The organism is Bradyrhizobium yuanmingense, from assembly GCF_900094575.1.
Lineage (GTDB): Bacteria > Pseudomonadota > Alphaproteobacteria > Rhizobiales > Xanthobacteraceae > Bradyrhizobium > Bradyrhizobium yuanmingense.
On record NZ_FMAE01000009.1, the window covers coordinates 227,879 to 284,230 of the forward strand.

At 66.5% G+C, this 56,352-nt stretch carries 51 protein-coding genes and 3 riboswitches (2 of these 54 only partly in view); of the genes, 13 read left to right on the forward strand and 38 right to left on the reverse strand.

Annotation, left to right across the window (positions count from 1 at the left end):
• The 4 genes from GA0061099_RS30220 to GA0061099_RS30235 all read left to right on the forward strand — a co-directional run.
• On the forward strand, positions 1-626 hold the 3' portion of the coding sequence (locus GA0061099_RS30220; RefSeq protein ID WP_036023591.1) for an ABC transporter permease. It extends 325 nt beyond the left edge of the window; the window shows 626 of its 951 coding nt (coding positions 326-951); its start codon lies off the left edge, out of view; the stop codon is at positions 624-626.
• A complete protein-coding gene (locus GA0061099_RS30225; RefSeq protein WP_036005199.1) occupies positions 623-1,600 on the forward strand; it encodes an ABC transporter permease in 978 nt (325 codons plus the stop codon). The genes GA0061099_RS30220 and GA0061099_RS30225 overlap by 4 nt, the downstream gene beginning before the upstream one ends.
• 41 nt (positions 1,601-1,641) lie before the next feature.
• On the forward strand, positions 1,642-2,616 hold the full coding sequence (locus tag GA0061099_RS30230) for a sugar ABC transporter substrate-binding protein (protein ID WP_036005202.1): 975 nt from the start codon (positions 1,642-1,644) through the stop codon (positions 2,614-2,616).
• 76 nt (positions 2,617-2,692) lie between these two features.
• The gene (locus GA0061099_RS30235; protein WP_036005205.1) at positions 2,693-2,980 is read left to right on the forward strand and encodes a YciI family protein; all 288 of its coding nucleotides are present in this window, start codon (positions 2,693-2,695) and stop codon (positions 2,978-2,980) included.
• Between the two features lie 249 nt (positions 2,981-3,229).
• Here GA0061099_RS30235 and GA0061099_RS30240 read toward each other — a convergent pair whose 3' ends face one another.
• The 13 genes from GA0061099_RS30240 to hydA form a co-directional block, all read right to left on the reverse strand.
• Entirely contained in the window at positions 3,230-4,222 is a 993-nt protein-coding gene (locus tag GA0061099_RS30240) for an ABC transporter ATP-binding protein (protein WP_036023588.1), read from the reverse strand.
• Positions 4,219-5,208 (reverse strand): ABC transporter ATP-binding protein, encoded by a 990-nt coding sequence (locus tag GA0061099_RS30245; protein ID WP_036023586.1) that lies wholly within the window; start codon positions 5,206-5,208, stop codon positions 4,219-4,221. Before GA0061099_RS30245 ends, GA0061099_RS30240 begins: the two co-directional genes overlap by 4 nt.
• 31 nt (positions 5,209-5,239) lie before the next feature.
• Positions 5,240-6,163: an ABC transporter permease gene (locus GA0061099_RS30250; RefSeq protein ID WP_036023578.1), complete on the reverse strand. Its 924-nt coding sequence runs from the start codon at positions 6,161-6,163 to the stop codon at positions 5,240-5,242.
• A complete protein-coding gene (locus tag GA0061099_RS30255; protein WP_036023577.1) occupies positions 6,160-7,101 on the reverse strand; it encodes an ABC transporter permease in 942 nt (313 codons plus the stop codon). The genes GA0061099_RS30250 and GA0061099_RS30255 overlap by 4 nt, the downstream gene beginning before the upstream one ends.
• A 17-nt stretch (positions 7,102-7,118) precedes the next feature.
• Positions 7,119-8,723 (reverse strand): ABC transporter substrate-binding protein, encoded by a 1,605-nt coding sequence (locus GA0061099_RS30260; RefSeq protein ID WP_036023576.1) that lies wholly within the window; start codon positions 8,721-8,723, stop codon positions 7,119-7,121.
• A 150-nt stretch (positions 8,724-8,873) separates the two neighbouring features.
• On the reverse strand, positions 8,874-10,544 hold the full coding sequence (gene nikE, locus GA0061099_RS30265; protein ID WP_036023575.1) for a nickel ABC transporter ATP-binding protein NikE: 1,671 nt from the start codon (positions 10,542-10,544) through the stop codon (positions 8,874-8,876).
• Positions 10,541-11,389, reverse strand: a complete 849-nt coding sequence (locus tag GA0061099_RS30270) for an ABC transporter permease (protein WP_036005271.1) — start codon at positions 11,387-11,389, stop codon at positions 10,541-10,543. The genes nikE and GA0061099_RS30270 overlap by 4 nt, the downstream gene beginning before the upstream one ends.
• The gene (locus GA0061099_RS30275; protein WP_036005288.1) at positions 11,386-12,420 is read right to left on the reverse strand and encodes an ABC transporter permease; all 1,035 of its coding nucleotides are present in this window, start codon (positions 12,418-12,420) and stop codon (positions 11,386-11,388) included. Before GA0061099_RS30275 ends, GA0061099_RS30270 begins: the two co-directional genes overlap by 4 nt.
• A gap of 28 nt (positions 12,421-12,448) precedes the next feature.
• Complete coding sequence (locus tag GA0061099_RS30280; RefSeq protein ID WP_036023574.1) at positions 12,449-14,068, reverse strand: ABC transporter substrate-binding protein; 1,620 nt, start codon at positions 14,066-14,068, stop codon at positions 12,449-12,451.
• Positions 14,069-14,187: 119 nt separating this feature from the next.
• A complete protein-coding gene (locus GA0061099_RS30285; protein ID WP_036023571.1) occupies positions 14,188-15,624 on the reverse strand; it encodes an NAD(P)-binding domain-containing protein in 1,437 nt (478 codons plus the stop codon).
• On the reverse strand, positions 15,621-16,370 hold the full coding sequence (locus GA0061099_RS30290; protein WP_036023565.1) for an SDR family oxidoreductase: 750 nt from the start codon (positions 16,368-16,370) through the stop codon (positions 15,621-15,623). Before GA0061099_RS30290 ends, GA0061099_RS30285 begins: the two co-directional genes overlap by 4 nt.
• 1 nt (position 16,371) lies before the next feature.
• Positions 16,372-17,346 carry an NAD-dependent epimerase/dehydratase family protein gene (locus GA0061099_RS30295; protein ID WP_036023563.1) on the reverse strand — a complete coding sequence of 325 codons (975 nt, stop codon included), beginning with the start codon at positions 17,344-17,346 and terminating at the stop codon, positions 16,372-16,374.
• 16 nt (positions 17,347-17,362) lie between these two features.
• Positions 17,363-18,832: a dihydropyrimidinase gene (gene hydA, locus GA0061099_RS30300; RefSeq protein ID WP_036023562.1), complete on the reverse strand. Its 1,470-nt coding sequence runs from the start codon at positions 18,830-18,832 to the stop codon at positions 17,363-17,365.
• A 56-nt stretch (positions 18,833-18,888) separates the two neighbouring features.
• On the opposite strand from hydA, the gene GA0061099_RS30305 reads away from it, so the two are divergent.
• Positions 18,889-19,551, forward strand: coding sequence for an aspartate/glutamate racemase family protein (locus tag GA0061099_RS30305; RefSeq protein ID WP_036023560.1), 663 nt, complete (start codon positions 18,889-18,891; stop codon positions 19,549-19,551).
• Here GA0061099_RS30305 and GA0061099_RS30310 read toward each other — a convergent pair.
• From GA0061099_RS30310 to GA0061099_RS41455, 8 genes are all read right to left on the reverse strand, one after another.
• On the reverse strand, positions 19,548-20,207 hold the full coding sequence (locus tag GA0061099_RS30310; protein WP_193375180.1) for a flavin reductase family protein: 660 nt from the start codon (positions 20,205-20,207) through the stop codon (positions 19,548-19,550). The two genes, GA0061099_RS30305 and GA0061099_RS30310, sit on opposite strands and share 4 nt — an antisense overlap.
• Before the next feature lie 5 nt (positions 20,208-20,212).
• Entirely contained in the window at positions 20,213-21,145 is a 933-nt protein-coding gene (locus tag GA0061099_RS30315; protein ID WP_036023557.1) for an N-carbamoyl-D-amino-acid hydrolase, read from the reverse strand.
• Between the two features lie 112 nt (positions 21,146-21,257).
• A complete protein-coding gene (locus GA0061099_RS30320) occupies positions 21,258-22,940 on the reverse strand; it encodes a long-chain-fatty-acid--CoA ligase (protein WP_036023556.1) in 1,683 nt (560 codons plus the stop codon).
• Entirely contained in the window at positions 22,937-24,232 is a 1,296-nt protein-coding gene (locus tag GA0061099_RS30325) for an aminotransferase class III-fold pyridoxal phosphate-dependent enzyme (RefSeq protein ID WP_036023729.1), read from the reverse strand. The genes GA0061099_RS30320 and GA0061099_RS30325 overlap by 4 nt, the downstream gene beginning before the upstream one ends.
• 10 nt (positions 24,233-24,242) lie before the next feature.
• Positions 24,243-25,823 (reverse strand): hydantoinase B/oxoprolinase family protein, encoded by a 1,581-nt coding sequence (locus GA0061099_RS30330; RefSeq protein WP_036023554.1) that lies wholly within the window; start codon positions 25,821-25,823, stop codon positions 24,243-24,245.
• Entirely contained in the window at positions 25,820-27,829 is a 2,010-nt protein-coding gene (locus GA0061099_RS30335) for a hydantoinase/oxoprolinase family protein (RefSeq protein WP_074448199.1), read from the reverse strand. The genes GA0061099_RS30330 and GA0061099_RS30335 overlap by 4 nt, the downstream gene beginning before the upstream one ends.
• A gap of 463 nt (positions 27,830-28,292) precedes the next feature.
• Entirely contained in the window at positions 28,293-29,729 is a 1,437-nt protein-coding gene (locus GA0061099_RS30340) for a PepSY domain-containing protein (RefSeq protein ID WP_036023546.1), read from the reverse strand.
• 12 nt (positions 29,730-29,741) lie between these two features.
• Positions 29,742-32,099 (reverse strand): TonB-dependent receptor, encoded by a 2,358-nt coding sequence (locus GA0061099_RS41455; protein ID WP_036023545.1) that lies wholly within the window; start codon positions 32,097-32,099, stop codon positions 29,742-29,744.
• A 115-nt stretch (positions 32,100-32,214) separates the two neighbouring features.
• Positions 32,215-32,417, reverse strand: a riboswitch (cobalamin riboswitch).
• 72 nt (positions 32,418-32,489) lie between these two features.
• Here GA0061099_RS41455 and GA0061099_RS30350 point away from each other — a divergent pair.
• A complete protein-coding gene (locus GA0061099_RS30350) occupies positions 32,490-33,062 on the forward strand; it encodes a histidine phosphatase family protein (protein WP_036023549.1) in 573 nt (190 codons plus the stop codon).
• Here the strand turns inward: GA0061099_RS30350 and cobT are convergent.
• The 8 genes from cobT to GA0061099_RS30390 all read right to left on the reverse strand — a co-directional run bounded on the left by cobT (position 33,055) and on the right by GA0061099_RS30390 (position 40,250).
• Complete coding sequence (cobT, locus tag GA0061099_RS30355) at positions 33,055-34,107, reverse strand: nicotinate-nucleotide--dimethylbenzimidazole phosphoribosyltransferase (protein ID WP_074448200.1); 1,053 nt, start codon at positions 34,105-34,107, stop codon at positions 33,055-33,057. The genes GA0061099_RS30350 and cobT overlap by 8 nt on opposite strands.
• A gap of 5 nt (positions 34,108-34,112) precedes the next feature.
• Complete coding sequence (gene cobF, locus GA0061099_RS30360) at positions 34,113-34,862, reverse strand: precorrin-6A synthase (deacetylating) (protein ID WP_036023548.1); 750 nt, start codon at positions 34,860-34,862, stop codon at positions 34,113-34,115.
• Between the two features lie 45 nt (positions 34,863-34,907).
• Positions 34,908-35,585: an energy-coupling factor ABC transporter permease gene (locus GA0061099_RS30365; RefSeq protein ID WP_036023541.1), complete on the reverse strand. Its 678-nt coding sequence runs from the start codon at positions 35,583-35,585 to the stop codon at positions 34,908-34,910.
• Between the two features lie 37 nt (positions 35,586-35,622).
• Positions 35,623-35,841, reverse strand: a riboswitch (cobalamin riboswitch).
• 45 nt (positions 35,842-35,886) lie between these two features.
• A complete protein-coding gene (gene cobA / locus GA0061099_RS30370; RefSeq protein ID WP_036023539.1) occupies positions 35,887-36,618 on the reverse strand; it encodes a uroporphyrinogen-III C-methyltransferase in 732 nt (243 codons plus the stop codon).
• Positions 36,615-37,925: a cobyrinic acid a,c-diamide synthase CobB gene (locus GA0061099_RS30375; protein WP_036023538.1), complete on the reverse strand. Its 1,311-nt coding sequence runs from the start codon at positions 37,923-37,925 to the stop codon at positions 36,615-36,617. The genes cobA and GA0061099_RS30375 overlap by 4 nt, the downstream gene beginning before the upstream one ends.
• Complete coding sequence (gene cobM / locus GA0061099_RS30380) at positions 37,925-38,707, reverse strand: precorrin-4 C(11)-methyltransferase (protein WP_036023536.1); 783 nt, start codon at positions 38,705-38,707, stop codon at positions 37,925-37,927. Before cobM ends, GA0061099_RS30375 begins: the two co-directional genes overlap by 1 nt.
• Positions 38,704-39,072 carry a cobalamin biosynthesis protein gene (locus tag GA0061099_RS30385; RefSeq protein WP_036023534.1) on the reverse strand — a complete coding sequence of 123 codons (369 nt, stop codon included), beginning with the start codon at positions 39,070-39,072 and terminating at the stop codon, positions 38,704-38,706. Before GA0061099_RS30385 ends, cobM begins: the two co-directional genes overlap by 4 nt.
• Positions 39,069-40,250, reverse strand: a complete 1,182-nt coding sequence (locus GA0061099_RS30390) for a bifunctional cobalt-precorrin-7 (C(5))-methyltransferase/cobalt-precorrin-6B (C(15))-methyltransferase (protein ID WP_036023532.1) — start codon at positions 40,248-40,250, stop codon at positions 39,069-39,071. Before GA0061099_RS30390 ends, GA0061099_RS30385 begins: the two co-directional genes overlap by 4 nt.
• On the opposite strand from GA0061099_RS30390, the gene GA0061099_RS30395 reads away from it, so the two are divergent.
• Positions 40,249-40,995: a cobalt-precorrin-6A reductase gene (locus GA0061099_RS30395; protein WP_074448201.1), complete on the forward strand. Its 747-nt coding sequence runs from the start codon at positions 40,249-40,251 to the stop codon at positions 40,993-40,995. The two genes, GA0061099_RS30390 and GA0061099_RS30395, sit on opposite strands and share 2 nt — an antisense overlap.
• Here GA0061099_RS30395 and cobJ read toward each other — a convergent pair.
• The 7 genes from cobJ to GA0061099_RS30430 are packed head-to-tail and all read right to left on the reverse strand — an operon-like array spanning position 40,971 to position 48,890.
• Positions 40,971-41,705, reverse strand: a complete 735-nt coding sequence (gene cobJ / locus GA0061099_RS30400) for a precorrin-3B C(17)-methyltransferase (protein WP_036023527.1) — start codon at positions 41,703-41,705, stop codon at positions 40,971-40,973. The two genes, GA0061099_RS30395 and cobJ, sit on opposite strands and share 25 nt — an antisense overlap.
• Complete coding sequence (locus tag GA0061099_RS30405) at positions 41,702-42,433, reverse strand: precorrin-2 C(20)-methyltransferase (RefSeq protein ID WP_036023524.1); 732 nt, start codon at positions 42,431-42,433, stop codon at positions 41,702-41,704. The genes cobJ and GA0061099_RS30405 overlap by 4 nt, the downstream gene beginning before the upstream one ends.
• A 2-nt stretch (positions 42,434-42,435) precedes the next feature.
• Positions 42,436-43,065 carry a precorrin-8X methylmutase gene (locus tag GA0061099_RS30410; RefSeq protein WP_036005374.1) on the reverse strand — a complete coding sequence of 210 codons (630 nt, stop codon included), beginning with the start codon at positions 43,063-43,065 and terminating at the stop codon, positions 42,436-42,438.
• Positions 43,065-44,228, reverse strand: a complete 1,164-nt coding sequence (gene cobG / locus GA0061099_RS30415) for a precorrin-3B synthase (RefSeq protein ID WP_036023522.1) — start codon at positions 44,226-44,228, stop codon at positions 43,065-43,067. The genes GA0061099_RS30410 and cobG overlap by 1 nt, the downstream gene beginning before the upstream one ends.
• On the reverse strand, positions 44,225-47,470 hold the full coding sequence (gene cobN / locus GA0061099_RS30420) for a cobaltochelatase subunit CobN (protein ID WP_036023518.1): 3,246 nt from the start codon (positions 47,468-47,470) through the stop codon (positions 44,225-44,227). The genes cobG and cobN overlap by 4 nt, the downstream gene beginning before the upstream one ends.
• Entirely contained in the window at positions 47,470-48,519 is a 1,050-nt protein-coding gene (cobW, locus tag GA0061099_RS30425) for a cobalamin biosynthesis protein CobW (RefSeq protein ID WP_036023505.1), read from the reverse strand. Before cobW ends, cobN begins: the two co-directional genes overlap by 1 nt.
• Complete coding sequence (locus GA0061099_RS30430) at positions 48,516-48,890, reverse strand: DUF1636 family protein (protein WP_036005458.1); 375 nt, start codon at positions 48,888-48,890, stop codon at positions 48,516-48,518. Before GA0061099_RS30430 ends, cobW begins: the two co-directional genes overlap by 4 nt.
• Positions 48,891-48,985: 95 nt before the next feature.
• Positions 48,986-49,209, reverse strand: a riboswitch (cobalamin riboswitch).
• A 40-nt stretch (positions 49,210-49,249) separates the two neighbouring features.
• Between GA0061099_RS30430 and cobO the strand changes: the two genes are divergently transcribed.
• The gene (gene cobO, locus GA0061099_RS30435; RefSeq protein WP_036023503.1) at positions 49,250-49,885 is read left to right on the forward strand and encodes a cob(I)yrinic acid a,c-diamide adenosyltransferase; all 636 of its coding nucleotides are present in this window, start codon (positions 49,250-49,252) and stop codon (positions 49,883-49,885) included.
• Positions 49,886-49,890: 5 nt separating this feature from the next.
• Complete coding sequence (locus GA0061099_RS30440; protein ID WP_036023501.1) at positions 49,891-51,339, forward strand: cobyric acid synthase; 1,449 nt, start codon at positions 49,891-49,893, stop codon at positions 51,337-51,339.
• On the opposite strand, the gene cobD is transcribed toward GA0061099_RS30440, so the two are convergent.
• Both cobD and cbiB read right to left on the reverse strand, forming a co-directional pair.
• Positions 51,328-52,293 carry a threonine-phosphate decarboxylase CobD gene (gene cobD / locus GA0061099_RS30445; RefSeq protein ID WP_074448202.1) on the reverse strand — a complete coding sequence of 322 codons (966 nt, stop codon included), beginning with the start codon at positions 52,291-52,293 and terminating at the stop codon, positions 51,328-51,330. The two genes, GA0061099_RS30440 and cobD, sit on opposite strands and share 12 nt — an antisense overlap.
• 11 nt (positions 52,294-52,304) lie before the next feature.
• Positions 52,305-53,246 carry an adenosylcobinamide-phosphate synthase CbiB gene (cbiB, locus tag GA0061099_RS30450; protein WP_036023485.1) on the reverse strand — a complete coding sequence of 314 codons (942 nt, stop codon included), beginning with the start codon at positions 53,244-53,246 and terminating at the stop codon, positions 52,305-52,307.
• A 120-nt stretch (positions 53,247-53,366) separates the two neighbouring features.
• Here cbiB and cobU point away from each other — a divergent pair, with 120 nt between their 5' ends.
• The 4 genes from cobU to GA0061099_RS30470 all read left to right on the forward strand — a co-directional run.
• The gene (cobU, locus tag GA0061099_RS30455; RefSeq protein WP_036023498.1) at positions 53,367-53,870 is read left to right on the forward strand and encodes a bifunctional adenosylcobinamide kinase/adenosylcobinamide-phosphate guanylyltransferase; all 504 of its coding nucleotides are present in this window, start codon (positions 53,367-53,369) and stop codon (positions 53,868-53,870) included.
• Complete coding sequence (gene cobS, locus GA0061099_RS30460) at positions 53,867-54,649, forward strand: adenosylcobinamide-GDP ribazoletransferase (protein WP_036023483.1); 783 nt, start codon at positions 53,867-53,869, stop codon at positions 54,647-54,649. Before cobU ends, cobS begins: the two co-directional genes overlap by 4 nt.
• 4 nt (positions 54,650-54,653) lie before the next feature.
• On the forward strand, positions 54,654-55,286 hold the full coding sequence (bluB, locus tag GA0061099_RS30465; RefSeq protein ID WP_036023480.1) for a 5,6-dimethylbenzimidazole synthase: 633 nt from the start codon (positions 54,654-54,656) through the stop codon (positions 55,284-55,286).
• Positions 55,287-55,414: 128 nt separating this feature from the next.
• Positions 55,415-56,352, forward strand: the 5' portion of a protein-coding gene (locus GA0061099_RS30470; RefSeq protein WP_036023477.1) for an ABC transporter substrate-binding protein. 97 nt of this gene lie beyond the right edge of the window; 938 of the gene's 1,035 nt are visible here — the first part of the coding sequence; the start codon lies at positions 55,415-55,417; the stop codon falls past the right edge of the window.

Genomic DNA, 56,352 nt, shown 5'->3' on the forward strand with positions numbered 1-56,352 from the left:
GCCTCGCCAACGGCTGGCTGGTCGCGATTCTCGGCATACCGCCCTTCGTCGCGACGCTCGGCACGCTCGGCATGGCGCAGGGCCTGTCGCTGATCGTCAGCGACGGCCAGAGCGTGGTCGGCATTCCCCACAGCGTGCGCGACATCTATTCGGCGACGCTGCTCGGCATTCCCGTGCCGATCGTGATGGCGCTGGTGACATATGCGACCTTTCACGGCCTGCTCTATCACACCCGCTTCGGCACCTACATCTTCGCCCTCGGCGGCAACCGCGAGGCGCTGCGCTATGCCGGGCTCTCGCCCAACAGGCTGCTGATCGCGGTCTACGCGATCGGTGGCGCCATGGCCGGAATCGCAGGCCTGTTGATGACCGCACGCATGAACTCCGGCCATCCCACCGCCGGCCTCGGCCTGGAATTCGATGCCATCGCGGCCGTCGCCGTCGGCGGCACCTCGTTCGAGCGGGGCAATGGCTGGCTACTCGGTACGCTGCTCGGGGTCCTTTCCGTCGGCGTGTTGCGCAACGGCCTGAACCTGATCTCGCTCCCCTCCTCGGTGCAGGTCGCCAGCGTCGGCGTGCTCGTCATCGTTGCCCTGTTCCTCGACGGCCTCAGGAGCCGCACATGACCGACATCACCAAGGGCGCCATGGCGCCGCCCCGCTCCTTCCTGTCGCAGGACGCGGTCCAGCTATTCTATCGCCTGCTCGCGGCTTTCCTGATCTGCGCGGTGCTGGCCGTGCTCAGCGATTCCTTCCTGAGCCTCGGCAACATCCTCAACGTGCTGAGGCAGGCAAGCTTGACCTTCTTCATCGCCTCCGGCCTGACGCTGGTGGTGCTGACCGCAGGCCTCGATCTCTCCGTCGGCGCCAATGTCGCGCTGTCCGCCTGCCTCGCCGGTACCGTGATCCACACGACCGGTTCGCCTGCGCTCGGCATCCTCACCGGACTTGCCTGCGGCGGGCTCGTCGGCCTGATCAACGGCGTCATGGTCACGGCGCTCCGCATCCCCTCCTTCATCGCCACCTACGGCATGCTCTGGGTGCTGAACGGCCTCACCTATTGGTACATGGCGGGCGAGACCCTGCACGGCTTCCCGGCCGGCTTCCGCCAGATCGGCAGCGGCTATCTGTTCGGCCTACCCATTCCGGTCTACCTGCTCCTGGTGTTCCTCGGCATCGGGACGTTCTTCGCGCAGCGCACGGTCTGGGGCCAGGAGATCTACGCGATCGGCGCCAATCCTGTCGCCGCACGACTATCAGGCATTCCCGTCGCGCGCCGCCTGCTGCTGGTCTACGCGGTCTCAGGCACCATGGCGGGACTTGCCTCGATCATCTTCCTGTCGCGGCTCAATTCGGCCGAGGCCGATATCGGCGAGAGCCTGACGCTGCCGGCGATCGCGGCCGTTCTGATCGGGGGCACCTCGCTGTTCGGCGGCGTCGGCACGGTGTTCGGCACCTTCATCGGCGCGCTGATACTGACCCTGGTGCTGAACGGCATGAACCTGCTCGCGGTCAGCGCCAATTGGCAGCCGCTCGTCACCGGCGTTATCGTCATTCTCGCGGTCTGGCTCGACATGAAGACCCGCCGCCGCGCGCAATGAGTTCCAGCAATCCAACAAGCAAAATGAGGGATGGAGGCAATATGAGAAAGACAATTGGCTATGTGGCGCTGCCGCTGCTGATGGCGACCGCGCTCACCACTGCGGCGCGTGCCGACGGCGAGACCATCGCCGTCTTCACCAAGAACCAGACCAATCCGTTCTTCCAGACGGTGCGGGTCGGCGCCGACAACATGGCGAAGGTGCTGAACGCGAAGACGCTGCAATACATCCCGACCAAGCCGGACTCGATTCCCGAGCAGCTCAGCCAGATCGAGGACGTGGTGGTGAAGAAGCCGAGCGCGATCGTGTTCACGCCGGTCGATTACAAGGCGATGGTGCCGGGCGTCGAGAAGATCAACGAAGCCAAGATCCCGGTCGTCAACATCACCGACCGTTCTGCCGGCGGCAAGTTCCTGTCCTTCGTCGGCGCCGACGATTACAGCCTTGGGCTGGAGACCGCGCGCTTCCTGCTCAAGACGCTCGGCGGCAAGGGCAACATCGTCATCATCGAAGGCGTCAAGGGCTCGCTGACCAATGTCGACCGCGTCCGCGGCTTCAACGACGCGCTGAAGGAAGCCCCCGGCGCCAAGCTTTTGGCCTCGCAGCCCGGCAACTACCAGCGGCTCCAGGCGCTCCAGGTGATGGAGAACTTGATGCAGTCGAATTCGCAGATCGACGGCGTGTTAGCCGCCAACGATGCCATGGCGGTCGGCGCGATCGAGGCGCTCGACGGTGCCAACCGCAAGGCGCAGGTGATCGGCATCAACGGCACCAAGGAGGCGATCGACGCGATCAAGTCCGGCAAGCTGCTGGCGAGCGGCGACTACAACGGCTTTGCGCAAGGCTGCCTCGGCACCATGATGGCGATCCGCTCCTTGCGGGGCCAGCCTGTCATCAGCGAGATCGTGCTGAAGCCGACGGTGATCACCAAGGACAATTACGGGCCGTTCGACGTGCCGCTGGAGCAGCGGACCTGCCCCACCTTCGAGGACGCCGGCAAGCTCAGCGCGAAGTAGGCCATCCCCCCACATCAAGACCGGACGGCCGCAGCCCGCGGCCGTCCCAAGAATGAAGCCAAGAAACGGAGACAGCATGCTGTTCGCCATTCACGCCCTCGACCGCACCGGCGCGTTGCCGACCCGGCTCGCCAATTACGATGCCCACAAGGCTTTCCTCAGCGACACCTCGCGCTTCGGCGTCAAGATCGTGATGTCCGGTCCGCTCGTCTCCGACGACGGCCAGACCATGATCGGCAGCCTGTTCCTGATCGAGGCCCCTAGCCGTAGCGAGGTCGAGGCCTTCAATCGCGCCGATCCGTTTGCCGCGGCCGGCATCTGGGACAAGGTGACGATCACCGGCTTCCTGCGCCGGCAGGGTTGAGGGTCCGCCACGACAAAGTGCGAAAACAACCCCATGCACAGTAAAACGGGGCTTGTTTTCGCTTACGAATTTCCGATGCACCGCGCGACCTCGCATCCGAGGCCAATGCCGACCAGGATCGGCGGTGGATTTTGACTCGTCGGGCAAAACAGGGGCATAATGTAATCATCACCCGATGTCAGTTGCGCCCGCCATCCAGGCACCTGCCCAGCGTCGGCGCGGTGTGCGACGCGGACTGGAGTCAGGTCCTTAACCGCTGACTGCCGGCGCAGCCTCTTCCAGGTGACACGCCACCCACTGCTCGGGTCCCGTCGCGCGCAGCGTCGGCTCCTCGGTCCGGCAACGATCGAACACGAACGGGCAACGGGTGTGAAAGCGGCATCCCTTCGGCGGATTGATCGGGCTCGGCACGTCGCCCTTGAGGATGATGGGATTGCGCTGGGCTCCGGGCTCCGGCAGCGGCACGGCCGAAAGCAGCGCCTTGGTGTATGGATGCCTTGGCGCGGCAAAGATCTCGCGGCGCGGAGCCAGCTCGACGATCTTGCCGAGATACATCACGGCGACGCGATGGGTCATGTGCTCGACGATGGCAAGATCGTGGCTGATGAAGAGCAGCGCGAGCCCGAACTCGCGCTGCAGATCCTGCAGTAGATTGACGATCTGCGCCTTGACCGAAACGTCCAGCGCGGAGACCGCCTCGTCGCAGACGATCAGCTCGGGCTCGGCAGCCAGCGCCCGCGCAATGCCAATGCGCTGACGCTGGCCGCCGGAGAATTCGTGCGGCCTGCGGTTCAGCGCCTCGCGCGGCAGGCGCACCGTGTCCATCAGTGATGTGACACGGACCTCGAGATCCTCTGCGGACTTGGCGAGGCCGAAATTGCGGATCGGCTCGGCGAGAATGTCGCGCACACGCATGCGCGGATTGAGGCTGGAGAAGGGGTCCTGGAACACGACCTGCACGCGGCGGCGCATCTGGCGCATCGTGCCAGGTGCGGCGTCGTCGATCCTCTGGCCATCGAGGATGACCTGGCCCGAGGTGATCTCGAACAGTCGCAGGATGGCGCGGCCGACCGTCGATTTTCCGCAGCCGGACTCGCCGACCAGGGACAGCGTCTCGCCGCGCGCGATCTCGAAGGAGACGCCGTCCACCGCGTAGACGAATTCGGTTTGCCGTCCGAAGAGGCCCTTGTTGATCGGAAAGTGCTTCTTGAGGTCGTTGACCTGGAGCAGCGGAACACTCATGCCGCGATCGCTCCCTTGGCGGCGTAATGGCACGCAGCGATGTGGCGGGGGCCCTTCTCTTCCAGCCCCGGCGCATACTGGCGGCACAGATCGGTCGCGAGCGCACAGCGCCCGGCAAAGACGCAGCCCGTGATCGGCTTGCGCAGATCAGGCACCTGCCCGGGAATCTCGGCGAGCCGCGTCGCGGTGCCCGCAAGCGAAGAGCCGAGCTTCGGCACCGCGCCTAACAGGCCCTGCGTATAGGGATGGCGCGGGGAACGGAACAGCTCGGCCACCGGCGCCTCCTCGACCTTGCGGCCGGCATACATCACCATGACACGCTCGGCAATCTCGGCGACGACGCCGAGATCGTGGGTGATCAGGATGATGGCCGCACCGACCCGGCGCTTCAGGTCCAGCATCAGCTTGAGGATCTGCGCCTGGATTGTCACGTCGAGGGCGGTTGTCGGCTCGTCTGCAATGAGAAGCTTCGGATTGCAGGCCAGCGCAACCGCGATCATCACGCGCTGGCGCATGCCGCCAGACAGCTGGTGCGGATATTCGCCGACGCGCCGTTTCGGCTCGGGAATGCCGACCAGTGTCAGCATCTCCACCGCATGCGCCTCCGCCGCCTGCTTGTCGAGGCCCTGATGGATCATCAAGGTCTCGCGGATCTGGCGGCCGACGGTGAGCACCGGGTTCAGGCTCGTCATCGGTTCCTGAAAGATCATCGAGATGTCGTTGCCGCGGATCGCGCGCATCTCGCGATCGGACAGTTTCAGCAGATCCCTGCCCGCGAAGCGGATGCTGCCTGCGATCCGGCCCGGCGGCTCCGGAATCAGCCGCATCAAGGACATCGACGTCACCGACTTGCCGCAACCGGATTCGCCGACGATGGCGAGCGTCTCACCCTCGTTGACATGGAAGGATACCCCGTCGACCGCGCGGTTGATGCCGCCGGGCGTGCGGAAATGGGTCTGGAGGTTCTCGACTTCGAGCAAAGCCATCGCAATCAGCCTCGATCCATCACAGACAACATCACAGGCTTTTGGCCATGCGCGGGTCGAGCGCATCGCGAAGGCCGTCGCCGAGCAGATTCACTGCGAGCACGGTGACGGACAGGAACGCCGCCGGGAAGAACACGATGTAGGGCTTCACCTGCCAAAGCGCGCGGCCCTCGGCCATGATGTTGCCCCAGGACGGAATGGTCGGCGGCGTGCCGGCGCCGATGAAGGATAGGATCGCCTCCGTGATCATGGCGCTGGCGCAGATGTAGGTCGCCTGGACCAGCATCGGCGCAACCGTGTTGGGCAGGATGTGGCGCAGGATGATCATCGGCGTGCGCGTGCCGCAGGCCACGGCCGCGTCCACATAGGGCTGCTCGCGCAAGGACAGCACGACGCTGCGGACGAGGCGCGAGACGCGCGGAATCTCGGCGATGGTGATCGCCAGGATGACGTTGCCGACGCTGCCGCGCGTCAGGGCCATGAGCGCGATCGCCAGCAGGATCGGCGGAATCGACATCAGCCCGTCCATGAACCGCATCAGGATGCCGTCGGCCCAGCGGATGAAGCCGGAGACCATGCCGATGGCAAGGCCGATCGCCGAGGCGCAGATCGCGACCGACAGGCCGACCGTGAGCGAGACGCGCGCGCCGAACAGCACGCGCGAATAGATGTCGCGGCCGAGCACGTCGGTGCCGAACCAGAAATCGGCCGACGGCGCGCGGGTGCGCTTGGCGGGCGCAAGCGCGGTCGGATCGACCGTGCCGAGGTATGGCGCAAAGATCGCGATCAGCACCAGCATCAGCAGCAGCGCGCCGCCGATCGCGACCGTCGGGTGGCCGCGCAGGAGGCCGACGAAGCCGCGCCGTATCCTGACCGGCCGCAGGATCTCGGGCAGTTGCGGCGCAAGGACGAGGCCGGCCGGAAGCGAATGCGGATTAACGGTGGCGTCGGTCAATAGCGGATCCTCGGGTCAACGAGCGTGTAGACGACGTCGATCATCAGATTGACGAGGACGTAGACGAAGCTGAACAGCAGCACGATGCCCTGAATCACCGGATAGTCACGGCGCAGGATGGCATCGATGGTGAGGCGGCCGAGGCCGGGAATCGCGAACACGCTCTCGGTGACGACCGCTCCGCCGATCAGGAGCGCGATGCCGATCCCGATCACGGTGACGATCGGCACCGCCGCGTTCTTCAGCGCGTGAATGAACAGGATGCCGCCCTGCCCGAGGCCCTTGGCCTTGGCGGTGCGGATATAGTCCTGCTGCAGCACTTCGAGCATGGCTGCCCGCGTGATGCGGGCGACCAGCGCGATATAGACGCAGCCGAGCGCGATCGCCGGCAGGATCAGGTTTTCCAGCCATGGCCAGAAACCCTGGGCCAGCGGCGTGTAGCCCTGCACCGGCAGCCATTCCAGCTCCAGCGCGAAGATGTAGGCGAGCATGTAGCCGACCACGAAGACCGGCAGCGAGAATCCGAACACGGCAAAGCCCATGATGACGCGATCGATCAGGCTGCCGGCCTTCCATGCCGCCACCACGCCGAGCGGCACCGCCACCACGATCGTCAGCAGCAGCGTGACGATCATCAGCGACAGCGTCGGTCCGAGACGCTGCCCGATCATCGCCGAGACCGGCAGGTTGGTGAAGATCGAGGTGCCGAGATCGCCGTGCAGGATGCGCCAGACCCAGCCTCCGAACTGGACCAGGAAGGGCCGGTCCAGCCCGAGGCTCTGGCGGATGCGCTCCACATCCTCCGGGCTTGCCTGATCGCCCGCGATCACCACGGCCGGATCGCCGGGCGCGATATAAAGCAGGCTGAACACGAACAGCGCGACGATCGCCATGACTGGCAAGGTCGCAACGATGCGACGGAGGATGTAGGAGAGCATCTGGCCTCAGCGCACGATCATGCGGACTTCGACACGCCCCAGAAGAACGGCAGCGGTCCCTTGGCAACGCCGGAGACGTTCTTGCGCCAGGCGGTGTAGCTCAGGAAGAAGCCCGTGGGCGCGTAAACCACGTCATCGAGCGCCGCCTTGTTGAGGCGGCCGATGGCAGCCTTCTCCTCGTCGACGTTCTTGGCCTCGAACCACGAGGCGACCTCCTTTTCGGTGGCCGCGCTGGTGGGCCAGCCGAACCAGGCCTTGTCGCCGTTGGCACGAATGGCGGTGTAGGGAGCCGGATTGACGCAATCCGCGCCGGCGTGCCAGGTGTGGAACATGTTCCAGCCGCCCTGTCCCGGAGGTGTCTTCTGCGCGCGGCGGGAGCCGACCGTGCCCCAATCGGTTGCGACGAAGTCGACATTCATGCCGAGCTTCTTGAGAAGATCGGCGGTGACGTCGCCCATCGCCTTGGTGATTGGCTGGTCCTGCGCGACGAGGCACGTCACCGGCTGGCCGGAATAGCCGCTCTCGGCGAGCAGCTTCTTGGCGGCGTCCAGATCGCGCTTGCCCTTCAGGATCTCGCCGCCCACTTCGGTGTAGAGCGGCGTATCCGGCGTGAAGTAGCCGGGCAGCGGCTTCCACAGCGAATTGTCGTCGCCGACGATCGCGCGCATGTAGTCTTCCTGGCTGAGCGCCATCAGCACCGCACGCCGCGCCTTGACGTCATTGAACGGCGGATAGAGGAAGTTCATGCGGAACGAGCCGATATTGCCGAGGGGATCGCCGATATCGACGCTGATATTCTTGTTCTTCTTCAGAACCGGAACGAGATCCGCGATCGGGTTCTCCCACCAGTCGATCTCGCCGTTCTGCAACGCGGCCGCCGCGGTTGCCGGATCCGGCATGATCACCCACTCGACGCGGTCGACCATCACCTGCTTGCCGCCAGCAAGCCAGGACGCCTTCTCCTGCCGCGGTGAATAGTCGGCGAATTTCTCGAACACGGCCTTCGCACCGGGGACCCACTCGCTCTTGGCGAACTTGAGCGGACCGGAGCCGATATACTCAGAAATCTGCTTGAACGGATCGGTCTGCGCGATGCGCTCCGGCATGATGAAGCTGCAAGGCGAATTGTTCTTGCCGAGCGCGTAGAGCAATTTCGGGAAGGGCTGCTTCAGCACCCATTTGAAGGTGCGGTCGTCGACGGCCGTGAGCTCCTGCTGGAGCGCCTTGATCATCAGGCCCATCGGATCGCGCGCCGACCACCGCGTCAGGCTTGCCACGACGTCCTTGCTGAGCACCGGCTCGCCATCGTGGAATTTGAGGCCGGGCCGCAGCCTGAACGTCCAGGTGGTGCCGTCGTCGGTCACTTCCTCGGACTCGACCATCTGCCGCTGCGGCCGGAACGAGGAATCGATGCCGTATAGCGTGTCCCAAACCATCGCGGCGGCATTGCGCACGACATATTGCGTGCCCCAGATCGGGTCGAAATTGGCGAGATTGGCCTGGGGCACGAAACGCAGGGTGCGCGCCGAGGCACCCTGAGCGATCGCCGGGGCCGACAGGCCACCCGTCAATGCCAGGCTGCCCGCGCCAGCCAGTCCCTTCAATACCGTCCTGCGATCCATGAAGTCCTCCCAGAAGTGCCGTGATGCCAGCTATTCATTGGCAAAGGGCAAGTGAAACCGAGCCCATTTGCAAGCAAATGGTATGCCACTAAATGCGGCTTCGCCAGCGGGATCTCGCCATTTGGCGGTCCAGGAATGCGAGTTCGGGGCTTACAGAGCGGCCGCCAGCGTCGGCCCGGTCTCGATATGCGGGATCGCTTCGACCAGTTTGCGCGTGTAGTCGGTCTTTGGATTATCAAATAACGCCCGGCTCTCGCCCTGCTCCACGATGCCGCCGTTGCGCAGCACGATGGTGCGGTCGCACAGCATGCGCACGACGTTGAGATCGTGGCTGACGAACAGCAGCGCAATGTCGTTCTCGCGCCTGAGGCGATCGAGCAGTTGCAGCACAACCGCCTGCACCGAGACGTCGAGTGCGGCGGTCGGCTCGTCCAGCACCAGCAGCCGCGGCCGGCAGGCGATGGCGCGGGCGATGCCGACGCGGGCCTTCTGCCCGCCGGAGAGTTGATGCGGAAACCGCGGCAACAGATCGAGCGGCAGCCCGACTCGCTCGGCGCATTCTTCCACCCGTTTGCGCAAGCCTGCGCCCGCGCGCATGCCGTCGAGCCGCATCAAGGGATGGGCAATGCAATCGAACGCCGTGAAGCGCGGGTTGAGGCTTTCGTTCGGGTCCTGAAAGACCATCTGGATGTCTTTGCGCAACGGCGAGCGGTGGAAATCGCGCGCCGCCACGTGCCCGATCGACTGCCCGTCGAACACGATGTCGCCCTCGCTCGGATCGATCAGGCGGCAGATCATGCGCGAGGTCGTGCTCTTGCCCGAGCCGGACTCGCCGACTAGCCCGACACTCTCGCCGCCCGCCATCGTCATCGAGAAGTCGGCAACCGCAGCGGAGCCCTGATCGAAACGCTTGGCGAGCTTGCGCACTTCCAGGAGCGGCGGCGTGCCGTGCGCTCGCTCCTGCCTGGGTCTGGTGACGACGTTGGCGTAACGCTCTCTGTCCTCCTCCGTCACGAGATCTGCGATCCGTGACGTCGCCGTCGGCGACGCCGCTACCAGGCGTCTGGTATAGGCGTGCTGCGGCGCGCTGAAGAGAATGCCGGGGCTCGCCTCCTCGACGATGCGGCCGCGCTCCATCACGGCAATGCGGCGGCAGTAGCGTGCCGCAAGGCCGAGGTCGTGCGTGATCAGGATCGTGGCCATGCCTCGCGCGGCGGCAATGTCTGCCAGCAGATCCATCACCACCTTCTGCGTCGTGACGTCGAGCCCGGTGGTCGGCTCGTCCGCGATGAGCAGCGCGGGATTGCAGGAGATCGCGATCGCGATCATGACGCGCTGGCACATGCCGCCGGAAAGCTCGTGCGGATAGGCGTTCATCCGCGCCTCGGGATCGCGGATCTGAACGGCGCGCAGCAGGTCCAGCGCCTCGGCACGCGCGGCCTCTTTCGAGATACGCTTGTGGGTGAGGATCGCGTCCGCGATCTGCAGGCCGATCGCGCGGATCGGGTTGAGCGCCGCCCGCGGATTCTGGAAGATCATCGACATCGCGGCGCCCTGCAGCTGTCGCAGATCATCGCCGCGGAGCTTGGTGACGTCCTGCCCGCGGAACAGAATCTTGCCGCCGGTGACGCGGCCGGCTGCATCGAGCAGCCGCGTCGTCGCAAAGCCGGTGACCGACTTGCCCGAGCCGCTCTCGCCGACGAGGCCGAGCATCTCGCCGGCCTTGACGGTGAGCGTGACGCCGCGCACGGCCTCGACCATGCCCCGCCGCGTCGAGAACGCGACGTGGAGGTCGTCGATCCTAAGCAGGTCCTCGCTCATGTGCGCATCCGGGGATCGAGAATGTCCCGCATGCCGTCGCCGAGGAGGTTGAAGCACAGCACGGCCAGCATCAGTGCGAGGCCGGGAAAGGCCACCAGCCACCAGCGTCCGGTGGAGATGAAGCGCGCGCCTTCCGCGACCATGATGCCCCATTCCGGCGTCGGCGGCTTGACGCCGAGACCGATGAACGACAGGCCGGCGGCATTGAGAATGGCCCAGCCGAGATTGAGCGAGATCTGCACCGCCATCGCCGGCAGGATGTTCGGCAGCAGGAAGCGCAGCACCACCGAGAAATGGCTCTCGCCGCAGGCGCGCGCAGCCTCGACCCAGCCGACATTGCGGCGGACGTTGACCTCGGCGCGCGCGAAGCGGATGTAGAACGGAAGATTGATGATCGCGGTCGCGATCACGATGTTCTCGATCCGGTTGCCGAGCGCGGCGACCATCGCCATCGCCAGCACGAACAGCGGAAACGCCATCATCACGTCGACGAAGCGGCCGACGGCGCGATCAAGCCGTCCGCCGGCATAGCCGCAGAACGCGCCGACCACGGCCCCGATCACGAAGGAGATTCCGACCGCGGAGACTGCGATGGCAAGGTCGAGCCGTGCAGCGATGATGAGACGGCTGAACACGTCGCGGCCGAGCTGGTCCGTACCGGCAATGTGCGCCGCACTCGGTGGCAGCAGGGCCTCCGACACGTTCGAGGCCACGGGATCGTAGGGCACGATCCACGGTCCGAAGATCGCGACCAGGACGAACAGCGTCACCCCGGCCGCGGCCACCGCCGTGAGCGGATTGCCGCGCAGGATCCAGACCGAATGGCGAAGTGTGGCGCTGGTCATTCGATCGACACCCTGGGATCGGCGATGCCGTAGCAGATGTCCACGACGAGATTGACCAGCACGAACAGGCTGGCCATCAGCAGCACGAAACCCTGCACCGGCGCATAGTCGGAGGACAGCAACGCGTCGAGCGCATAAGAGGCCACGCCCGGCCAGGAGAACACTTTCTCCACCAGCACGTTGGCGCCCAGCATGGTCGAGAACACGATGCCGGCGATGGTGATGACGGGCAGGATCGCATTGCGGAGCGCATAGGTGACGACCACCTTGCGCCAGGACAATCCGACCGAGCGCGCAGTGCGCACGAAATCGCTGCCGAGCGAGACCAGCATCGAGGCCCGCGTGATCCGCGCCAGCGGCGCGATCACGAACAGCGCCATGCTCACCGCCGGCAGGATCAACTGCCTGCAGGCCGCCCACCAGCCCTCGACGTCGCCGGCGAGCAGGAAATCGATCGAGAGGAAGCCGGTGCGCTGCGGCGGCAGCGAGGTGAAGACGTCGATGCGCCCGGTCGGATCAGGGGCCAGCCCGAACAGATAATAGAAGACATAGATCAAGAGCAGGCCCGAGACGAAGGTCGGCACGCAGACGCCGAGTGCGCAGAACAGCCGCACGCCGTGATCGATGATTGATCCCGGCCGCAGCGCCGCCAGCACCCCAAGCGGCACCGCCGCGATGAGCGCGATCAACAGTGCGGTGAAGGTGAGCTCGAGCGAGGCCGGCAATCGCTCGCGCAGGTCCTTCAGCACCGGCTGTCCCGTCATCATCGAGCGGCCGAGATTGCCGTGGCCGATGTCGGAGAGATAGAACACGAGCTGCTCCGGCACGGATTTGTCGAGCCCCATCTGCTTGCGGATCTGCTCGATCTCCTCCTTGCCGGCATTGGGCCCCGAGGCGAAGAACACCGCGGGGTCGCCGGGCAGGACGCGCATCAACAGGAAGGTGAAGACCAGCACACCGAACAGTGCCGGCAGCGACGACAAGAGCCGCCTGCCCGCCCGCACCATCGTTGCACCAAGACCGGTCGTCACCATTCAGCGTCCCTGCTGGCCGCGGATGTCACTTGCGGCTGACATCGCGATAATCCACCTGGCGGTGGAACTCATAGGTGTAGCCTTCGATCGACGGCGCCATCACCGCGTCCTGATTGGGCTGCCACAGCATGATCTGCGGCATCAGGTCGACATGCATCGCGTTGAGCTTGCGGCCGGCTTCCTCGTACTTGGCCTTATCCGGCTCGAAGCGGGCCTCCTGCGCAATCGCGGCAAGGTCCGGATTGTTGATCGAAGAGTAATTCCAGCGCTGAGTGCCGGTGTAGAAGTTGCGGTAGAAATAGTCGGTCGACGGCAGCCAGGCGACGATGCCTTCGGTGAAGAACGGCAGCTTCTTCTCGTTGATCTGCGTCGACATCTGCGCGTCCGGCAGCTTCTGGATGTCGACCTTGATGCCGATCTTGCCAAGAGACTCCTTGACGAGGGCGGCCATCGGCTCGGCCGTCGAGGCCTGGCCGACATTGAAGCTGAAGGTGGTCGAGAAGCCTTCGGGCAGACCTGCAGCCTTGAGGTATTCCCTGGCCTTGTCGAGATCCATCTTCACCGGCTGTTGGAACGGATAGATGCCGTTCGCCGGCTTGCCGTCCGGCCAGGTCGCGCCGAACAGCGGCGCGCCGCGGCCGAACAGGGCCGCCTTGAACATGTCCTCATAGGGCAGCGCGGAAGCGATGGCGCGGCGGACATTGACGTTGTCGAAGGGCGGGATCTGGTTGTTCATCGAGACGTAGGTGACCGCATTGTATTGCGGCGTCGAGATTACCTTGAGCTTGCCCTTGGCCTCCAGCGACTGCACGTCGCTGGCCTGCAGGTCGAGCACGAGATCGGCATCGCCGCGCTCGACGAGGTTGGCGCGGGTCGCCGGCTCCGGCACCGATTGCACGATGACGCGCTTGAAGTACGCCGGCTTGCCGGGCGATCCCCGGTTCCAGGCCTCGTTGCGCTTGATGATCACCTGCTCGCCCGGCTTGAAGCTCTCGACCGCATAGGCGCCGCTGCCGGCGGTGTGCTCCTTCAGCCAGGCCGTGGCCCAGGGATCGTCAGCCGTCGCGTGCTCTTTCGCCACTTTCGAGTTGATGATCATCGGGTACACGGTGGCAAGATTAGGCAGCGCAAGCTTGTCGGGTTTGGGAAGCGTCACCTCGATGGTGAGGGGATCGATCACCTTGAACTGATCGGCCGACGTCAGCGAGCCCGTCAGCAGCTGCGCCTTGCCGAGGATCGGCGCGGTCACGCAGCGGTCGAGCGACCACTTGACATCCTCGGCCGTAACAGGCGAGCCGTCCTGGAACTTTGCATCCTTGCGCAGGCGGAAGGTGATCTTAAGGCCGTCGGGACTGACGTCATAGGATTCGGCGAGCTCGCCGGTGATCGTGTCGAGGTCGAACACCCATTTGCCGTTGAGCTGCTTGCGGCCGAATGCCACCAGCCTGTCATAGGTGCTCATGCTCAACGCGAAGGATTCGCGGGTCGAGCCGGGGATGTTGGGATCGAGCGTGTTGACGGAGGCGCCGGTGACGTAGCGCAAGGTCTCTGCCCTGGTTTGCGCTTGCGACGGCGCAGTGGCGATGAGCAGCAGCGCAGTGGTGGCGAGAACCGAGGTCGCCAGTCTGAAAGACACAAAACGCATTGGTTTTTCCCTGAATTTCGAACGAGAACGCCAGCAAGGCAGGTTCAGAAGGAAGCAAGTTGCGCGCCAGTCCGATCGGACATTTCGAGGGACGCGAGGTCGCGACGGCGCATGGGTGATCACAGCGATTCCCCGATTTCTCGCGCCTGACGCGTCACCACAGCCTGGGGCACGTCATAGGCGCTGAGCGAATCCCAGTGCCGTGCGACATCGGCGCGAAACAGGCCGCGCGTCAGGCCGTGGACCAGCTTTGGAACGGCGGTCGTCATCGCATTGATCGACGATCCCGACGGGCCGAAGCTCATGGTCGAGGCGATGGCGAACAGATGGATGTCGGCGATCCACGGCGTCATTCCCGGCTCGCGCTCGGTGAAGGCATAGTCGTCGGCGAGATAGGGAAAGCGGCCGAGCCGTTCGTTGCGTTCGTCTTCCGGCGGCTGGTAGCGGTCGGCCCAGGTCGCGATGTTGCCGGCACATTGGGCGAGCTCGCCGCGGCCGGCAAAGTCCATGTCGATGCCGGTGCCGCAGATGACGAAATCGGCGGTGATGGCGCCGCGCGGCGTCTGGAGTTCAACGCCGTTATCAGTCTTGCGCGCGGCTTCGACCGGCGCGCCCTCGTGCAGTGTGAAGTTGGCGTGACGCGCGCAGCGGTCATAGGTCGGCTGCGGAAATCCTTCCCGCATCTCGAGGATCTTGCGCATGAAGCGCCAGCGCCAGGCATCGTCGAGATCGCTGAGATGGCGCAGGAAGCCGCGAAAGGTCAGCCAGCGATAGGGCTGGATCACCTGGATCTGAGCGCGTCGGCACAGCAGGCGCACTTCAGCGGCACCGGCCTCCAGCGCAGTCGCCGCATTGTCGAAAGCGGAGGCGCCGGCACCGATCACGGCGACGCGCTTGCCGCGCAGGCTTTCGAAATCGATGTCGTCGGCGACGGTTGCAACAGAGCTCGCCGGCAGATGCACCAGCTGCTCCGGAATCATCCAGCCGCCCATGCCCTCCTGCCCTGTCGCCAGCACGATTTTGCGGGCATAGAGCGTTTCGACCTCTGCTGCCCGTTTCACGCGCGCAGCGAGCAGGCCGTCAGCCGCCGGCGCGATCTCCTTGAGCTCGCAAGCGTTGCGCACCGGCAAGCCGACCGCGCGCCGCAGCCAGAGCAGATACTCCGCCCAATGCTCGCGCGCGATCAGGCCGAGCTCCTGCCAGCTCGCCTTGCCGAAGCGGGCCTCGTGCCAGGACTGGTACGTCAGGCCGGGGATGTCGAGGTCGGGCCCGGTGTAGTCCTTCGGGCTGCGGAGCGTCGGCATCCGGGCGTAGGTGAGCCACGGGCCCTCCTTGCCCTCTTCGGCCTTGTCGATCAGCAGGATGTTGCTGACGCGCGAGCGCAGCAGGCCGAAGCCGATGGCGATGCCGGACTGGCCGGCGCCGACGATGAGAACATCCAGCGCCGGCTTGCCGTCTGGCCCCGCTTTCGGTTCGAGCCACGCCGCGCCGGGATGCGCGATCCGAGCGAGATCGGCGTGAATGTCGGCTTCGAGCTGGGTCAGCGTCTCACTCATGCGGCGAGCCAGCCTCCGTCGACCACCATCACGGTGCCGGTCGTGAACGACGAGGCATCGCTCGCGAGATGCAGTGCGGTTTGCGCGATCTCCTCAGGCACGCCGAAGCGCTTCATGGCGTGGCGGTTGCGCGAGGCCTCGCGCACTTGCTCGGAATTGGCGTGCCGGGCAAAGCTGCGGCGAAGCATCGGCGTGTCGATTGCGCCGGGCGCGATCGCGTTGACACGGATGCCATCCGTTGCGAAATCCACCGCCATGGTCCGCGTCAGGCTGATGATCGCGCCCTTGGCCGCGATATAGGCGCTGTTGCCCTTGCCGCCGGCAATGGCGAGCTGCGATGCCAGCGTGATGATCGAGCCGCTGTTCTGCCGCTGCATCTGCGGCACCGCAGCCCGCGCCCACAGCCAGGTGCCGCCGACATTGGCGCGGAACACCGCATCCCAGTCGTCCAGGCTCGTGGTCAGCACCGTGCCACCACAGGAGAAGCCAGCCGCGGTCATGAGGATATCGAGCCGACCATGCCGGGCCACGACGTCGCCGACGACGGTTTCGGCGAATGCGCCATCGCCGACGTCGCCGATATGCGTCGTCGCTTCGCCGATAAGGCTCAGCGTTTCCTCGAGGCCCGCGGCGTCACGATCGACCAAAGCAAGGCGCGCGCCCTCCTCCGCGAACAGTTTTGCGCTGGCGCGGCCGATGCCCGAGCCTGCGCCGGTGATGATGGCCGTGCGCCCCTGCAGCCGCATGTCAGATCCCCTCCCTGTGCTGCATCCACCAGGCGCTCATCGCGGCAGCTGACTCCGCACAGCCGAACCGCGCGCGCCAGCCGAATTCGTCGGCCATTCGCCTCACTGAGAGCGGCGCGCGATCGCCTCCATGAAGCTTGATGAAGGTCTTCTCGCCCGGCTCCGCCAGCCGACACTCCAGCCCGGGATGCAGGGCCGCAAAAGCCTCGCCCCATTGCAGCGCCGACCAGGCCGCGCCGCTGGAGATATTGTAGAGCCGATGGCGCGGCCGCTCGGCTTCGATCAGCACAGCCACGGCCTCGGCGGCGTCCGGCGCGTAGGTCCAATCCTTGATGCCTGGCGCCGGCAGCAGCGCCGGCTCGCTGCGCGCGAATGCGGCTAGAATCTGAAACTGGAGGCTTGGCGTATCGCGCACCTTCCCGATGCGTTCCCACGGACCGAACACTGCGCTTAAGCGCACACTCAGAAAATCGCCTCCCCACAACTCGGCAAGCCGCGCCACGGATCTCTCTGACGTGAATTTGCTGACGGCGTAGAAGGAGACGGGATCGCACGGCGTCTCCTCGTCCAATATCGGATAGCGTTGCCCCGCGGCTCCATAGGCAGATGCTGACGACAGATTGATCACACGCCGAACACCGCGGCGGATCGCAGCGCTCAGAATCGGGAACTGAGCCATCACATTGATCTCGAGAATGCTCGAGGTCGTGGACCGCTCGAGCTGATCCCCGGCAGTTATGGCAGCGCCAAGGACAATCGCGTCAAAGCCCTGCTTTACAAGCGTTTCGATCCTCTCGACGTCCGAGATCTCGCCCTGAATAATCGTGAGCCGCTCCCGGTAGTCGGCAAAGGATCGCTCCGCTCCAGCCGGCAGTTGCTTACGATCATACAGCGTCACCTCATGCCCGCGCGCGAGCAGCACCTCGGCGAGATTGAGGCCGACAAAGCCGGTGCCGCCGAAGATGACGATCCTCATCGCACGCGATCCACCATCACAGCAGCTCTGCCCCAAAATTCCGTTCGGGATCCATGTCGGCGACGAGCCGGCCGGTCGGCCTGGCCGCCTCGCCGCCGCTGCGCGCCAGGAATTTTCCGCTGCCGGCGCTCGCGAGGCACTTGTCGCCCTCGATGATCACGCGGCCGCGCGAAAGCACCGACACCGGCCAACCCTTGAGCTTGCGACCCGCGAACGGCGTGTAGCCGGCAAGGTCGTGCATCATCTCGTCGGCGATGGTGACCTCGCGGTTGGGATCCCAGATCGCGATATCGGCGTCGGCGCCGACGGCGATCGAGCCCTTGCGCGGATGCAGGTTGTAGATCTTTGCAGGCGCCGTTGCGGTCAGCTCGACGAATTTCTCCAGGCCCAGCCGACCCTTCGATACCATCGCGTCGAACAACAGCGGCAGCCGCAGCTCCAGGCCCGGCAGGCCGTTGGCGACCTGCTTGAAATTCGGATTGGGGCCGGCGCGCAGCTTGCCGGTCTCGTCGTAGCGATACGGCGCGTGGTCCGACGAGATGGTCTGGAGATCGCCGAGCGAGAGCGCCTGCCACAGCGCCTCCTGGTCGGCATGCGAGCGCGGCGGCGGGCTGCACATCCATTTGGCGCCTTCCGCGCCGGGCTTGTCGAGATCAGCGGCGGTCAGGAACAGGTATTGCGGACAGGTCTCGGCAAAGACCTTGAGCCCCTGCCCGCGCGAGTCGCGGATCACCTTGGCGCCTTCGGCTGTCGAGACATGGAAGATCATGATCGGCTGGTCGATCAACGCCGCCATGCCGATCAGCCGGGTGAAGGCCTCGGCTTCCGACACGCGGGCGTGGCTGACGGCGTGGTATTTCGGCATGGTGTAGCCGCGCGACAGCAGCCGCTTCACCATCCAGGCGATGATGCCGTGGTTCTCGGCATGGGCGCATAACATCGCGCCGGACTGACGCGCCGCGAGCAGGATGTCGAGCAGCGGCTCGTCATCGACCTTGAGGCGGTCATAGGTCATGAAGATCTTGATCGAGGCATGGCCCTGCTTCACCAGCGCGGGAATGTGTTCCTCGACCGTCTCCTTGGTCGCGTCCGCAATGATCATGTGAAAGGCGTAGTCGATCACCGCACCCTTCTTCGCCAGGGCGTGATAGTCCGCGACGACCTCAGGCAGCTTCATGCCGACATGTTGAGCCGCGAACGGAATCACCGTGGTGGTGCCGCCGAAAGCGGCAGAGACGGTCGCGCTCTCGAACGTGTCGGCGTTCATGATGCCGGCGGCCGACAGCTGCTCGATATGGGCGTGGCTGTCGACGCCGCCGGGCAGCACCAGCTTGCCGCGCGCGTCGATCTCGCGCTTTGCGGGCGGAAGCCCGCGGCCGATGGCCGCAATGGTCTCGCCGGAGATGGCGACGTCGGCCTCGAAGACGTCGGTCGTGGTGGCGACGCGGCCGCCGCGGATGATCATGTCGTAAGCGGGTTCAGTCATGAGGCACTCCGTGATAGGCTTGAGGCACGTTCGCTAGATCTCGCAGGAAGTCCATCATGTCCCGGCCACGCATTCTCGTCATCAACCCGAACTCCAACCACAAGGTCACGCAGGGGCTGGAGGACGCGTTGAAGCCGCTCGATTTCGAGGGCGGGCCGGAAGTGGTCTGCCAGACGCTGGCCGAGGGTCCGTTCGGCATTGAAAGCCAGGCGGACGCCGATAGCGTTGCGATCCCGCTGCGAAAGCTGGTCGAAAGCGACAACAGCTCGGCCGCCTTCGTCATCGCCTGCTACAGCGATCCCGGGCTGCAGGTTTGCCGCGAAGGCACCGACCGGCCCGTGTTCGGCATCGCCGAGTGCGGCGTGCTGACGGCGCTTTCCCGCGCGGAGACTTTTGGCGTCATCGCGATCGCCCAGCGCTCGATCCCGCGGCACATGCGCTATCTCAGGCAGATGGGCCTGACCGACCGCTTTTCCGGCGAGCGGCCGCTGAACATGAGCGTCGCCGAAACCGCCTCCGGCGAAGGCACGCTCGCCAAGATGATCGAGGTCGGCCGCGCGCTGCGCGACGAGGACGGCGCCCGTGCCATCGTGATGGGCTGCGCCGGCATGGCCCGCCACCGCCGTGCGCTGGAAGACGCGCTGCGGATTCCCGTCATCGACCCGACACAGGCGGCCGTCAGCATGGCGCTGGGTACGGTGCAGTTCTCGGCTCACTAGGCGTCCTTCAGCTCGTTGGTGTCCTGGCGCGCGAGCCATTGCGCATGGCTCTCGCGGACAAGGGCAAACGTATCCCGCTGCGTGGTGTAGAGATTGCCGAACATGCGGCCAATCGGCCGGTAAGCGTCGAGATCGACATACATGTTGGCGGTGTCGACTAGCCCCTCGCGGGCGTGAACCCGCAAGACCTCGCCGACCAGGAGCTCGCGATCGGGCGAGAAGGTCATCACGACATGGCGCCGGCATTCCAGCGCGAAGGGCGCCGCGGCGAGACGCGGCACCTTCACGTCGACGGAGGGAAGCGTCGCCAGGCCCGTCGCGGCGACCTCGCTGTCGCCGGAGGGGAAATCGACCGCGCAGTCGTTCATCGCGCCCGACAGCGCCTCGTCCACCATGTGCACCACGAACTCGCCGTCGCGATGGATGTTGCGGGTGGTGTCCTTCGGCGAGTGATCCGGCTTGTGCTGGAGCCCGAGCACGATCAGCGCCGGACTTTCGGAGAACACGTTGAAAAAGCTGAACGGCGCGGCATTCACCGCCCCGTTCTCATCCAACGTCGTCACCAGCGCGATCGGCCGCGGCACCACCACGCCGCAAAGCAGCTTGTAGCGATCGCGCGGATCGAGTTCACGCAAGGATATGCCCTTGTCAGCCATCGGCGTCACTTCTCCGGCGGGGGCACCGCGCCGGTCTGGCTGGTGATCAGACCGTAATGCTCGATGCGGCGATGCCGGGCGAAATCGAAGATCGTGGTCTTGCCGAACGTCGTGGCATCGAGGTCGCAGGGATGAACCAGAACTTCGTCATCTTCGGTCTTCGCTTCCGCGACGATCTCGCCGTTGGGATCGACGATCAGGCTGCCGCCGAACAGCGGGTGACCATCCTCGACGCCGGCCTTGGCGACGGCGACCACCCAGGTCGCGTTCTGATAGGCGCCGGCCTGCACCGAGAGGCGGTTGTGGAACAGGCGCTTTTCGACGCCCTCCTCGCTCTTCTCGGCATTCACTGACGGCGTGTTGTAGCCGATCAGCACCATTTCGACGCCCTGCAGGCCCATGACGCGATAGGTCTCGGGCCAGCGGCGGTCGTTGCAGATCGCCATGCCGATGATGCCGCCGAGCTCGCGCCAGACCTTGAAGCCGAGATCGCCCGGCTCGAAATAGCGCTTCTCCAGGTGCTGGTGCGAGCGCTTGCTGTCGTATTCCACATGGCCAGGCAGATGCACCTTGCGGTATTTGCCGACGATCCTGCCGGACTTGTCGGTCAGGATCGCGGTGTTGAAGTGGTGGCCATCGGGCGTCAGCTCGGCATAGCCGAAATTCATCGCGATCCCGTGCTGGGCCGCACGCTCGAACAGCGGCCTGGTCGCAGCGTTCGGCATTTCGCGCTCGAACCAGATGTCGAACTCGGCGCGGTCCTCGACGTACCAGCGCGGGAAGAACGTCGTCAGCGCCAGCTCGGGATAGACGATCAGGTCGGCACCCTTGCTCTTGGCTTCGTCCATCAGCGCGATCATGCGCTTGACCACGGCCTCGCGGCTGTCGGCTTTCTGAATCGGGCCCATCTGGGCGGCGGCGACATTGACGATGCGCATCAGCGAGTTCCTGATTTCTTGAGTTTCTTGGCGAGGCTGGGGATCGCAGCTTCAGGGACGAGGCGCACGCAGCATATCGCAGCCTCGCGCTGTTTTTCCAGCCAAGCAGCTTTCATGCCGTCCGCCCCCATTCGGCATCCTGCAACAGCCGCCAGTTGATCTTGTTGCTGGCGGTGCGCGGCAGGGACTCGACGAAGACGACGGCGCGCGGCGCCTTGTAGCTCGCCATCGCGCCGCGCGCCCAGCCGACGATGTCGCCCTCCGACGTCGTCGCGCGCGCGGCGTCATCGAGCACCACCAGGGCCTTGACAGTCTCACCGCGATAGCCGTCCGGCGCTGAAATGATGCAGCATTCCCGGATGGCGCGGTTCTGGTACATCGCCGCCTCGACCTCGGCCGGCCACACCTTGAAGCCGCTGACATTGATCATCCGCTTCAGGCGGTCGACGGCGAAGAAATAGCCGCCGGCATCGCGGTAGCCGAGATCGCCCGTGCGCAGGAACCGCTTGCCGTCCCGTTCAATGAGGGCTTCGGCATCCGCCTCCGGCCTGTTCCAGTAACCCTGCAGCACCTGCGGCCCGTGCACGATGATCTCGCCGACGACATTGTCGTCGAGCTCGATCAGGCTCTCGGGATCGATCACCCTGGCGTCGGTCTCATGCACGGCGATGCCGAGGCACTGCCGCTTCGGCGCCGCCATCGGATTGAGGTGCGTCGGAGACATCGTCTCGGTCATGCCGTAGCCCTCGACGAAATCGAGCCCAAACCGCCCCTTCAGCCGTTCCGCGACGGCTGTCGGCATCGCCGCGCCGCCACCAGTCAGCACCTTGAGCTTCGCAAAACATTTGTCGCGGAAACTGGCGCTGGCGAGCACATCCACGATCATGGTCGGCGCAGCGTTCCAGAACGTGACGCCATAGGTCTCGAACAAATCCGGCAGCAGATCCTTGTCCCAGCGCGCCATCAGCAGCAGCGTGGCGCCGGAGACGATGGCGGCATTCATCGAGCCCTGCATGCCCGCGACATGGAACAGCGGCATGAAGCCGGTCATCACGTCGCTGCCATTGAGCCGATACCAGCGCGCCTGCAAGACGGCGGTGAACAGCGCGCTGCGATGGGTGTGCATGCACGCCTTGGGCTTGCCTGTTGTCCCTGAGGTATAGGGCAGGATCATCAGATCCGCCGGCCCCGCCTCCATCGCACCCGGCTGCAGGCCCTGCACTATCGCGGGCGACCACGAATACCAGCCCGGCGATGACGGCGGCTCCAACGGTGCCTCGGTCACGCATGATGGCAGCGTGTAGGGCGTCGCGGCTGGAACTTCGTCGCGGTACTGCGCGACAATCGCATGCGTAATCGCCTTCCCCACCAGCGGTGCAAACACATCGCTTAGCTCGCTGCCGATGATCGCAACTCTGGCGCCGCTATCCGCGGCGAGATACGCGATCTCGGCGGTCTTGTTCATGGGATTGCCCGGCACGATCACGGCATCCGCCCGCATCGTCGCATAGTAAGCGATGACGTATTGCGGCGAATTCTGCAGCGCGATCATGACGCGGTCGCCGCGCTTCACTCCGCAAACGCCTTGCAGAAAGCCGGCCATGGCATCGACCCGGTCGCGCAGCTCGGCGTAGCTCAGGCTCGCCCCGTAGAACATTGTCGCCGGATGCGTTGGTCGTTCACGTGCAGCACGCGCGAGCGCGTCGTAGAGCGTCCCCTCCGGCATCGCGAGATGCCACGGCTCATCCGCCGGCCAGGCCGGCGAACGACGAGGTGCTGCGTGGTCCGCGATCACCCGTGCTCCTTATCGGCAATTTCGAGGCCGTGGTCGAGCGCGTCCAGAAGCTGGTTAGCCTCCCACTCGGAAATCACCAGCGGTGGTGCCAGGAACAGCGAGGTCTGCTCGCCGCTGGTCCCGATCACGGCGCCGGCTTCCAGCGCGCGCTCCGCGACCCGCGAGGCGATCGGCACCTCGGTGGTGTCGGCGTGCCAGGCCCGCCAGTCCGGGCCGTGCAGCTCCACCGTCCAGTGCAGCCCCTGCCCAGCCACGCGCTGCACGCTCGGATGCTTTTGCGCGATTGCGAGGAGGCGGCGGGTGAACAGCTTCTCCAGACTTTGCACGTGGTCCAGAATCTTGTCCTCACTGACGACCTTCAGATAGGCGCTGACGGCCGCCATGCTGATCGGATGGCCACGCAGCGTGCCGTAGTTCTGCCAGCTCGTGCCCTTCAGCCGCTCGACGATGTCTTTGGACACCACGACAGCGGCCACGGCCGCCGCGCCGCCGCCGAGCGACTTTCCGAGCGTCACGATATCGGGCCGGCTCTGCGCGCCCTGGAACGCGAACCAGCGCCCCGCGCGGCCCGCGCCGGTGACGACCTCGTCCGCGATCCAGTAAGAGCCGGCCTGCCGCGCGCAGCGCGCGACCTCGTCCTGATAGGCCCCGTCGTAATAGATGCCGCCTTGGGTGTAGTCGATGATCGTCGCGGCCGTATCCGAGAGCAGGCGCGGGGCGTCCGCGAGATATTCGCTGGGCGGGGTGTTGTTGGCCGGCGCGCCATAGATCGCCCCATCCGGCGCCGGCAGGATCCGCACCGGCGCCATGGGTGCCGGTAGTTTCGAGCCGCCGGCGTGCACCGCAAGGCCACCGTGCCATTGCGGCTGCACCGTCATGCTGCGCGACAGCCCAGTGATGCCGTGATAGGCGCGCTCGCGCGTTGCCAGCGCCGAGCGCTGCGTCAGCGCCTGGCAGAGCGACAGCGCCATGTCGTTGGCCTCGCTACCACTGATGCAGAAGCGCACCGCGCCGACCCAGTCCTCTTCGCCCTTGAAGGCGGTGGTCATCAGATCGTCGGCGGCCTGCTCGCGGCCAACCCAGGTCCACCCTTCATTGACGACGGGCGTATCGGCCGCGCGGCGGATCGCCTCCACCATTGCAGGATGGCGATGGCCGAGACCGCCGCCGGTATTGCTGCCGTCGATCAGCTTGCGGCCATCCGCAAGATGAAAGTAGACGCCCTCGCCGCCGACCACGGCCATCGGCGCGGCCTCGCCCGCATTCAGGCCGGTTCGCAACAATCTGCTCATCGCCACTGCCTCACTCCGCCGGAACGGCGCCGTAGCCACCGCCACCGCACATCTCGATCGTGACGAGATCACCTTGCTGCAACACCAGGTTCGACTTGCCGTCGATGGCGACGTTGGCGCCCTGCCGGACCAGCGAGATGCGGCAGGCCTTGCCGGGAGAGCCGCCCTGCATGCCCCAAGGCGCCATCACCATGCGTTCGACGCAGGTGGTCAGGTGCATCGAGGGCGCCAGGATGCGGTAGGTGCGGACCGAGCCGTCACCGCCGCGATGCGCGCCCGCGCCGCCGGAATTCCGGCGGATGGCCTGCTGCTCGAGCCGGATCGCGTAGTTCGCCTCGATCACCTCGACCGGCGTATTCGAGGTGTTGGACAGATGCACGCGGGTCGCGGACGTGCCGGCCCGATCGTGCCGCGCGCCTTCGCCACCGCCATGGACTTCATAGAGCATCTTCCACGACCCGTTCGGCCGCGGCTCGGCGAAGAACAGCACACCCGCGGTGGTTGCCCCGCCCGCGGACAGGCGCTCGGGAATGGTGTCCTGCATGGCACGGAAAATCGCATCGACGATGCGCATGGAGGTCTCGTGATTGCCGGCGGCAACGGAGGCGGTCCAGCCGGGCTCGAGGATCGAGCCCGGGCGCGTGATGATGGTCAGCGGCCGCAGCGCGCCGGCATTCTGCTGCATGTCGCGTCCGCTCATGATGCGCGCGGCATAGGCGACAGCCGAGCGCGCCATGAACGGCGTCGTGTTGCAGAAATTGGAGACGCGGTCGCAACTTCCGGAAAGGTCGAAGGTCGCTTCGTCGCCGCGGATGGTGATCTTGACATGGATGCGCGCCGGCGCGTTGTTCGCGCTGCCGTCGTCGAGATAATCCTCGCCCTCATAGATGCCATCCGGCAGATCGCGCAGCGCTTCCCGCACCTCGATTTCGGAGAGGTCGTGCAGGCGCGACTGCGCCGCCATGAAGACCGCCTTGCCATGCTCGCGGCAGAGCTCGACGATGCGCTTCTCGCCGGCCTTGGTCGCCGCGATCTGGGCAAGAAGGTCGCCCTCGCAGGATTCGGCATCGCGGACATTGGCCTTGAGCAGCTGCACGATCGGCGTATTGAGGCCGGCTGCCGTTGCGATAAGCACCGGCGGAATCCGCATCGCCTCCTGAAAGGTGTCGACGGCCTTGGCAAAATAGCTGCCGGGCCAGGTGCCGCCGATGTCGGGCCAATGCGCAAGGCTGACCGCGAAGGCGATGATCTCGCCGTCGAAGAAGACGGGCCGCACGACCTTGACGTCGTTGAGATGATTGCCGCCGAGTGCGCCGACATTGTAGATGACGACGTCGCCGTCGTTCAGGCCATCGCGCGGCATCACCTTCAAGAGTTCGGGGATGGTGTAGGCCATCGCGCCGAGATGAATCGGAATGTCGCGGCCCTGCCCGACCAGGCCGCCGTGGCCGTCGGTGATCGCGGAGGAGAGGTCGCCGGCCTCGCGCAAGAGCGGCGAGCGCGCCGAGCGCGTCATGACGAGGCTCATCTCCTCGGCCGCGGCGGAGAGCCCGTGCCTGATGACCTCGACGACGAACGGATCGAGCTTCATGCCGCCCTCCGCGTCAGGAACAGATTGCCTGATGTATCGGGCCTCGCCTGCCAGCCCGGCGGCACCACCACGGTCGACCAGGCGTCTTCGATGATGGCGGGACCAATGATGGTCTCCGTGAGCGAGGCGCGGTCGACGATCGCGGTTGCGATGTCGTGGAAGCCGTCGAACGAGCAGGTGCGCGTGGTCATAGACACTGCCCTCGCCACGGTCGCCGGCCGGCTGACAATTGTCGTTGACGGGCGACGCGCCTGCACCCGCACCGATTCGATGACGCAGGGCTCGCCGGTCGCATAGCCGAACAGCTCATGATGCCGCGTCAGGAAGTCCTGCTTCAGCCTGGCAACGTCGAGCGGCAGCGTGAAGGATACCGGAATGGCGTCATTCTGCGCCGCGTAGCGCATCAAGGCCACCAGCTCGACCTGGATCTCGGCCTTCGCAACATTGTTGGCGAGAAGCGGAGCCGAGGCATCGGCAATCAGGGCCTCGATCCGTCCCGAGACGCGGGCGAGATCGATGCCGTCAAGCGCAGCGCGAAGGGTCTGTTGCTGCAGGAAGCTGAAATCGGCGGTGAGACAGCCCAGCGCCGAGAATGCGCTCGACGCACTGGGCACGACCACCTCCGCAATGCCGTAGAGATCGGCAAGGCCTGCGGCATGCATCGGGCCGCCGCCGCCGAAGACCAGCAGCGTGCAATCGCGCCCGTCGATGCCGCGCTCGACCGTGACGCGGCGGAGCGCGCGGGCCATGGTCGCGTTCGCGACCTTGATGATGCCGAGCGCCGTCTCCGTCAGGCTCAGCCCGAGCGCGCGGGCAATCGGCGCGATGACGCGCTTTGCGGCCGCGATGTCGATGCCGATGCGGTCGCCAAGCTTGGTCTCAGGATTGAGATAGCCGAGCACCGCATTGGCATCGGTGATGGTCGGCTCCGTGCCGCCACGGCCATAGCAGGCCGGGCCCGGCTCGGAGCCGGCGCTCTCCGGCCCGACCGTCAGCCCGCCGGGACCGTTGCGCACGATCGATCCACCGCCGGCACCGATCGAGTGCACCGCGAGCATCGGCTGGCGCAGCGGCTTGTCGCCGAGCATGCGGCCGTCGGTCATCTCGGCCTGGCCGTCGACGATCAGGCACACATCCGTCGTGGTGCCGCCCATGTCGAAGGTCAGCATCCGCGCGCAGCCGAGCTGGCGCGCAATGCTGACCGACGCCGAGACGCCGGCCGCCGGGCCCGACATCGCCATCACCAGCGGACGCTGCTTCACCGCCGAAATCGGCACCATGGCGCCGGCGGAGTGAAACACCTGCAGGCCGGGCCCGATCGGCAGCCGCTGCTCCAGCTCGCTGAGATATTCCACCGCGATCGGCATCGCGGCCGCGTTGAACACGGTTGCCGAGGTTCGCTCATATTCGCGCGCCTCGGGATTCACCTCGTGCGAGAGCGAGACGTGGGCGACGACGCCCCTGAGCCGCTCGCCCAGCATCTTTTCATGCACCGGATTGGCATAGGCGTGAAGCAGGGCAACCGCGACGCTCTGCACGCCGGTCCCCTTCAGCCACGCCACCAGGCGTTCGACCTCCGCTTCCTCGAGCGCCTTCAGCACCCGCCCCTCATGATCGAGGCGCTCGGCGAGCCCAAAGCAGCGTTCAGGCGGCACCAGAGGCGGCGATTTCGGCGGAATGTCGAGCCGGTAGAGGTCTCGGCGGCGATAGCGCGCGATCTCGAGCACGTCGGCAAAGCCTTCGGTCGCGACCAGCGCCACCTTCGGCAGCCGGTTCTCGACGATCGCGTTGGTCACGCGCGTGGTGCCGTGGACGAAGCGCTTCACCTCGCTCTTGCGCAGGCCGACCGCCTCGATCGCCTCCAGCATCGCTTGCACCGGTGCGTCGGGGCGCGACGGCACCTTCGCAATCCGCGCTTCCGCGGAATCGCGCCGGATCGCGATGATGTCGGTGAAGGTGCCACCGATATCGGTGCCGACCTCCCAATGATTGCCGGGATCGCTCATCTGCACAATCAGCTACGCGTGACGTTCATCATCATTCCCTGTCATGCCATCACGTGCGAGCGTGCGACAGAGCGATGGCCGCGGGATAGGGTCAGAGTTGTCGCAAACCAAAGCGCTAGCAAGCCACCGGCCTTGCGCGGCGCAGCATCGGCTGCACGTTTCCGTGCAGCGCTGCTCGCGCAGAGAGCAGAAGGCCGCGAAGTCAAAATGTGCAGCGCACCCTTGGATTCTTCGAGGCAAATAGAAGCGCCCGTTGCACTGCAATCGGATCGCACAAGGCCGTTTGTCTAATTTGCAGGCGATCGGTCGGCGGTGCGGGAGACAGCACTGACCAAGAGCTATGCACGCAGGTCGGCTCAGCCTCTCTTTATTGTACGGTCGGTAAGCGAGGACATCACCGGCCGCTGGTGGATAACCCGGCGCGCCGAACGGGTCGCGCCGGGTACGGAGATTTCGCGACTGGCTATGCGCTCGCCAGCCATGCCCGCAAGCGCCGCCAACCGATGACGATGCCGGTGATGGAGAACATCAGCCCGAGCGTACAGAGCCCGACAATGAGAGCGTCACGCAGCCGCGCATGAGCCAGCAGAATCGGGAAATCAAGCGTGTGCAGCGCACTGTAAAGCCAGCGATAGGCGCGGCTCGACGGGTCCAGTCTTTGCAGCAGCTTGCCATCGGCAGCATCGACATCGAACCAGCGATCGCCGCAGGTCGTCCGGTAGACGGGGGCCCCCGGAAGTGCGGATTGCGCCGGATAGTCGTCGTTGCCGGCGAGCAGGAACGGTGCGGCACAGCCGGTGCCAAGGCGCGCCGTCAGGTCGCCGATCTCCTGCCTATCCAGGTATGGCGCCGGTCCATCGCGCGGCGCGTCCCCTGCCCTGATCAACGCCTGACGGCCGAGACCAACCCGGTCGCGCCGATAGACATGGCCGTTGAAGGCGAACCATTCGACCTCGCGGGCCAACGGCGATATTGGCTGCGGATCGAGCGACGACGCGTCTCGCCAATCCGGGGCGGCATCGACCACGCCGGCCTCTGTCGGAGTCAGTTGCCCGCGCGAGAACAGGCGGCCGTGATCCATCGACAGCCAGCCGCTGAAGATCCAGGTCAGCACAAACACGGTCGCGACGAGACCGATGATGTGATGCAGGGCGTGCCAGCCACGATAGGGCGACGAGAGCTGGCGTCCCCGTATCTTCACACGCACGATTCCGAGCACCGCACCAAGCAATGCCGCGATTAGGGCCAGCAGCGACAGCGTCCAGACCACGCCATCCCACAGCGCCCAGCTGCTGCGCAGAATTGTCGGATAGATCCAGTGCAGCACGCTGCCGGCCCAGTTCCACGCGCGCTCGCTGCGCGTCGTATCCAGGACGACTTCGCCGGTCAGCGACGAAACGTAGACCTCCGTTCCAGGGGCATCGCCGAGAGCGGCGCGAGACAAGGGGCGATGCCGATCAAAACCGTTCGGCACGCTCCACTGATCGTAGTCCGACTGCGCGACGATCGCGGCGCGCGGCGCGTCGAGCTCGCGCTGACGTGAATAAGCTTGCACGATGGTGAGCGCGACATCGGCTGATGTCACCGACGCGTCTCCTCCATCGGAGGCGCGAACCGCTCGCGAACCTGTGGAGCCCGAGACGACGTAGACCGGTCCATCGCTCCGCTGGATCAGCCGAACACGCGTGGCATCGGCAATCCCGCTCGCCGCAACGGCGTCCGCGACCGAGATCTTCGTCCCGTCGCGATCGACCGGCACAAGTCCGGCAAATCGCTCCGCTTCCGTCAGCGACGGAAACGGGACGAAGTGCATCACGATTCCCGTCGCGAACCACATCGCGAACAGCAGGCAGAACGCGATGCCGAGCCAGCGATGCGTGAGGACGATCGCGCCCATCATGCGCTCAGGGCCTCACCATTTGAACGCGGCCGAGATCTCGTAGGTGCGCGGCGCGCCCAGGAGGATCTGGTCCGGATAGAACGGATCGCCCCAGATCGCATAGCGCTTATCAGTGATGTTGCGGACACGGAAGGTCAGGCGGGCCTGGTCGACCGCATTGAACGCCGTCTTGGGGATGTCGACGAAGGCGTAGACGTCGGCCACGGTGTAAGCCTTCATCGTCACGACGTTGGCGTCGGTGTTGTAGCGGTCGCCGACATGACGGCCGGTGATGCCAAGCTCCACCGGCCATGGTGTGAAGAAGCGATACGACGCGCCGGCATTGGCGACGATACGCGGCACGTTTGGCGGCGTGTTGCCGGAGAACGAGCCGCCGGCAAAATTGTAGTCGGCATAGCGCGCATCGACATAGGCGATGTTGCCCCACAGCCGCAGCGGCTCGATCGGGCGTATCGAGGCGGCAAGCTCGACGCCTTTCGACTCCTGTCGTCCGGCGATGTTGAGTTGCATGCCGCCGGCGGCCGCATAGACGTTCTTGCGCAGGATGTCATAGGCCGAGAACGACCACTCCGCCCGATTGTCCCAGAACAGGTGCTTGACACCGGTCTCATAGGTGCGCGCGGTGGTCAGATCGAGCGGCTGGGTGGGCGAGAGCAGGAAGATGTTGTTGGCTGCGACGTCGGCGCCGGTGGCGTATTGGCTGAAGAAGGTCAGGCCGGGAACGGCCTCCCAGGTGTAGCCGATGCGGCCCGTCACCGGCGCCCAGTCTTTCCTGAATGGGAAGCCCACCTTCTCCACACCGTTCTTGTCGGTCGAGTTGCGGTCGAGCCCGATGTGCTCGACACGAAGGCCGCCGATCAGCGCGAAGCTGCGCGTCAGCTTGAGCCGGTCCTCGAATGACAGCGCCTCGTTGTCGATGCGCGCGGTCTGCTGCTGTGTCGTGAGCAAGCCGTAGAAACCGCGGTTGGGGTCGACCAGCGAAACGGAATCGCCGGGAAAGTTTGCCGCACCGGGCCTGACGAAATCGAGATAGCTCGACGACAGCGTCGTCACGAGCCGATTGTCGAAGCCCGCAATATTTGTATCCCAGATCAGGTCGGTGATGTTGCCGACCAGTCGCTGACTGTGGGCGACATAGAAACGCTCGCGATCGACCAGGTTCGTGGTGGAATTGAACGCCTCGATCTCGTTATTGAACCAGGTCCGTTCCGCGCCATAGCCATAGGCCTGACTTTTCAGCGTGAGGTCAGGCGCGAGCTTCAGCTCGAAGCCGCCACGCAGCCACACTTCCTGCGCCACGTTGCGGTTATCGAGAACGTTGTAATTGGTGTTGAAGGTGCGGTCGTCGATGGTGACGGCACCGAGATTGGTTCCGTTGTAATTCGAGACGTAATTGCCGGAGACGATCCCCGTCGTCGCATGCGAACCGCTGAAGGCCACCGGCACCAGCGGCGCGCCCCAATAGGCCTTCGAGCGGTCTTCGCGATATTCGACCGCACCCCAGATCCTGAGGCTGTCGGAAACACGGTAGTTGAGCTGGCCGGACGTGCCGAACGTCTTGACATTGGTGTCATCGGCAAAGCCGTTGAGGGCGGAACGGCTGATGTCGAAGCGATAGTCCAGGCCTTGCACATTGGTGCTGCCGCCGGAGCCGTAATGGGCACGGAACGAGTTCAGCGAGTCCCAGGAGAAATCGGCCTCGTTGCTGACAGCTCCGGTGTGCGGCTGCTTAGTGACGAAGTTGATCGCGCCGCCCGCGGCGCCCTCGCCCGAAATCAGCGAAGCCGGGCCCTTGAGGAATTCCACCGCTTCCAGATTGGCGGTATCCACGATCCGCGAGGTCATGTTCTGCGGACCGATCTTGATGCCGTTGTAGAGCGTGTTGATCTGGCTGTTGGTGAAGCCGCGCATCGAGAAGGCCGAAGGTTCGGCCGGGTTGTCGCCCGAGGTGACGCCGGCGGCGCCCTGCGCCACCTCGGACACGGTGCGATGGCCCTGCTCGCGCATGGTTTCGGCCGAGATCACCTCGACCGTCGCGGGCGTCTGCCGCACCGTCAGGCCGAGCCGCGAGGCGCTTTCGGCAACGGCATTGGTGTTGAGCGGCGTTTGCGGCGTCGAATCCGGCGTGACGGGTCTTGGCGCTGCGGATACAGCCGCCGGCCTGCGCGCTGCCGCGCGGCGCGCGCTCTGCGCCGTTCCTGCTGCCGGTTTGGCCGGCTTGCGGGCCTGGGCAGGCGACACCTCGACGGGTGGCAGCGACTCTCGGGCCTGCTGCGCCAGAGCGGCAGGCAGACCGAGAACGGCAAAGGACGTGAACGCGGCGGAAACCAGCAGGACGCGGCGCGGTCGTGCGATACGGATGGAAGACACAGGTCTAAACCTCGGTATGACGTCAGTGGCACGTCACAGCGAACGAGGTCTCACCCTTGGCCTTGCAGCCGTCCGATGAAGCCGAATGTCTGTACTCCCCGACCGACATCTTCGCGTGTGACCACGGCTGACGGCAGGTCTCCTGGCTCGCGGGTCGTGACCGCTTCGTCGCCTTCCCGGGACCGAGGACCCAGTGGCTCGTGACGAAGGATTCACCGCTTACAGTTGCGGGGGCAGCCGCGGCATTAGGGACAATTTTCCCCGCACCGCATTCCCTTTTCATTCCCTCTCGGGAAAACCGTCGCAAGCATCTAGGATTACCATCAAGACAGAGTCAATGTGCCAGTTGCGGCGTTGTGGCCACATTCGCCAACTTCCCTGGAGATGAGCATGGAAGGCGAGACCTTCCTTTGGTTGATCAGGCATGCGGCCGTCGCGGGCGTGGCCGGGACGATCCATGCAGTCGATGCGCAGGCCGACCTCGGCGATCACGCCGCATTGACGGCCCTGAGGCGGCGCTTGCCCGCGGATGTCGCCGGCTATGCCAGCCCGTCGCGGCGCACGGTTGAGACGGCACGCGCGTTGGGACTCGAACCGGAGTTGGTCAGCGAATTCGGCGAGCAGGATTTCGGCGGTTGGACCGGCCATCGGCATGACGAGCTCGCCGCGACCGGCGGCGAGGCCTACGCGCAGGTCTGGCGCGATCCCGCGCACGGACGGCCGCCGAATGGCGAAAGCTTTGCGGATCAGGTCGCGCGCGTTCGCCTCGGCCTGTCGCAGATTGGCGGAGGCTCCGCGGCACTGGTCGTCCATTCCGGCACCATCCGCGCTGCGCTCTGCATCGCGCTCGATCTCACACCGGAAGCCGCACTGCGCTTCGTGATCGATCCGCTGTCGCTGACCCGGATCGACCGGCTCGCAGGCGGCTGGCGCGTCGTCTACGTCAATCAGCGGGTCAGCTAGGCCGATCCGGTACGTTGGCCTGCGCGAACGTCGCCATGCCGTTATGAAGTGCGCAGGCCGAGCGGACCAGCGGCAGCGCGATCGCGGCACCCGATCCCTCGCCGAGCCTGAGATCGAGGCTGATCAGCGGCTGCACGTTCAGCGCGCGCAACACCAGCCGATGTCCCTGCTCCGCCGATTGGTGCGAGGGCAACAGGATCGGCTGGCACGACGGGTTGAGGCGCGCCGCCGCCAGCGCCGCCACCGAGACGATGAAGCCGTCGATCAACACGGGAATGCGGGCTTGCGCGGCCGCGATGATCGCGCCCGAGATCGCCGCGATTTCGAGGCCACCGACCGCGCACAGGATCTTCTCGACCGAGGCTCCGGCAACGCCGTGGCGCGCGATGGCCGCATCGATCACCCGCGCCTTGTGCGCGCGGCCGGCCACATCGACGCCGGTGCCGCTGCCCGCGATCTCCTCGGCGCTCACAGCAAGCAGGCCCGCAGCAATCGCCGCCGACGTCGTGGTATTGCCGATCCCCATCTCACCGAAGATCAACAGATCAGGCCGGCCAGCCTCGGCGCGCGCCACCGCGCGCTGGCCGGCCTCGAAGGCGAAAGCCAATTCCGCCGGCGTGAGCGCGGCCTCGACACTGAAGTCGCGCGTGCCGCTGCGCGGCTTGTCGGTGACGATTCCCGCCATCTGCGCCTCGGCCAGCGTGCCGGCGTCGACCACCTCGAGGCTCGAACCCAGCTCGCGCGCCAGCACCGAGATCGCCGCGCCTCCCGAGGCAAAATTCGCCATCATCGCGATGGTGACGGCTTGCGGATAGGCCGACACGCCCTGCGCGACGATGCCGTGGTCGCCGGCGAAGATGATGATCGGCACCCGCGCGGCGCGCGGTTGCTCGGTGGCCTGCAGGCCCGCAAGCTCGATTGCGAGCTGCTCGAGCCGGCCGAGCGCGCCGGTCGGCTTAGTCAGTTGCGCCTGCCGCGCAATGGCCGCCTCGCGATGAACAGCGGAGACCTCGGGGCAGTTCTGATAAACCCATTCGGGAAGCATGCTGCTCAACGCCTGCGTTTGATGATGTAGCTGTCCATGATCCAGCCGTGCCGCTCGCGCGCCTCTTGCCGCAACGCGACGATGCGCGGGCCGACCTCGGCCAGCGCGCCGGACATGATGATCTGATCGGGCATGCCGAGATAGGCCCCCCACCAGATGTGAAGCCCGGCCGGATCCAGCGACTGGAACGCCGTGCCGCCATCGAGCATCACGACGACGGTATCGACGCCCTGCGGCCAGCCGCCTTCGCGCAAGCGCCGCCCCGTCGTGACCAGGAACGGCTCGCCGATGTCGTTGAGCGGCAGCGCATGCGCCGCGCACAGCGCCTGGATCGAAGTGATCCCAGGCACGACTTCGATTGTCGGCAATGGGTCGAGCCGCCGCGCAATGCGCAGCGAAGAATCATAGAGCGAAGGATCGCCCCAGATCAGCAGCGCGACCTTGCCCTCATCTTCGAGATGCCCAGCGATCGTCTGCGACCAAATCGCGGCCACCGCATCGTGCCAATCGTCGACGCCCTTGCGGTAGTCCGCCTCGGTCGCATCGCGCACGGGAAGATCGAATTCGGCGATGCGCGTCGTTTTGTTGGTGAGCACACCGGCGCAGATCGTTCGCCTGAGATCGGCGAGATCGGATTTCGCAGTCCCCTTGCGCGGGATCAGGATGAGATCGGCGGCGTTGATGGCGTCAACGGCGGCGCGCGTGAGCTGCGCGGGATCGCCGCAACCGATGCCGATCAGGGAGAGCGTTAGCATCGCGAGCGCGATGGGCGGCCACACCGGTCGCCCATCGCTGATCTCTTACGCCGCGTTGTGCAGGCGCGGGGTGACGAGGCCGGGCGCGGTGACGCCGCGCAGCGACTTCGCCAGCGCCAGCACCGCGAGATCGGCGAGCGGTTCGATCACGATCACCAGCGCATAAGCGGCAGCGAACGTCCCGACGCTGGCGAGGTTGCTCATCGCGAAGCCGGAGCCATAGAGCGCCCAGAACGCCACCCAGGCGATCACGCCGGCCTGATAAGTCGTCGACAGCGCCAGCGCCTGACCGTACTTCAAATCGACATAGGCGGTGTTGCGGGCAATGATCCGCTTGGCGATCGCCTGGATCGCGAACAGCGGCACCAGAAGCGTGGTGACGTTCATGCCGTATTGCGGCAGATCGACTGGCTCCAGCAGCATGCCCTGAAGCAGCAGGCCAAATGCAAGGCCGAAGGCGGCGGGCGCAGCACCAAAGAGCAGGAACAAGGTCGAGCCGAGGATGAAGTGCACCTCTGATACCCCAACCGGGAAGTGCGGCAGGATCTCGAAGAAGACGAAGACGAGAGCGGTGGTGGCCAGTGTCCGCGCCGCGAACGAGCCGGCGCCCTGCTCGCGCACGGTCTCGACCGCGAGCTTCAAGGCAACGCCGCCTGCGGCGATGCCGGTTGCGTAACTCAACACGAGCTTGGCGCCCGTCACGATCCCGGGTTCGATATGCATGGCTCAATTCCTTTCCGCCGTCACACCCGACGGCCTTGGCCTCAAAACGTGCACGGCCGGTCTCCTGGCTCGCGGTTCACTGGGTTCTCCGGCCTTCCCGGACCTTGCGGTCCAGTGGCGGTTCGGAGCCCCTCACCGCTTACAGTCGCGGGGGCGGCTGGGGTTTAGGGCGCCGCAACTGGGTCCGCCCATCCCCATTCCCGATTATGCTCCGGCGCTTTGCGCCGCGTCGAGCACCATGCCGCTCTTGTGTGCCCCTTTCGCATCGCGGGCGTCAAGGGGCGAACCGCTGCCGGAGCCGTCATGCCGGATATTCTCCCGCCAGCGCGCCGAACAGGATGACGGCCGCAGTGGAAGCGGCGCCGCCGCGCCCAAGCTGCTCGGCGAGCTCGGCAATCGTGGTGCGGACCAGCCGCTCGTCAGGTCGCCCGAGAGATTCGGCGAACAGCGCCGGGGTGCTGGGCGCAAGGCCGTGCGCGATCAATTTTGCGGCAAGCGCCGGAAAGGTGCGCCGGCCCATATAGACCACGGTCGTGGCCTCGGGGTCGGCCAGTGCCGCCCAATTCAGATTGGGCGGCAGCTCGCCGGTGACGTCAGCGCCGGTGATGAACTGCACCCGGCGGGAGGTATGCCGGCGGGTCAGGGGAATGCCGGCCTGGGCGGCGGCGACACAGGCGGAGGTGACGCCGGGAACGATCTCGTAGCCGATGCCGGCTTCGCGCAGCGTCTCGATCTCCTCCTCGAGCCGGCCGAAAATGCCGGCATCGCCGGACTTGAGCCGCACCACGCGCGCACCGGTTGCGGCATAGTCGACCAGGAGACGGTTGACGTGGTGCTGCTTGGTCGAAGGACGCCCGGCCCGCTTTCCCACCGCGACGAGATTGGCGCCGGGCCGGGCGAGATCGAGGATCGCGCCGGAGGCAAGATCGTCATAAAGCACGACGTCGGCCTCGCGCAGCCGCGTGGCGCCCTTCACCGTGAGGAGCTCGGGATCGCCCGGACCGGCGGAAACGAAAGAGACAAAACCGCTCACCGGTCCTCCGCGATCAGATGGAAGAACGTGCCGGTGGCATGGCCACGGCGCGAGCCGGTTTCGGCAATGACCGCGCCGGTGGCATCGTGCACGACCGCGAGCGGCGTATCAGGCTGGGCGAGGATGGTCGAATAGTGGAACTCGTGGCCGCGCAGGCGCGCGCCAGGCTGATGCCCCGGCATCGGCGCAGCCAGTTCAGCAAGACGATAGCCGAGATGCATGCGGCGCTTGGCAAAGCTGGTCTCGAGGCCAAGCAGCCCCGCCATCTCATGGCTGATACCGTCGGCGTCGGTCAGGCCTGCGCCCAGCACCATATAGCCTCCGCATTCGCCATGCACCGGCCGCGTCTCGGCGAAAGCGCGCAGGCCGCTGCGAAAGCGCGCATTGGCCGCGATCTTTCCTGCATGAAGCTCGGGATAGCCGCCGGGCAGCCAACACACGTTGGCGCTCGCATCGGGCGCTTCATCGGCCAGCGGCGAGAACGGCACGATCTCGGCGCCCGCCGCGCGCCAGGCTTCCAGCATATGCGGATAGACGAACGAGAACGCCGCATCGCGCGCCAGCGCGATGCGCTGGCCGGGCGGCCTCACGTTCAAGCCGTTCGCCACAGTTTGCGGCGACCATTGGCCTGCCGAGTGGAGCACCGCATCGAGATCGACGTGCTCGGCGACAAAGCGCGCGGCCTCGTCGATCAGCTTGCCGATCTCGGCCTGCTCCTCGGCCTGCACGAGACCGAGATGCCGCTTCGGCAGGCTGATCTCGGCATGGCGCGGCAGCGCGCCGAACACTTTGATACCGGCCTCGTTCAGCGCGCGCCGCACCAGATCCTCATGGCGCGGGCTGGCGACGCGATTGAGCACGACGCCCGCAAGGCGCACGCCGGCGCGGTAATCGCGAAGGCCGCCGGCGATCGCTGCCGCAGTCTGCGCCTGGCCGGAGGGATCGATCACCAGAACCACCGGCCAACCCAGCATCTCCGCGATATCAGCGGTCGCTCCCGTGCCGGAGACACCGCGCGCAGCGACACCGTCGAACAGGCCCATCGATCCCTCGGCGAGCACGACATCTGCATCGCCGCCACGGCTGACGAGATGCGCGATGGTGCTGCGATCCATCGCCCAGCTGTCGACGTTGACCGAGGCGCGTTCCGTGGCCGCGGCGTGGAAGGCGGGATCGATATAGTCGGGGCCGCTCTTGAAGCACTGCACGTTCAAGCCGCGCTTGCGCCAGGCGCGGGCGAGCGCCAGCGTCAGCGTCGTCTTGCCGACGCCGGAGGCCGGCGCGGAGATGACAAGGCTCGCCGGCATCACGACGCCTCCGGAAAGCGCGGCTCGGCACCGACCGGCCGGTAGCGGCGGTCGTAGTCGGCGGCATAGAGGCGGCTCTCGTCAAAATCGGCAGCGCCAAGCGTCTTGCCGACCAGGATCAGCGCCGTGCGCTCCATCTCGCCACCCACGAACGCACCGAGCGTTGCAAGCGTCGCGCGCACGATGCGCTGCTCCGGCCAGCTCGCGCGCCAGACGATCGCGACCGGGCAATCCGCGCCGTAATGCGGCGTCAGCTCGGCGACGACCTGGTCGAGCAGATGGATCGACAGGTGGATCGCGAGCACCGCGCCGGTCGCAGCGAACGCGGCGAGCTTCTCGCCCTCGGGCATCGCGCTGGCACGGCCCGGCGTGCGCGTCAGCACGACCGTCTGAGCAAGACCGGGCAGCGTCAGCTCAGCCTCCAGCGCGGCCGCGGCAGCCGAGAACGAGGGAACGCCGGGCGTCACCGAGTAGGGAATCCCGAGCGCACGCAAACGGCGGAGCTGCTCGCCCATCGCCGACCAGATTGAGAGATCACCGGAATGCAGCCGCGCGACATCCAGGCCTGCCGCATGCGCGCCTGCGATCTCGGCGATGATCTCGTCGAGCGACATTGGCGCGGTGTTGACGATACGTGCGCCGGGCGGGCAATGCGCCAGCACGCCCTCCGGCACCAGCGAGCCGGCATAGAGACAAACCGGACTGGCCGCGATCAGATCGCGGCCGCGCAACGTCAGCAGATCGGGTGCGCCCGGCCCGGCACCGATGAAATGCACCGTCATGGGCCGTCTCCTTCGGCAATCGCGGCGGTCGCGGTGCGATCCTGCGAGACAACCCGTGCTGCAATCAACCGCGCGCGCGGACCGGCGACCGCGAGCGCAGCAGCCTCGGCTACAGATCCGGTGCCGAATTTCTCCGCGACGAGCTTCGATTGCGTGGGCGTGTCGATGCCGGCCAGTGTCGCGGCCGGAACGGCCCTGATCGGCACGCCGCATTCACGTGCGAGTTGCTTCAGCGCCTCGATGTCGGCCTTATCGCTGACGGTTGCCATCGCCGCAAGCCCTTCCGCACCGCCCGCAGCGAGCAGCGCTTCACGCAGCGAAGCCAGCGTCACATCGCGCTTGAAGCCGAGTCCGGCGACCTTCATCGCACCACACTCCACTGCACCACGGGGCGTGCTGCCTCCCACGACCGATAGCGGCCGAGCGGGGCGGCATGAGAAATTTCGGCCCGCATCAGTTCGCCGCCGTGACGCCGATGCAGCTCGCCGAGCAGAGCTTCCGTCTCCAGCGTCACAGCATGCGCCACGAGCCGCGCACCCGGCGAGAACCGCGGCCAGATCGCATCAAATAACACTTCGTCGAGACCACCGCCAATGAAGACGGCATCCGGCGCTTCCAACCCGGCAAGAGCTTCCGGTGCCCTGCCCGTGAGGATTGTGATCCGATGTGCCAGACCGAAGGCGGCCGCATTCTTGCGAATGTTCGCGGCGCGATCCTCGCGCGCCTCGACCGCAATCGCCGTCCCACCATCCAGCGCCCACTCCACGGAGATCGAGCCTGAACCAGCGCCGATGTCCCACAGCCGCTCGCCGGCCCGCGGCGCCAGCGCCGAGAGCGCAAGCGCGCGCACCGGCCGCTTGGTGATCTGGCCGTCATGGACGAAGAGGTCGTCCGATAATCCCGAACTGCGGGGCATCCCCTGTCCGCCCTTCGCCTCGACGGCGACGGTGACCAGGTTTCCGGCGAGATCACCGGCAAGACTATCGGCGCGATATTCTGTGATGCTTTCGCGCGGGCCACCGAGGGCGGCGAGCATCCAGAAGGCTGAGGCGCCCCACCCGCGCTCGCTCAACCACCTAGCCAGATCGCCAGCCGCTTTCCCATCGCGCACGAGACAGATGATGCGCGCCCCTCGCGCCAGATGCGGGCCGAGACGCTCGAACGGTGCGGCGTGAAGCCCGAGGCAGACGGTGGATTCGAGTCGCCACCCCAGCTGCGCGGCCGCAAGCGAGAAGGTCGAAGGTGCGGGATGCGCGATCCATTCGCCGCTATCGAGCTTCTCGGCGAGGCTTGCGCCAGCGCCATGCCAGAACGGATCGCCGGAGGCGAGCACCACCGTCGGCCTGCCGCGACAGCTCAGCACGACATCCGCATCGAACGGCACCGGCCATGGACGACCGCGGCTGCCAATTTCGGCAAGCGCAAGATGGCGCTCGCCGCCGAACACGGTTTCGGCCTTGGCAAGCGCCTTTCGGCTTGCCTCCGACAGCCCGGCAAGGCCATCTTCGCCGATACCGATGATGGTCAGCCAGGGATCAGACATGATTCGCGCCCTCATTCTGGGCGGAACGGCCGATGCGAGCCTGCTCGCCGCGGAGATCGCGCGCGCCGGCATCGATGCCGTCTATTCCTATGGCGGCCGCACCCGCGCGCCCGCCGATCAGCCGCTGCCGACGCGCATCGGCGGGTTTGGCGGCGTGAGCGGGCTGGCCGACTACATCCGCCGCGAAGGCATCACGCATGTCATCGACGCGACGCATCCGTTCGCTGCCGAAATGAGCCGTCATGCGGTCGAGGCCTGCGCGGACACCAATGCGCCGCTGATCGCGCTGGAGCGCGCGCCCTGGACCAGGGTGTCCGGCGACAACTGGATCGAGGTCGCCGACGTCAACGCCGCCGTTGCGGCCCTGCCCGAGGTGCCGACAAACGTGTTCCTCGCCATCGGCCGTCAGCACATCGCGCCGTTCGCGGCCAAGCCGCAACATGCCTACACGCTGCGTTTCGTCGATCCGCCCGAAGCGTCGCTGCCCTTCGCGGCCGATGTGATCGTATCGCGTGGCCCCTTCACCCTCGACGGCGAGTTGGAGATGCTGCACACGCGCGGCATCGCCTGGATCGTCGCCCGCAATTCCGGCGGCGACGGCGCGCGCGCCAAGATCGACGCGGCGCGCATGCTCGGCCTTCCCGTAATCATGATCTCGCGACCAGAGCTGCCCGAGCGCCAAAGGGTCGAGAGTGTCACTGACGTGATGCAATGGCTCGGTCATTCTGCGCGCCTCGGCGCATAGACCCAGCGGCCGATGCGGCGCGTCTGCGAATTGCCGACGATGACAAGCGTGCGCATGTCGGCCATCTCGGGCGTCGCCTGGTTCAGCGTCACGATCTCGATCTTTTCATCGGCCGCGCTGATCGCGCGCGCGAAGATCATGAGACGCTCGCCGCAGCCGGCCTCGCGAAGCAGCGCCAGCGCACGGCCGAATCCTTCCGGGCGGCTGGCCGAGCGCGGGTTGTACATCGCGATGGCAAAATCGCCTTCCGCCGCGAGGCGCAGGCGCTTCTCGATCACCGCCCACGGCTTGAGATTGTCGGAGAGGTTGATCGCACAGAAATCATGGCCGAGCGGCGCGCCGGCACGCGCGGCGGCCGCCAGCATCGCGGTGACGCCGGGCAGCACACGGATCGAAAGTTCACGAAATTCCGGCGCCTGCTCGAGCGCCTCGAACACGGCGGATGCCATCGCGAACACGCCGGGATCGCCAGAAGAGACGACGACGACCTGACCGCCTTCGGCGGCAAGCCGCAGGGCTTCGCTCGCGCGTTGCAGCTCTTCGCGATTGTCGGATGGATGCAGAGTGAGCCCAGGCCGCGGCGGCACGCGCGCGACATAGGGCGCATAGCCCAGAATGTCGGTCGCCGTCGCAAGCGCGGCGGAAACTTCCGGCGTCACCAGCGCGTCGCTGCCCGGCCCGAGGCCCGCGATGATCAGTGTGCCTGTCATTCGGCGGCATCCAGATGCCGGCCCTTGCCGTGCACGAGCACGATCGCGAAATAGGGACAGTCGGCCGCATCGATCTCGGCGAGCCGCACCACGCGCTCGCCTGGCATGGTGCCACGCTCAACCAGCCAGGCATCGGCGAGCCGCCCGGCGGAGCTGAGCGCGCGGCGCACTTTTGCGAGATTGCGGCCGGTCTTCATGACGACCAGTGCATCGGAATCGCGCATGCGGCGTTCGAGCTCGGCCTCGGGCAGCGTGCCCATCAGCACCGTCGTCACGTCGTCGCCGAGCGCGATCGGCCGGCCGACGCCGTTCCAGCAACCGACCATGCCGGGGATGCCGGCGATCACCTCGATCTCGACGCGGCCCTGCAGGCGCGTGTGCAGATGCATGAACGATCCGTAAAAGTAGGGATCGCCCTCGCAGAGCACGACGACGTCGACGGCGCGCGAAAGCCGCGCCAGGCGCTCGGCCCATTCGTCGTAGAAGCCGGCGAGCAGCTGGACATATTCGGGGCTGTCGAAAGCGATCTCCGTCGTAACAGGATATTCCATGGGATATTCGGTAACGCCCGCAGCCAGCATGCCATCGACGATGCGGCGCGCCTGACCGGGCCTGCCCTTCTTGCGAAAATAGGCGACGTGGCTGGCGCCCCGCACCGTACGATCGGCACGCACGCTCATCAGATCAGGATCGCCGGGGCCGAGACCGCAGCAGATGATGCGTCCCATGGCTATTCGCTCCGGCTTGCCAGCGCGTTCACGGCAGCAACCGTGATGGCGGAGCCGCCGAGGCGGCCTTCGACGGTGAGCGCCGGTGCCGGCGGATCGGCCATCAGCGCGGCCTTGGATTCGGCCGCGCCGACGAAGCCGACCGGACAGCCGATGATCGCAGCCGGCCGCGGGCAGTCGCGATCCTCCAGCATGTTGAGCAGATGAAACAGCGCGGTCGGTGCATTGCCGATCGCGATGATCGCGCCATCAAGATGCGGCCGCCACAGCTCCAGAGCCGCGGCCGAGCGCGTGTTGCGCATGGACTGCGCCAGCGCGGGCACGGCGGGATCGCCGAGCGTGCAGATCACGGCATTGGCCGCGGGCAGTCTTGCCCGCGTAATGCCTTCGGACACCATGCGCGCGTCGCACAGGATCGGCGCCCCCTTCTGCAAGGCCGCGCGCGCGGCAATCGCCATATCAGGGGTGAAGCGGATATGCGCCTCGAGGCCAACCATCCCGGCGGCATGGATCATCCGCACCACCACCTGCTCCTCGTCCGACGTGAAGCGCGCGAGATCGGCCTCGGCCCGGATGGTGGCAAAGGATTGCCGGTAGATCACAGCGCCGTCGGTCTCGTAGGTGTGCGGCATCAGTTCCCTCCGACCAGGATGGAGGGATCGCTGACGATGTCGGCGCCGTTCAGCCCGCGCAGGACCGGCGCGTCGCGGGTCGAGCCGTCGCGGACGAGATCGAACCCGGCGCGCGTCGCAATCAGGGTAACCGCAGCCGCGCCGGAATGGGCGCAGCCCTTGCCGCAGCCGGAGACATGGAGCCGCGCGTCGGCGGGGATGCGCGGCGCCAGCGCCGCGGCCAGCGCGCGCGTATCGGCATGGGCTTCGCGGCAACGCGGCGCGCCGCTGCAGGCGATGACGCGCAGCGCCGGATCGAACGGCTCGGTGATGAGCCCCGCCGCGCTCGGCATCTCGCGCTTGCCCTCGCTCAGCACCATCCGCCAGGGGGTCATGCGCAGCGCATGGCCGCAAGCAGAGAATTGATGCAGCGTCGCGTGCAGCATCTGCCCGAACGCCACCCCGACCATTGCGCCTTGCGGATAGTGCCCGGGACGCACCGCGGCCATCACCGGCGCAGGCTCGGTCTCGCCGCGCAAGGATTGAGGCAACTCGGCGCCGGATGCGATGTGGGCTGCCATGCGCCCTCGCCCGCCGTTTGCACCGCCGGAGATGACGAACCAGCTTGCGAGCGCCAGCGCCGCGCTCACGGCCTGTCCGCGTTCAACGGAACGACCGAGCTTGGCGCCATCGGCCCGCACCAGGAGACCGCCCGAGCGGTCGCGCTCGATGCGGATGTCGGCGGAATCGCCAGCGAGAACACGCGACCGCCCGTCATCGATGGCGAAGCCGAACTTGGTGGGAAGCGCCAGGCCAGAATCGGCAAGCGCCTCCTCGAGCTCCGCGGCGAGCGACTGCGTTTCGTCGCCGTTGCTCCAGAATGGCGTCACCAGGATGTTGCGCCTGGCTTCGATGTCGGCGTCGGGATCGAGCAGTGCCAATCGCGCAAGACCATCGAGCAACGGCCGATGGCCGTCCTCATTCACGCCCCTGATCTGCAGATTGGCCCGGCTCGTGACGTCGATCAGACCATTGCCGAAGCGCTCGGCGAGTTCCGCAAGCCCGGAGATTTGCGGCGCTTCAAGGCGCCCACCGAACGGGCGCACGCGCACCACGAGCCCGTCGCCCGATTGCATCGGGCGCAGCGCGCCCGGACACCAACCCTTGACCGTGGCCGTGCTCATGACGCCTCCCGCAGCGCCGCCGCAATCGAATTGCGGCGCGTTCGCCAGAGCGAGGCTTCGTGCAGGCGCGTGAAGCAGGTTTCCATTGCGGCGAGTGCGGACGGATTTTCGCGCGCCATGAAGGCGCGGACGTCGTCGTTGCCGAGTGTCGCGTCGTAATAGAGGTCGAACAGATGCGGCGGCACGGCGCCGGCGAGATGCGCGAAGGCAGCCATGTGCTCCAGCGTCGCGGTGATCTCGGCGGCGCCGCGGAAACCGTGGCGCATCATGCCGGCGATCCAGTCCGGATTGGCCGCGCGCGCCCGAACGACGCGCGAGATCTCTTCCGTCAGCGTGCGCGCATGCGGCTCGCCGGGCCGCGTCGCATCGAGGTGATAGAGCGACGGCACGCCTGCGCCGAGGTTCGCGGCTGCCGCGGCGATGCCTGCCTCATGCGCGGCATAATCGGCGGCCAGCAGCAGATCGGTTTCGGGCAAGTCCTGGACGTGGACAAAAGCGTCGGCGGACGCGAGACGCTGTTCGATACCTGCGCGATCCGGCTGCATCGCGCCATCGGCAGAGAACGCCCAGGACGATGCCGACAGCCACGCTTCGCCTGCGGCCTCGCGCGTCTCCGGCGTGAAGGCATCCGGGATCGCCGAGAGCCCGACGCCGTATTGTCCAGGCCGCGGCGCGAACACGCGGGACGCACGCTGGCGATAGGGATTCTCATCGCCCTCGTCCTCGCGCGCGGCGAGCGCCTCGGCGGCGGCTTCGAACAATTGCGCGAGCCCTGCGAAGACATCGCGGAACAGGCCGGATACGCGCAGCGTGACATCGATGCGCGGGCGGCCGAGCTCGGCCGGCGCGATGATGTCATAACCGGTGACACGGCCGGAAGCGTGATCCCAGCGCGGCGCAAGGCCGGCCAGATGCAACGCCATCGCGAACTCTTCGCCTGCGGTGCGCATCGTCGCCGAGCCCCAGAGATCCACCACGAGGCCCTTCGGCCAGTCGCCGTGATTCTGCAGATGACGGCGCAACAGCTCTTCGGCGAGTTTTATCCCCTGCGCATGCGCCGACGGCGTCGGCACCGCACGCGGGTCGACGGCGAAGAGGTTGCGCCCTGTCGGCAGCACATCCTGACGCCCGCGATACGGGGAGCCCGACGGCCCGGGGGCAACGCGTTTTCCGGCGAGCACGGAACGCAATGCATCGCGCTCCGCTTCGCCGCAGGCACCGCGGCCGAACACGTGCAGGCCGTCGCCGAACTGGCTCTCCTTGAGATCGCAGACGAAGCGGTCGATTCGCGGGATGGCTTCGGCTGGTGCTGCCGAGGCATCGAGGCCGAGATCGTCTTCGAGGCCCGCCGCCCGCGCCTCGTCACGGATCGCCGCGATCAGCCGCTGGCGGCGCGCGGGATCGAGACCGTCAGCGGTCGAATATTCGTCGAGCAGGCGTTCGAGCCGGCGCAGGCCCTCCGGCACCGCGGATGTCTCAAGCGGCGGCGGCAGATGGCCGATCGTGACCGCGCCGATGCGCCGCTTGGCCTGCGCGGCCTCGCCGGGATCGTTGACGATGAAGGGATAGATGACGGGGAGATCGCCGATCAGCGCTTCCGGCCAGCACGCTTGCGACAGCGCCACGGATTTTCCGGGCAGCCATTCCAGCGTGCCGTGCGCGCCCATATGCACGACGGCATCGCAGCCTTGCTGCCGGAGCCAGAGATAGAACGCGACATAGGCGTGGCGCGGCGTGCGGGCGAGATCGTGATAATCGGCATCGCGCGAGGCCGCATCGCCGCGCTCGGGCTGGACTGCGATGATCGACCGGCCGCATTGGATCGCAGCGAAGTAGAACGCGCCGTCGCGGCAGCTCGGATCGTTCTCCGGTGCGCCCCAGGCCTGCACGAGATCGTCCTGCAAGGATTGCGGCAGGCGCGCCAGCCCCGTGCGATATTCGGCGACGCTCCAGGTCAAGCTCTGCTTCAATAGTTTTGCGCCGAGCGCATCAACCGGCGCAACGTCGAAGCCGACCTCAGCGACATCGGAGATCAAAGCCTCGACCGACGCCAACGCATCAAGACCAACGGCGTGCGCGATCTGATGCGGACGGCCCGGATAATTCGAGAGCACGATTGCCAACCGCTTCTCGCCGGCGGGCTTCTCCGCGAGGCGACGCCAAGCCGCGACGCGCATGGCAACGGCGTTGACGCGCTCTTCGTCGGGCCTGTGCGCTAGATGCGCGAATTGCAGATCGGGATCGCGCTGACCGGCCGATTTGAAACTCACCACGCCTGCGAACAGGCGGCCGTCGACCTCCGGCAGCACGACATGCATCGCGAGATCGCCGGGCGACAGGCCACGCAGTGATTCCGCCCAATCTTCGCGCCGCGCCGTCGAGAGCGCGACCTGGAACACCGGACAGAATGCGGCATCGAACGGCGTCGTGCCGTCATCGCCAAGGGCCGAGAACGCCGTCGCATTGACGATCGCCGCCGCAGGATGTTGCGCCAGATGCGCGCGCAGCCAGTCGGCAACGCCCGGCGCCTTCAGCGATGTGACGAACACACCGTAGGCGTCAAATCCCTTCTCGCGCAGCGCGGCAATCAAGGCGTCGACCGGTCCAGTATCGGCGGCCGTGAGATAGGAGCGATAGAACGTCACAAGCGCGCGCGGCTTCCCCTCGCCAACTGGCGCGGCAATGACACCGCGCGCGGGATCATAGAATCCCATCTCGGGCACGGTCATCTCGCCGATGACCGGGCCGGCATAAAGGCCCGAGGCCAGCGCGAGCTGCGCGATCGCGGCTTGCGCGGCTACCGGGCCGCCGGTGTCGCATAGCACCTTGAGCCGCCGCAGCGTCGAGACCGGCAGGGTCGAGTACGCATCCAGCCGCGTGTCGTCGCGGCCGTCGGCCGGCAGCACGGCGAGCACGATGTTGCGCCCTTGCGCGAGTTGCTGGAGCGCCGCGAGCCCGTATGCCCAATAGGACTCCCCGCCGATCAGGCGCACCAATATGCCCCGCGCCTGCGACAGCGTCCGTTCGATATAGGTGTCGACCGACAGCGGATGACGCAGCTCCGCGAGATTGGCCAGCCGCAGCGACGGCAGGCTGCCCCGACCGCGGCGCCAGCCGGCCGCAAACGCGGCCAAATCGGAATCCGAATACGAGAGCACCACGAGATCGGCCGGGTCCTGGCCGATGTCTCTTGGCGTCGCGGTCTCCTCGAGACCGCGGCTCTCGCGGAAGACGACGTGCATCAGATGCCAGATCCTGAAAGACCAAGTCCTGCCTTGATGGCGGCCTCGTCGATATCGCCATGCTCGCCGATCACGACGAGCTTCGACTGCCTGTGACCCGCGCCCCATGGCTTGTCGAACTGATGGCGCACGCGCTCGCCGACCGCCTGCAACAACAGGCGCATCGGCTTGCCCGCGACCGCGATGTAGCCCTTGGCCCGCAGCACGTTCTGCTCGCGCGCCAGTTTCTGGACCGATGTGACCAGCGCATCGATGTCGGCGACCTCCGGAAGGTCGATCACGACGGAGGCGAAATCATCGTGCTCGTGCTCCTCCTCGCCGTCGTGATGGGAGGGCCGCGCGGCGAGATCATTCTCGGCCGCAGCGCCGAGGCCGAGGATGACGCGCGCGTCGATCGCGCCGTCGGTAACGGGCAGCATCGGCACACGGCGCGGCATCTCGGCGGTGATCGCCGCCTTTGCGGCTTCGATTCCGGCAGCGCCCGCAAGATCGGCCTTGGTCAGCAGCACGATATCGGCACAGGCGATCTGGTCCTCGAACACTTCCGACAGCGGCGTCTCGTGATCGAGATTGTCGTCCGCAGCGCGCTGCGCTTCCACCGCAGCCGGATCCGGCGCGAAGCGGCCGGCGGCGACAGCCTCGGCATCGGCCAGCGCGATCACGCCGTCGACCGTGATGCGCGAGCGGATCTCCGGCCAGTCGAACGCCTTCAGCAGCGGCTTCGGCAGCGCCAGGCCCGAGGTCTCGATCAGGATGTGATCGGGCCGCACCGGCCGCGCCAGCAACTGCTCCATGGTCGGAATGAAATCGTCGGCGACGGTGCAGCAGATGCAGCCATTGGCGAGCTCGACGATGTTCTCCTCCGGGCAGTTCGCATCGGCGCAGGACTTCAGGATCTCGCCGTCGACGCCCTCGCTGCCGAATTCGTTGACGAGCACCGCGAGCTTCTTGCCGCCGGCGTTGCTGAGCAGATGCTGGATCAGCGTCGTCTTGCCGGAGCCCAGGAAACCCGTGACGACCGTAACCGGGACTTTTGCGAGCGAGTTCATTCAGCGGCCTCCGGCACGACGGTAACAGGGGGAATACGGGCAAGCGACTGCTTGCGGAAGATTTCGGGACGGCTGCGCCATGGCACGATGCCGTCGGGCGCCGCCGCGTAGGCCGCAGCACCTGCGACCACGTCCTGCGCATTCGCATCGGACAGGCGGCCATAGACATAGGACCAGCGGCCGGGCGCGCTGAGCGCGACCGAGCAGCCCTGGCTGCACGCCGACAGGCATTCGACGGGAACCACGCTGACGCCCTCGGGCACGCCGGCCTCGAGAATCGCGCCATGCAGGCGCTTGCCGGGCGTCGTCTCGCCCTCGCCAAGCGTCTGGCCGGCGCGGCAAGTGATACAGACATGAAGTGTGACGGTCATCGCCTCTTCCAGATAACAGCGGGAGGCGATGAGGCGCACGGACCATTCTCCAGAAAGGCCCGCTTCCCCGTCGCGGAACACCCCGTCCGCCGGTCCAAAACTCGTCCGCGCTGGCAGGTCTCCCGGCTTGCGGAGCAGGGTTTTGGCCCTTCGATCCCCGCCTTCCCGATTCCCTTTCGGGACTCAGTGGCTTCGGGCATCTCTCCGGTCACGGTCGCGGGGGCGGCTGCATTTTGGACCCAAATCTTTGCGGATTCGGACCCTATCGCATTCCCTCTTCGCCTGTCATAGGACAGGAACCAACGCTAGGCCACCATTTGCCGGTGGCCGCCACTTGTCAAGCCGAAGGACCGGGACCGATGACGCCTGAACCGGAAACCCACACGACCGAGGAAACCGACGCCCGCCACGCCGCCAAAATGGCGAAGAAGAAGGCCGCTCGCGACAAGATCATGGCGACCAAGAGCGGTGAAAAAGGCCTGATCATCGTCCACACCGGCGCGGGCAAGGGAAAATCCTCCTCGGCCTTCGGCATGATCGTCCGCTGCGTCGCGCATGGCTTCCCTTGTGCGGTGGTGCAATTCATCAAGGGTGCCTGGGATACGGGCGAACGGCGCCTGCTCACCGGCCATTTCGGCGAACTCTGTCAGTTCCACGCGATGGGCGAAGGCTTCACCTGGGAGACGCAGGACCGTGCCCGCGACATCGCTGCAGCGCGCGCCGGCTGGGAGAAGGCCAAGGAGCTGATCCTCGACGAGCGGCTGCGCATGGTCGTGCTCGACGAGATCAACATCGCGCTGCGCTACGACTATCTCGACATCGCCGAAGTCGTCGAATTCCTGACGACGCAAAAGCCTGCGATGACGCATGTCGTGCTCACCGGTCGCAACGCCAAGGACGAGCTGATCGAGATCGCCGACCTCGTCACCGAGATGACGCTGGTCAAGCATCCCTTCCGCTCCGGCATCAAGGCGCAGGCCGGCGTCGAGTTCTAGCTTCAATGGCACGCGCATTGATGATTCAGGGCGCCGGCTCGGACGTGGGCAAGTCGCTCATCGTCGCCGGCCTCGCGCGCGCCTTTACGCGCCGTGGTCTGCGGGTGCTGCCGTTCAAGCCGCAGAACATGTCGAACAATGCCGCGGTCACGGTCGACGGCGGCGAGATCGGCCGCGCCCAGGCGCTGCAGGCGCTCGCCGCCGGCGTCGAGCCGCACACCGACATGAACCCGGTGCTGCTCAAGCCCGAGACCGATGTCGGCGCGCAGGTCGTCGTCCACGGCAAGCGCATCGCGACCGCACGCGCGCGCGACTACGCGGCGATGAAGCCGTCGCTGATGGGCGCGGTGCTGGAGAGCTTTGAACGGCTGAAGGCGCGGGCCGATCTGGTGCTGGTCGAAGGCGCCGGCAGTCCGGCCGAGGTGAATTTGCGCAAGTCCGACATCGCCAATATGGGCTTTGCCCGCAAGGCGAATGTGCCGGTCGTGCTGGTCGGCGACATCGACCGTGGCGGTGTCATCGCCCAGCTGGTCGGCATCAGGACGGTGATCGACCCCGACGATGCCGCGATGATCTCTGGCTTCGTCATCAACAAGTTCCGCGGCGATCCCACGCTGTTCGACGACGGCTACAGGCTGATCGAGCAAAAGACTGCATGGCGCGGCCTCGGCGTGCTGCCCTGGTTCCCGCGTGCCGGCGAGCTGCCGGCCGAAGACGCGCTCGGCCTGCGCGATGCGCGCAAGCCGGGCCAATGCAAGATCGCCTGCCTGGCGCTATCGCGCATCGCCAATTTCGACGATCTCGATCCTCTCAAGCTCGAGCCGGGCGTCGATCTCGTGATGGTGCGCCCGGGCGAGGCGATCCCGGGCGACGTGCGCCTCGTCATCATCCCTGGCTCAAAATCCACCCGCGGCGACCTCGCCTTCCTGCGCGCGCAGGGCTGGGACATCGACCTGCTCGCGCACCACCGCCGCGGCGGCCACGTGCTCGGCCTCTGCGGCGGCTATCAGATGCTGGGGCGCAGCGTCGCAGACCCCGAAGGCATCGAGGGGCCTGCGGGCGACACGCCGGGCCTCGGGCTTCTCGATATCGAGACGGTGATGAGCCCGCAAAAGACCCTCACGCGCGTTGCGGCCGTGCACGCGGCGACGGATCAGCCGATCCAGGCTTACGAGATCCACATCGGCCGCACCGACGGCCCGGATCGCGCCCGCCCCTTCGCAAAGCTCGACGGCGAGCCGGAAGGCGCGATCTCAAGGGATGGTCGTGTGCAGGGCAGCTATCTGCACGGCCTGTTCACGTCGGATGATTTCCGCAAGGCCTACCTCGCCAAGCTCGACATTCCCGCAGGCGACGAGCCCTATCACGCCAGCGTCGAAAGCGCGCTCGAGGCGCTGGCCGATCACATCGAAAAGCATCTCGACGTCGAAGGCCTGCTCGCGCTAGCGCGCTAGGGCCTCGGCAAGGCGCGTCCATTCGGCTTCGCTGCCGGGGAGCCCGAGGCGCAGCCATGTCGGCTGTTGCGCGAACACGCGGGACCAGATGTGGCTGCGCGCGAGCCTCTCCTGCGCAGCCACCGCGTCGGCCGTTTCGTACAAGCGAAACAGCGGTGTGCCGCCGATGAGCCGCCAGCTTCGCGAATGCGCCATTGCATCGAGGCGAACACAGTCGCGCGCGAGCCGCGCCGACGTCGCCTCGGCCCAAGTCTGATCGCGCAAGGCACGACAGCCGATTTCGATCGCCGCGCCCGAAACAGGCCATGGACCCGACACGGCGGCAAGCTTGTCGATGTCGGCGGCATGACCGATGGCGAAGCCGAGCCGCAGGCCGGCCAAGCCATAAAACTTTCCGAACGACCGCAGGATCAACAGTCCCGGTCGATCCGCGTCGGGTGCAAGCGACAATTGCGGAATCGGGTCCGCAAAGCTCTCGTCTACGACGAGACGGCCGACGCGCGGCAACAGCGCGAGCAGATCCTTGCGCGAATGGCACCGCCCGTCGGGATTGTTGGGATTGACGACGATGGCGAGGTCCGCACCCGCCAGCGCATCGAGCTCGGCAACCTCCTGGACGTCCCGGCCGGCGGCCGACAGGACGCCGGCATATTCATTGTAGGTCGGCGCGAGGATACGCGCGCGCCCGGGCGCCGCGAGTTGCGGCAGCAATTGAATGGCGGCCTGAGCACCGCCCATCGCAACGATCGGTGCGCTCGTGCGGTAGCCGTGCCGCGCCGCCTGATGCAATGCCTCGATCTCGGCGCGTGATGGCAGCGCGCTCCACGCGCGCGCGCTCACCTCGCCCACGGGATACGGCAGCCGGTTGATCCCGGTCGACAGATCGATCCAATCCTCTGCGCGTCCGCCGAAACGCCGCTGGGCCTGGTCCAGATTTCCACCGTGCTCGCGCATGCCCCGTTGTTTCACGCGAAAGCCAGGATCGCAAGCAGGCCTGCGACCAGCAGCATGGCGCGGCGATAGACCGTCAGCGCCTCGACGATGTCGGCGGCGCGCGGATCGCGCGCGCCTTCGTTCAGCCAGGGCTCTTCGGTCGCGCTGCCGTGATAGATGCGGGGACCGCTGAGCCGCACACCGAGTCCGCCGGCCATGGCCGCTTCCGGCCAACCGGCATTGGGCGAGCGATGCCGGCGCGCATCGCGCGTCATGCAGGCCAATGATTCCGACCGCTGCGGTGCCAGCAGCACGAACAGGAATCCGGTCAGCCGCGCCGGGACGAAATTGGCGACGTCGTCGATGCGCGCTGCCGCCCAGCCGAAGGCTTCGTGGCGTTCGCTGCGATGGCCGATCATGGAGTCCAGCGTGTTGATCGCCTTGTAGCCGAGGATGCCGGGCAAGCCCAACAGTGCGCCCCAGAACACCGGCGCGACGATGCCGTCGGAGGCGTTTTCGGCAAGGCTCTCGATCGCCGCGCGCGCGATGCCGGCTTGATCGAGGCTTGCGGGATCGCGGCCGACGATGCGCGAGACCGCTTCGCGCGCGGCGGCGACGTCGCCGGCCAGCAAGGGCGTGGCCACGGCAGCGACATGATCGTGCAGCGAGCGCAGCGCGACCAATGGCCAGGCCAGGATGCCAATCAGCACGATCTGGATCCAGCCCGAAGGAAGCAGTGATTGCAGCGCCCAGCCGAGCGCCGCGGAGAGCGCGATCACCGCAAGCGCGCCGGCGACGCCCGCGGCTCGGCGCAACGCCGGCGGATCGGACGCGCGATTCAAGGCGGTGTCGATGCCGGCAATCAGCCCGCCCAGCCAGGTGACGGGATGCCCGATCCGCGCGAACAGCCACGCCGGCCAGCCCAGAAGGGCATCCACCGCCATCGCCACCACCATCGCGCCCGCAAAGTCCACATCCAGCTCCTGTCCCGCCCCTGTTGCGCAAGACGGCGGCCGAGCGCAAGCCCCTCGCTGCCTGATTTCGGCTTTGTCTTTGGCCGCGTTTGATGATTAGTGCTGCGGCAGGAGACCTTTATGGCCATCATCTTGATCACCGGCGGGGCGCGATCGGGCAAGAGCACCCGGGCGGAGGCGCGCGCGCGCAGCTTTGCCGGCCAGCCCGTCTACGTCGCGACGGCCGAGGCGCTCGACGGCGAAATGCAGGAACGCATCGCAAGACATCGCGCGCGGCGCGGAGCCGATTGGATCGAGCGCGAGGTGCCGCTCGATCTCGTGCCCGCGCTGCTCTCGACCGAAGGTGGCGGCGCGAGGCTGGTGGACTGCCTGACGCTGTGGCTCTCCAACCTGATGCATGCGGCGCGCGATTGGGAGCGAGAGGTGAGAGAGCTCGCCGACACGCTGCCCCGCCTCAACAGCCCCGTCGTGCTCGTCACCAACGAGGTCGGCCTCGGCATAGTGCCCGACAACGCGCTGGCGCGCAGCTTCCGCGATGCCGCCGGAATCATGAACCAGATCATTGCCGGTGTCGCCGACGAGGTCGAGTTCGTCGTCGCCGGCCTGCCGTTGAAGCTGAAATGATCCCGCGCGCCGAGCACCTCAAGGACATCCTCGCCGATCTTAAGATGGCGACATCGTTCGTGACGATCCTGCCGGTGGCATTCTCGAAGCCTGCGGGCGACGGCGCCGTTGCGCGGGCAATGTGGGCGCTGCCGGTCGCGGGACTGCTGGTCGGCCTCGCCGGCGCCCTCACTTACAAGATCGCCATTCGCTTCGGACTGACGCCGAGCCTTGCCGCCCTCCTCGTGCTAGCCACGACCGCCCTCATCACCGGCGCGCTGCACGAGGACGGACTTGCCGACACCGCGGACGGCCTCGGCGGCGGCCGCACGCGCGAGCGCAAGCTCGAGATCATGCGCGACAGCCGGATCGGGACCTATGGCGTCTGCGCCCTGATCCTATCGTTCGGCCTACGCTGGAGCGCGCTTGCGACGATCGCAAATCCATGGGCCGTCATGCTCGCGCTGTGCGCGGCGCACGTTGCTGCCCGTGCCGGCCTGCCGGCCTTCATGTCGCTAGTCCCGTCGGCGCGGCCTGATGGCCTCTCTGCCGGCGCCGGGGCGCCGCCCGGGCGCAGCGTGGCCATAGCCTTCGCGCTTGGAACGCTTGCGCTTGCCCTGACGTTGGGGCCGGGCAAGGCGCTGGTCGGCCTGATCCTGCTGTCACTGGCCGGCCTGCTGCTGGCGCGGCTTGCCATCCGCCAAATCGGGGGGCAGACCGGCGACATCCTCGGCGCGTTCGAGCAGACGGGCGAGATCCTGATCCTGCTGGTGGCGGCGTCCTTCCAAATGGGGCGATGACCTCATGGTCGAGTTCGACGATAGCTTCCGCCAGCACTTACGCGAGCTGTTCGTGTGGCGCCGCGACGTGCGCCGCTTCCGCAGCGATCCGCTGCCGGAGGGGGCGATCGATCGCCTGATCGAGACCGCCTGCCTCTCGCCTTCGGTCGGCCTCAGCCAGCCCTGGCGCTTCGTGATCGTCAATGATGCTGCAACGCGCCGCGCCGTGGTCGAAGATTTCAGGACGTGCAATGCCGACGCGCTGAGCTGCTACTCCGGCGACCGCGCCGCACGCTATGCCACCTTGAAACTGTCCGGCCTCGAGCAGGCGCCCGGCCATCTTGCCGTGTTCGCCGACAAGGGCAGCGACATCGGCCACGGCCTCGGCCGCGCGACCATGCCTGAAACGACGGAATATTCCGTGGTCGCCGCCATCACCGCGATGTGGCTCGCCGCCCGCGCCGAGGGCATCGGCCTCGGCTGGGTGTCGATACTGAACCCTGCGCGCATGCACGCTGTTCTCGACGTGCCTGACAGCTGGAAGTTCATCGCCTATCTCTGCATCGGCTATCCCGAGATCGAGTGCGACCGGCCCGAGCTGGAGCAGGCGAAATGGGAGCAACGGCGCAGCGCGGACGCGTTCACGCTGCGGCGCTAGGCCGCCGGGCGCCGGGCGCCGGATCGAAAGCCTGCGAACGAACATTCACATGCGCCTTTCGCCGATTGTGGGCCCCCCGCTTTCGCGCTAAGCATCGAGCAAAGCAAGGCGATCGTGCAACGTAGTCCATGACGGGGCGATCTTTCGTTTCCTCGGCGGTCAATCGCCGCGGCTTCATTCGCCTCGCGACTGCGTCGGTCGCGGGATGGATCGCGCTCGGCGCAACCGACAATCGCATGCGGATCGTCGCCTCACTCACCGCATTGCCGCTCGACGACGAGCTGACCAGACGCGGCATGATCGACAGCGCAAGCTCTCGCCTGGGCAACCTCGTCGCCGGCTTGCGGCAGCGCGGCTGGGTCGAAGGCGTCAACTTCCGCCTCGAGCTCCGTTCCACCTTCGGCGCGCCGGACAGGTTGAAGATGGCCGTCCAGGAATTGCTCGACCTCCAACCGGACGTGATCCTGACGGGGTCGACGATCGAGACCGCCGCCGTCCTTGCCGCCACCAAGGCCATCCCGGTCGTGTTTGCGACCGCGAACGATCCGGTCGGCAACGGCTTCGTCGAAAGCCTCGCGCATCCCCGCGGCAACGCCACCGGCTTCACCAACAGCAGCGCCGAGATGGGCGGCAAGTGGCTCCAGCTGATCCGCGAGGCCGTGCCCGACGTCGCGCGCGTCGGCATCCTGTTCAACCCCGCGACCACCCCGCGCGGCGGACGCTTCTTCCTCGAATCGATCGAGCAGGAGGCTGCCGCATCCGGCGTCTCCGTGATCCCCGCGCCCGTCAACGCGCCCGCGGAGATCGACGACGCCGTCAAGCGCTTTTCCGAACTGCCCAAGGCGGCGATGGTGGCGCTGGTCGACAGCTTCCTCGTGGTCAACCGCAAGGCGGTGGTCGCGGCCGCCGCCAAATACCGCGTGCCCACGATCTATCCGTTCCATTACTTCATCGATGCCGGCGGGCTGATGAGCTACGGCCCAACGCTCGAGGTGCGCTCGGCCGATTACGTCGACCTGATCCTGCGCGGCACCAAGCCCGGCGACCTTCCAGTGCAATCGCCGCG

What these genes read in the sequence shown, in the direction of transcription:
- GA0061099_RS30225 (WP_036005199.1), top strand. Translation starts at nt 623, where the DNA reads ATGACCGACATCACCAAGGGCGCCATGGCGCCGCCCCGCTCCTTCCTG.
- GA0061099_RS30230 (WP_036005202.1), top strand. Translation starts at nt 1,642, where the DNA reads ATGAGAAAGACAATTGGCTATGTGGCGCTGCCGCTGCTGATGGCGACC.
- GA0061099_RS30235 (WP_036005205.1), top strand. Translation starts at nt 2,693, where the DNA reads ATGCTGTTCGCCATTCACGCCCTCGACCGCACCGGCGCGTTGCCGACC.
- GA0061099_RS30240 (WP_036023588.1), bottom strand. Translation starts at nt 4,222, where the DNA reads ATGAGTGTTCCGCTGCTCCAGGTCAACGACCTCAAGAAGCACTTTCCG.
- GA0061099_RS30245 (WP_036023586.1), bottom strand. Translation starts at nt 5,208, where the DNA reads ATGGCTTTGCTCGAAGTCGAGAACCTCCAGACCCATTTCCGCACGCCC.
- GA0061099_RS30255 (WP_036023577.1), bottom strand. Translation starts at nt 7,101, where the DNA reads ATGCTCTCCTACATCCTCCGTCGCATCGTTGCGACCTTGCCAGTCATG.
- GA0061099_RS30260 (WP_036023576.1), bottom strand. Translation starts at nt 8,723, where the DNA reads ATGGATCGCAGGACGGTATTGAAGGGACTGGCTGGCGCGGGCAGCCTG.
- nikE (WP_036023575.1), bottom strand. Translation starts at nt 10,544, where the DNA reads ATGAGCGAGGACCTGCTTAGGATCGACGACCTCCACGTCGCGTTCTCG.
- GA0061099_RS30270 (WP_036005271.1), bottom strand. Translation starts at nt 11,389, where the DNA reads ATGACCAGCGCCACACTTCGCCATTCGGTCTGGATCCTGCGCGGCAAT.
- GA0061099_RS30280 (WP_036023574.1), bottom strand. Translation starts at nt 14,068, where the DNA reads ATGCGTTTTGTGTCTTTCAGACTGGCGACCTCGGTTCTCGCCACCACT.
- GA0061099_RS30285 (WP_036023571.1), bottom strand. Translation starts at nt 15,624, where the DNA reads ATGAGTGAGACGCTGACCCAGCTCGAAGCCGACATTCACGCCGATCTC.
- GA0061099_RS30290 (WP_036023565.1), bottom strand. Translation starts at nt 16,370, where the DNA reads ATGCGGCTGCAGGGGCGCACGGCCATCATCACCGGCGCAGGCTCGGGC.
- GA0061099_RS30295 (WP_036023563.1), bottom strand. Translation starts at nt 17,346, where the DNA reads ATGAGGATCGTCATCTTCGGCGGCACCGGCTTTGTCGGCCTCAATCTC.
- hydA (WP_036023562.1), bottom strand. Translation starts at nt 18,832, where the DNA reads ATGACTGAACCCGCTTACGACATGATCATCCGCGGCGGCCGCGTCGCC.
- GA0061099_RS30305 (WP_036023560.1), top strand. Translation starts at nt 18,889, where the DNA reads ATGTCCCGGCCACGCATTCTCGTCATCAACCCGAACTCCAACCACAAG.
- GA0061099_RS30310 (WP_193375180.1), bottom strand. Translation starts at nt 20,207, where the DNA reads ATGGCTGACAAGGGCATATCCTTGCGTGAACTCGATCCGCGCGATCGC.
- GA0061099_RS30315 (WP_036023557.1), bottom strand. Translation starts at nt 21,145, where the DNA reads ATGCGCATCGTCAATGTCGCCGCCGCCCAGATGGGCCCGATTCAGAAA.
- GA0061099_RS30325 (WP_036023729.1), bottom strand. Translation starts at nt 24,232, where the DNA reads ATGAGCAGATTGTTGCGAACCGGCCTGAATGCGGGCGAGGCCGCGCCG.
- GA0061099_RS30330 (WP_036023554.1), bottom strand. Translation starts at nt 25,823, where the DNA reads ATGAAGCTCGATCCGTTCGTCGTCGAGGTCATCAGGCACGGGCTCTCC.
- GA0061099_RS30335 (WP_074448199.1), bottom strand. Translation starts at nt 27,829, where the DNA reads ATGAGCGATCCCGGCAATCATTGGGAGGTCGGCACCGATATCGGTGGC.
- GA0061099_RS30340 (WP_036023546.1), bottom strand. Translation starts at nt 29,729, where the DNA reads ATGATGGGCGCGATCGTCCTCACGCATCGCTGGCTCGGCATCGCGTTC.
- GA0061099_RS30350 (WP_036023549.1), top strand. Translation starts at nt 32,490, where the DNA reads ATGGAAGGCGAGACCTTCCTTTGGTTGATCAGGCATGCGGCCGTCGCG.
- cobT (WP_074448200.1), bottom strand. Translation starts at nt 34,107, where the DNA reads ATGCTTCCCGAATGGGTTTATCAGAACTGCCCCGAGGTCTCCGCTGTT.
- cobF (WP_036023548.1), bottom strand. Translation starts at nt 34,862, where the DNA reads ATGCTAACGCTCTCCCTGATCGGCATCGGTTGCGGCGATCCCGCGCAG.
- GA0061099_RS30365 (WP_036023541.1), bottom strand. Translation starts at nt 35,585, where the DNA reads ATGCATATCGAACCCGGGATCGTGACGGGCGCCAAGCTCGTGTTGAGT.
- GA0061099_RS30375 (WP_036023538.1), bottom strand. Translation starts at nt 37,925, where the DNA reads ATGCCGGCGAGCCTTGTCATCTCCGCGCCGGCCTCCGGCGTCGGCAAG.
- cobM (WP_036023536.1), bottom strand. Translation starts at nt 38,707, where the DNA reads ATGACGGTGCATTTCATCGGTGCCGGGCCGGGCGCACCCGATCTGCTG.
- GA0061099_RS30385 (WP_036023534.1), bottom strand. Translation starts at nt 39,072, where the DNA reads ATGAAGGTCGCCGGACTCGGCTTCAAGCGCGATGTGACGCTGGCTTCG.
- GA0061099_RS30395 (WP_074448201.1), top strand. Translation starts at nt 40,249, where the DNA reads ATGATTCGCGCCCTCATTCTGGGCGGAACGGCCGATGCGAGCCTGCTC.
- GA0061099_RS30390 (WP_036023532.1), bottom strand. Translation starts at nt 40,250, where the DNA reads ATGTCTGATCCCTGGCTGACCATCATCGGTATCGGCGAAGATGGCCTT.
- cobJ (WP_036023527.1), bottom strand. Translation starts at nt 41,705, where the DNA reads ATGACAGGCACACTGATCATCGCGGGCCTCGGGCCGGGCAGCGACGCG.
- GA0061099_RS30405 (WP_036023524.1), bottom strand. Translation starts at nt 42,433, where the DNA reads ATGGGACGCATCATCTGCTGCGGTCTCGGCCCCGGCGATCCTGATCTG.
- GA0061099_RS30410 (WP_036005374.1), bottom strand. Translation starts at nt 43,065, where the DNA reads ATGCCGCACACCTACGAGACCGACGGCGCTGTGATCTACCGGCAATCC.
- cobG (WP_036023522.1), bottom strand. Translation starts at nt 44,228, where the DNA reads ATGAGCACGGCCACGGTCAAGGGTTGGTGTCCGGGCGCGCTGCGCCCG.
- cobN (WP_036023518.1), bottom strand. Translation starts at nt 47,470, where the DNA reads ATGCACGTCGTCTTCCGCGAGAGCCGCGGTCTCGAGGAGACCGCGACG.
- cobW (WP_036023505.1), bottom strand. Translation starts at nt 48,519, where the DNA reads ATGAACTCGCTCGCAAAAGTCCCGGTTACGGTCGTCACGGGTTTCCTG.
- GA0061099_RS30430 (WP_036005458.1), bottom strand. Translation starts at nt 48,890, where the DNA reads ATGACCGTCACACTTCATGTCTGTATCACTTGCCGCGCCGGCCAGACG.
- cobO (WP_036023503.1), top strand. Translation starts at nt 49,250, where the DNA reads ATGACGCCTGAACCGGAAACCCACACGACCGAGGAAACCGACGCCCGC.
- GA0061099_RS30440 (WP_036023501.1), top strand. Translation starts at nt 49,891, where the DNA reads ATGGCACGCGCATTGATGATTCAGGGCGCCGGCTCGGACGTGGGCAAG.
- cobD (WP_074448202.1), bottom strand. Translation starts at nt 52,293, where the DNA reads ATGCGCGAGCACGGTGGAAATCTGGACCAGGCCCAGCGGCGTTTCGGC.
- cobU (WP_036023498.1), top strand. Translation starts at nt 53,367, where the DNA reads ATGGCCATCATCTTGATCACCGGCGGGGCGCGATCGGGCAAGAGCACC.
- cobS (WP_036023483.1), top strand. Translation starts at nt 53,867, where the DNA reads ATGATCCCGCGCGCCGAGCACCTCAAGGACATCCTCGCCGATCTTAAG.
- bluB (WP_036023480.1), top strand. Translation starts at nt 54,654, where the DNA reads ATGGTCGAGTTCGACGATAGCTTCCGCCAGCACTTACGCGAGCTGTTC.